The sequence below is a fragment of the Streptomyces sp. NPDC037288 genome, from assembly GCF_055603265.1.
In genome coordinates this window covers 276,909-332,497 of record NZ_JBVJVY010000001.1, presented here as the reverse complement: position 1 = coordinate 332,497, position 55,589 = coordinate 276,909, and the positions used below count along the sequence as shown (strand labels likewise).

Annotated in this window: 57 protein-coding genes and 1 pseudogene (2 of these 58 cut by a window edge); 37 read left to right on the top strand and 21 right to left on the bottom strand. The window is 71.9% G+C overall.

What is annotated here, in order from left to right:
• Both ACZ7GZ_RS01615 and hemW read left to right on the top strand, forming a co-directional pair.
• Positions 1–869 carry the final stretch of a SpoIIE family protein phosphatase gene (locus tag ACZ7GZ_RS01615; RefSeq protein ID WP_471020179.1) on the top strand. The gene continues 958 nt to the left of window position 1, outside the view, so the window shows 869 of its 1,827 coding nt (coding positions 959–1,827); its start codon lies off the left edge, out of view; its stop codon occupies positions 867–869.
• Between the two features lie 27 nt (positions 870–896).
• The gene (gene hemW, locus ACZ7GZ_RS01610) at positions 897–2,129 is read left to right on the top strand and encodes a radical SAM family heme chaperone HemW (protein WP_471019835.1); all 1,233 of its coding nucleotides are present in this window, start codon (positions 897–899) and stop codon (positions 2,127–2,129) included.
• Between the two features lie 86 nt (positions 2,130–2,215).
• On the opposite strand, the gene ACZ7GZ_RS01605 is transcribed toward hemW, so the two are convergent.
• Positions 2,216–3,088, bottom strand: a complete 873-nt coding sequence (locus ACZ7GZ_RS01605; protein WP_471019833.1) for a DUF3097 domain-containing protein — start codon at positions 3,086–3,088, stop codon at positions 2,216–2,218.
• 34 nt (positions 3,089–3,122) lie between these two features.
• Entirely contained in the window at positions 3,123–3,845 is a 723-nt protein-coding gene (locus tag ACZ7GZ_RS01600) for an MBL fold metallo-hydrolase (protein ID WP_471019831.1), read from the bottom strand.
• 164 nt (positions 3,846–4,009) lie between these two features.
• On the opposite strand from ACZ7GZ_RS01600, the gene hrcA reads away from it, so the two are divergent.
• From hrcA to ACZ7GZ_RS01550, 10 genes are all read left to right on the top strand, one after another.
• On the top strand, positions 4,010–5,026 hold the full coding sequence (gene hrcA / locus ACZ7GZ_RS01595) for a heat-inducible transcriptional repressor HrcA (protein WP_471019828.1): 1,017 nt from the start codon (positions 4,010–4,012) through the stop codon (positions 5,024–5,026).
• Complete coding sequence (gene dnaJ / locus ACZ7GZ_RS01590) at positions 5,027–6,163, top strand: molecular chaperone DnaJ (protein ID WP_471019825.1); 1,137 nt, start codon at positions 5,027–5,029, stop codon at positions 6,161–6,163.
• A gap of 246 nt (positions 6,164–6,409) precedes the next feature.
• Entirely contained in the window at positions 6,410–7,486 is a 1,077-nt protein-coding gene (locus tag ACZ7GZ_RS01585) for a nitronate monooxygenase (RefSeq protein ID WP_471019823.1), read from the top strand.
• Positions 7,483–8,235, top strand: a complete 753-nt coding sequence (locus ACZ7GZ_RS01580; RefSeq protein ID WP_471019821.1) for a 16S rRNA (uracil(1498)-N(3))-methyltransferase — start codon at positions 7,483–7,485, stop codon at positions 8,233–8,235. The genes ACZ7GZ_RS01585 and ACZ7GZ_RS01580 overlap by 4 nt, the downstream gene beginning before the upstream one ends.
• Positions 8,236–8,252: 17 nt before the next feature.
• Complete coding sequence (locus tag ACZ7GZ_RS01575) at positions 8,253–8,645, top strand: VOC family protein (protein WP_471019819.1); 393 nt, start codon at positions 8,253–8,255, stop codon at positions 8,643–8,645.
• 96 nt (positions 8,646–8,741) lie between these two features.
• The gene (locus ACZ7GZ_RS01570; RefSeq protein ID WP_471019817.1) at positions 8,742–9,284 is read left to right on the top strand and encodes a hypothetical protein; all 543 of its coding nucleotides are present in this window, start codon (positions 8,742–8,744) and stop codon (positions 9,282–9,284) included.
• A gap of 45 nt (positions 9,285–9,329) precedes the next feature.
• A complete protein-coding gene (locus ACZ7GZ_RS01565; RefSeq protein ID WP_471019815.1) occupies positions 9,330–12,560 on the top strand; it encodes a S41 family peptidase in 3,231 nt (1,076 codons plus the stop codon).
• Positions 12,561–12,609: 49 nt separating this feature from the next.
• The gene (locus ACZ7GZ_RS01560) at positions 12,610–12,963 is read left to right on the top strand and encodes a histidine triad nucleotide-binding protein (RefSeq protein WP_471019813.1); all 354 of its coding nucleotides are present in this window, start codon (positions 12,610–12,612) and stop codon (positions 12,961–12,963) included.
• 6 nt (positions 12,964–12,969) lie between these two features.
• On the top strand, positions 12,970–13,875 hold the full coding sequence (locus tag ACZ7GZ_RS01555; protein WP_471019810.1) for a ribonuclease Z: 906 nt from the start codon (positions 12,970–12,972) through the stop codon (positions 13,873–13,875).
• Positions 13,876–13,895: 20 nt separating this feature from the next.
• Entirely contained in the window at positions 13,896–14,900 is a 1,005-nt protein-coding gene (locus ACZ7GZ_RS01550) for an adenosine deaminase (RefSeq protein WP_471019807.1), read from the top strand.
• Here the strand turns inward: ACZ7GZ_RS01550 and ACZ7GZ_RS01545 are convergent.
• Positions 14,852–16,078: an MFS transporter gene (locus ACZ7GZ_RS01545; RefSeq protein WP_471019805.1), complete on the bottom strand. Its 1,227-nt coding sequence runs from the start codon at positions 16,076–16,078 to the stop codon at positions 14,852–14,854. The genes ACZ7GZ_RS01550 and ACZ7GZ_RS01545 overlap by 49 nt on opposite strands.
• A gap of 249 nt (positions 16,079–16,327) precedes the next feature.
• Between ACZ7GZ_RS01545 and ACZ7GZ_RS01540 the strand changes: the two genes are divergently transcribed.
• From ACZ7GZ_RS01540 to ACZ7GZ_RS01510, 7 genes are all read left to right on the top strand, one after another.
• Positions 16,328–16,495, top strand: coding sequence for a hypothetical protein (locus ACZ7GZ_RS01540; RefSeq protein ID WP_471019802.1), 168 nt, complete (start codon positions 16,328–16,330; stop codon positions 16,493–16,495).
• A 10-nt stretch (positions 16,496–16,505) separates the two neighbouring features.
• Positions 16,506–17,795 (top strand): glucarate dehydratase family protein, encoded by a 1,290-nt coding sequence (locus ACZ7GZ_RS01535; RefSeq protein WP_471019800.1) that lies wholly within the window; start codon positions 16,506–16,508, stop codon positions 17,793–17,795.
• Positions 17,796–17,859: 64 nt separating this feature from the next.
• Entirely contained in the window at positions 17,860–19,017 is a 1,158-nt protein-coding gene (locus ACZ7GZ_RS01530) for a carbohydrate kinase family protein (RefSeq protein ID WP_471019798.1), read from the top strand.
• 138 nt (positions 19,018–19,155) lie between these two features.
• Entirely contained in the window at positions 19,156–20,232 is a 1,077-nt protein-coding gene (locus ACZ7GZ_RS01525) for a PhoH family protein (protein ID WP_471019795.1), read from the top strand.
• A 12-nt stretch (positions 20,233–20,244) separates the two neighbouring features.
• Positions 20,245–20,742, top strand: coding sequence for an rRNA maturation RNase YbeY (ybeY, locus tag ACZ7GZ_RS01520; protein ID WP_471019794.1), 498 nt, complete (start codon positions 20,245–20,247; stop codon positions 20,740–20,742).
• 9 nt (positions 20,743–20,751) lie between these two features.
• Positions 20,752–22,038 (top strand): hemolysin family protein, encoded by a 1,287-nt coding sequence (locus ACZ7GZ_RS01515; protein ID WP_471019792.1) that lies wholly within the window; start codon positions 20,752–20,754, stop codon positions 22,036–22,038.
• On the top strand, positions 22,035–22,394 hold the full coding sequence (locus ACZ7GZ_RS01510; protein ID WP_471019790.1) for an MmcQ/YjbR family DNA-binding protein: 360 nt from the start codon (positions 22,035–22,037) through the stop codon (positions 22,392–22,394). The genes ACZ7GZ_RS01515 and ACZ7GZ_RS01510 overlap by 4 nt, the downstream gene beginning before the upstream one ends.
• A gap of 73 nt (positions 22,395–22,467) precedes the next feature.
• Here the strand turns inward: ACZ7GZ_RS01510 and ACZ7GZ_RS01505 are convergent, their stop codons facing one another.
• The gene (locus ACZ7GZ_RS01505; RefSeq protein ID WP_471019787.1) at positions 22,468–23,898 is read right to left on the bottom strand and encodes an MFS transporter; all 1,431 of its coding nucleotides are present in this window, start codon (positions 23,896–23,898) and stop codon (positions 22,468–22,470) included.
• Positions 23,899–24,007: 109 nt separating this feature from the next.
• Between ACZ7GZ_RS01505 and ACZ7GZ_RS01500 the strand changes: the two genes are divergently transcribed.
• The 5 genes from ACZ7GZ_RS01500 (at position 24,008) to ACZ7GZ_RS01480 (ending at position 28,566) form a co-directional block, all read left to right on the top strand.
• The gene (locus ACZ7GZ_RS01500) at positions 24,008–24,868 is read left to right on the top strand and encodes a helix-turn-helix transcriptional regulator (RefSeq protein WP_471020176.1); all 861 of its coding nucleotides are present in this window, start codon (positions 24,008–24,010) and stop codon (positions 24,866–24,868) included.
• Positions 24,869–24,906: 38 nt separating this feature from the next.
• Positions 24,907–25,260, top strand: coding sequence for a cytidine deaminase (locus ACZ7GZ_RS01495; RefSeq protein ID WP_471019785.1), 354 nt, complete (start codon positions 24,907–24,909; stop codon positions 25,258–25,260).
• 269 nt (positions 25,261–25,529) lie between these two features.
• Positions 25,530–26,006 (top strand): hypothetical protein, encoded by a 477-nt coding sequence (locus tag ACZ7GZ_RS01490; protein WP_471019782.1) that lies wholly within the window; start codon positions 25,530–25,532, stop codon positions 26,004–26,006.
• A 152-nt stretch (positions 26,007–26,158) separates the two neighbouring features.
• Positions 26,159–27,496, top strand: coding sequence for a WxL domain-containing protein (locus tag ACZ7GZ_RS01485; protein WP_471019779.1), 1,338 nt, complete (start codon positions 26,159–26,161; stop codon positions 27,494–27,496).
• Between the two features lie 59 nt (positions 27,497–27,555).
• The gene (locus ACZ7GZ_RS01480; RefSeq protein WP_471019777.1) at positions 27,556–28,566 is read left to right on the top strand and encodes a DUF916 domain-containing protein; all 1,011 of its coding nucleotides are present in this window, start codon (positions 27,556–27,558) and stop codon (positions 28,564–28,566) included.
• On the opposite strand, the gene ACZ7GZ_RS01475 is transcribed toward ACZ7GZ_RS01480, so the two are convergent.
• Both ACZ7GZ_RS01475 and ACZ7GZ_RS01470 read right to left on the bottom strand, forming a co-directional pair.
• Positions 28,460–28,798, bottom strand: a complete 339-nt coding sequence (locus ACZ7GZ_RS01475) for a P-II family nitrogen regulator (RefSeq protein ID WP_471019775.1) — start codon at positions 28,796–28,798, stop codon at positions 28,460–28,462. The genes ACZ7GZ_RS01480 and ACZ7GZ_RS01475 overlap by 107 nt on opposite strands.
• Positions 28,795–30,120: an ammonium transporter gene (locus tag ACZ7GZ_RS01470; protein WP_471019771.1), complete on the bottom strand. Its 1,326-nt coding sequence runs from the start codon at positions 30,118–30,120 to the stop codon at positions 28,795–28,797. The genes ACZ7GZ_RS01475 and ACZ7GZ_RS01470 overlap by 4 nt, the downstream gene beginning before the upstream one ends.
• Before the next feature lie 151 nt (positions 30,121–30,271).
• Here ACZ7GZ_RS01470 and era point away from each other — a divergent pair, with 151 nt between their 5' ends.
• The gene (gene era, locus ACZ7GZ_RS01465; protein ID WP_471019769.1) at positions 30,272–31,225 is read left to right on the top strand and encodes a GTPase Era; all 954 of its coding nucleotides are present in this window, start codon (positions 30,272–30,274) and stop codon (positions 31,223–31,225) included.
• On the opposite strand, the gene ACZ7GZ_RS01460 is transcribed toward era, so the two are convergent.
• Positions 31,222–32,076 carry a helix-turn-helix transcriptional regulator gene (locus tag ACZ7GZ_RS01460; protein WP_471019766.1) on the bottom strand — a complete coding sequence of 285 codons (855 nt, stop codon included), beginning with the start codon at positions 32,074–32,076 and terminating at the stop codon, positions 31,222–31,224. The two genes, era and ACZ7GZ_RS01460, sit on opposite strands and share 4 nt — an antisense overlap.
• 124 nt (positions 32,077–32,200) lie before the next feature.
• On the opposite strand from ACZ7GZ_RS01460, the gene ACZ7GZ_RS01455 reads away from it, so the two are divergent.
• The gene (locus tag ACZ7GZ_RS01455; RefSeq protein WP_471019763.1) at positions 32,201–33,055 is read left to right on the top strand and encodes an NAD-dependent epimerase/dehydratase family protein; all 855 of its coding nucleotides are present in this window, start codon (positions 32,201–32,203) and stop codon (positions 33,053–33,055) included.
• Position 33,056: 1 nt separating this feature from the next.
• On the opposite strand, the gene ACZ7GZ_RS01450 is transcribed toward ACZ7GZ_RS01455, so the two are convergent.
• The 4 genes from ACZ7GZ_RS01450 to ACZ7GZ_RS01435 are packed head-to-tail and all read right to left on the bottom strand — an operon-like array spanning position 33,057 to position 37,075.
• Positions 33,057–34,325 carry an MFS transporter gene (locus tag ACZ7GZ_RS01450; protein WP_471019760.1) on the bottom strand — a complete coding sequence of 423 codons (1,269 nt, stop codon included), beginning with the start codon at positions 34,323–34,325 and terminating at the stop codon, positions 33,057–33,059.
• A complete protein-coding gene (locus ACZ7GZ_RS01445) occupies positions 34,322–35,647 on the bottom strand; it encodes a GH1 family beta-glucosidase (protein ID WP_471019758.1) in 1,326 nt (441 codons plus the stop codon). The genes ACZ7GZ_RS01450 and ACZ7GZ_RS01445 overlap by 4 nt, the downstream gene beginning before the upstream one ends.
• Before the next feature lie 57 nt (positions 35,648–35,704).
• Positions 35,705–35,971 (bottom strand): protealysin inhibitor emfourin, encoded by a 267-nt coding sequence (locus tag ACZ7GZ_RS01440; protein WP_471019755.1) that lies wholly within the window; start codon positions 35,969–35,971, stop codon positions 35,705–35,707.
• A 33-nt stretch (positions 35,972–36,004) separates the two neighbouring features.
• Positions 36,005–37,075, bottom strand: a complete 1,071-nt coding sequence (locus ACZ7GZ_RS01435; protein WP_471019752.1) for a M4 family metallopeptidase — start codon at positions 37,073–37,075, stop codon at positions 36,005–36,007.
• 352 nt (positions 37,076–37,427) lie between these two features.
• Here ACZ7GZ_RS01435 and leuA point away from each other — a divergent pair, with 352 nt between their 5' ends.
• From leuA to ACZ7GZ_RS01420, 3 genes are all read left to right on the top strand, one after another.
• Entirely contained in the window at positions 37,428–39,149 is a 1,722-nt protein-coding gene (leuA, locus tag ACZ7GZ_RS01430) for a 2-isopropylmalate synthase (protein WP_471019750.1), read from the top strand.
• Between the two features lie 184 nt (positions 39,150–39,333).
• On the top strand, positions 39,334–40,020 hold the full coding sequence (locus ACZ7GZ_RS01425) for a TerB family tellurite resistance protein (protein ID WP_471019747.1): 687 nt from the start codon (positions 39,334–39,336) through the stop codon (positions 40,018–40,020).
• 200 nt (positions 40,021–40,220) lie between these two features.
• Complete coding sequence (locus ACZ7GZ_RS01420) at positions 40,221–41,423, top strand: sialidase family protein (protein ID WP_471019744.1); 1,203 nt, start codon at positions 40,221–40,223, stop codon at positions 41,421–41,423.
• Here ACZ7GZ_RS01420 and ACZ7GZ_RS01415 read toward each other — a convergent pair.
• The 5 genes and pseudogenes from ACZ7GZ_RS01415 to ACZ7GZ_RS01395 form a co-directional block, all read right to left on the bottom strand.
• On the bottom strand, positions 41,420–42,346 hold the full coding sequence (locus tag ACZ7GZ_RS01415) for a dihydrodipicolinate synthase family protein (protein ID WP_471019742.1): 927 nt from the start codon (positions 42,344–42,346) through the stop codon (positions 41,420–41,422). The two genes, ACZ7GZ_RS01420 and ACZ7GZ_RS01415, sit on opposite strands and share 4 nt — an antisense overlap.
• Positions 42,347–43,351, bottom strand: coding sequence for an oligopeptide/dipeptide ABC transporter ATP-binding protein (locus ACZ7GZ_RS01410; protein WP_471019739.1), 1,005 nt, complete (start codon positions 43,349–43,351; stop codon positions 42,347–42,349). It abuts the gene before it with no gap.
• Positions 43,348–45,312 (bottom strand): dipeptide/oligopeptide/nickel ABC transporter permease/ATP-binding protein, encoded by a 1,965-nt coding sequence (locus tag ACZ7GZ_RS01405; RefSeq protein ID WP_471019737.1) that lies wholly within the window; start codon positions 45,310–45,312, stop codon positions 43,348–43,350. The genes ACZ7GZ_RS01410 and ACZ7GZ_RS01405 overlap by 4 nt, the downstream gene beginning before the upstream one ends.
• Positions 45,312–46,267: pseudogene (locus tag ACZ7GZ_RS01400) on the bottom strand (ABC transporter permease). Before ACZ7GZ_RS01400 ends, ACZ7GZ_RS01405 begins: the two are co-directional and overlap by 1 nt.
• Before the next feature lie 4 nt (positions 46,268–46,271).
• The gene (locus tag ACZ7GZ_RS01395) at positions 46,272–47,879 is read right to left on the bottom strand and encodes an ABC transporter substrate-binding protein (protein ID WP_471020174.1); all 1,608 of its coding nucleotides are present in this window, start codon (positions 47,877–47,879) and stop codon (positions 46,272–46,274) included.
• Between the two features lie 260 nt (positions 47,880–48,139).
• On the opposite strand from ACZ7GZ_RS01395, the gene ACZ7GZ_RS01390 reads away from it, so the two are divergent.
• Positions 48,140–48,568, top strand: coding sequence for a hypothetical protein (locus tag ACZ7GZ_RS01390; protein WP_471019734.1), 429 nt, complete (start codon positions 48,140–48,142; stop codon positions 48,566–48,568).
• Positions 48,565–49,422 (top strand): hypothetical protein, encoded by an 858-nt coding sequence (locus ACZ7GZ_RS01385; RefSeq protein WP_471019731.1) that lies wholly within the window; start codon positions 48,565–48,567, stop codon positions 49,420–49,422. The genes ACZ7GZ_RS01390 and ACZ7GZ_RS01385 overlap by 4 nt, the downstream gene beginning before the upstream one ends.
• 18 nt (positions 49,423–49,440) lie before the next feature.
• Here the strand turns inward: ACZ7GZ_RS01385 and ACZ7GZ_RS01380 are convergent, their stop codons facing one another.
• Together ACZ7GZ_RS01380 and ACZ7GZ_RS01375 are read right to left on the bottom strand one after the other, a co-directional pair.
• Positions 49,441–49,635 (bottom strand): DUF397 domain-containing protein, encoded by a 195-nt coding sequence (locus ACZ7GZ_RS01380; RefSeq protein ID WP_471019729.1) that lies wholly within the window; start codon positions 49,633–49,635, stop codon positions 49,441–49,443.
• The gene (locus tag ACZ7GZ_RS01375) at positions 49,617–50,450 is read right to left on the bottom strand and encodes a helix-turn-helix domain-containing protein (protein WP_471019727.1); all 834 of its coding nucleotides are present in this window, start codon (positions 50,448–50,450) and stop codon (positions 49,617–49,619) included. Before ACZ7GZ_RS01375 ends, ACZ7GZ_RS01380 begins: the two co-directional genes overlap by 19 nt.
• Positions 50,451–50,553: 103 nt before the next feature.
• Here ACZ7GZ_RS01375 and ACZ7GZ_RS01370 point away from each other — a divergent pair, with 103 nt between their 5' ends.
• The 6 genes from ACZ7GZ_RS01370 to ACZ7GZ_RS01345 all read left to right on the top strand — a co-directional run bounded on the left by ACZ7GZ_RS01370 (position 50,554) and on the right by ACZ7GZ_RS01345 (position 54,187).
• Positions 50,554–50,793 (top strand): hypothetical protein, encoded by a 240-nt coding sequence (locus ACZ7GZ_RS01370; RefSeq protein WP_471019725.1) that lies wholly within the window; start codon positions 50,554–50,556, stop codon positions 50,791–50,793.
• Positions 50,790–51,005 (top strand): hypothetical protein, encoded by a 216-nt coding sequence (locus ACZ7GZ_RS01365; RefSeq protein WP_471019723.1) that lies wholly within the window; start codon positions 50,790–50,792, stop codon positions 51,003–51,005. Before ACZ7GZ_RS01370 ends, ACZ7GZ_RS01365 begins: the two co-directional genes overlap by 4 nt.
• Before the next feature lie 62 nt (positions 51,006–51,067).
• Complete coding sequence (locus ACZ7GZ_RS01360; RefSeq protein WP_471019720.1) at positions 51,068–51,208, top strand: hypothetical protein; 141 nt, start codon at positions 51,068–51,070, stop codon at positions 51,206–51,208.
• The gene (gene recO, locus ACZ7GZ_RS01355) at positions 51,205–51,951 is read left to right on the top strand and encodes a DNA repair protein RecO (RefSeq protein ID WP_471019718.1); all 747 of its coding nucleotides are present in this window, start codon (positions 51,205–51,207) and stop codon (positions 51,949–51,951) included. The genes ACZ7GZ_RS01360 and recO overlap by 4 nt, the downstream gene beginning before the upstream one ends.
• Positions 51,952–51,969: 18 nt before the next feature.
• Positions 51,970–52,818 carry an isoprenyl transferase gene (locus ACZ7GZ_RS01350; protein ID WP_471019716.1) on the top strand — a complete coding sequence of 283 codons (849 nt, stop codon included), beginning with the start codon at positions 51,970–51,972 and terminating at the stop codon, positions 52,816–52,818.
• Between the two features lie 40 nt (positions 52,819–52,858).
• Positions 52,859–54,187 (top strand): histidine-type phosphatase, encoded by a 1,329-nt coding sequence (locus ACZ7GZ_RS01345; RefSeq protein WP_471019714.1) that lies wholly within the window; start codon positions 52,859–52,861, stop codon positions 54,185–54,187.
• 19 nt (positions 54,188–54,206) lie between these two features.
• On the opposite strand, the gene ACZ7GZ_RS01340 is transcribed toward ACZ7GZ_RS01345, so the two are convergent.
• The 3 genes from ACZ7GZ_RS01340 to ACZ7GZ_RS01330 all read right to left on the bottom strand — a co-directional run.
• Entirely contained in the window at positions 54,207–54,617 is a 411-nt protein-coding gene (locus ACZ7GZ_RS01340) for a Fur family transcriptional regulator (protein ID WP_471019711.1), read from the bottom strand.
• A 63-nt stretch (positions 54,618–54,680) separates the two neighbouring features.
• Positions 54,681–55,583: a metal ABC transporter permease gene (locus ACZ7GZ_RS01335; RefSeq protein ID WP_471019709.1), complete on the bottom strand. Its 903-nt coding sequence runs from the start codon at positions 55,581–55,583 to the stop codon at positions 54,681–54,683.
• A protein-coding gene (locus ACZ7GZ_RS01330) for a metal ABC transporter ATP-binding protein (RefSeq protein ID WP_471019706.1) crosses the window boundary here: on the bottom strand, positions 55,583–55,589 show its end. It continues 761 nt past the right edge of the window; the window shows 7 of its 768 coding nt (coding positions 762–768); its start codon lies beyond the right edge, outside the window — the gene reads right to left on this strand; the stop codon is at positions 55,583–55,585. The genes ACZ7GZ_RS01335 and ACZ7GZ_RS01330 overlap by 1 nt, the downstream gene beginning before the upstream one ends.

The window sequence follows — 55,589 nt, the reverse complement described above, 5'->3', positions numbered from 1 at the left end:
TCACCGGGCTCGTGGAGGACCTCGGCCGCCGGGTGGCCCTCGCCATCGGCGCGGCCCGCCAGTACGCCCGCCAGGCCACCATCAGCGCCGTCCTGCAGCGTGGTCTGCTGCCCGGCGCGGTCGCCGAGATCCCGGGCGTGAGCAGCGCGCTCGTGTACGAGCCCTGCGACAAGGGCGGCCCCAGCGGCGACTTCTACGACCTGTTCCCGGCCGGCGACGGCCGCTGGTGCTTCGCCGTCGGCGACGTCCAGGGCAAGGGCCCGGAGGCGGCGGTCGTGATCGGCCTCGCCCGGCCCTGGCTCCGCCTCCTCGCCCGCGAGGGCTACCGGGTCGCCGACGTCCTCGACCGCCTCAACCAGCTCCTCCTGGACGACGCCACCGAGGCCGCCGACGCCGCGGCCCGCGCCCTCGTCTCCGCGGGCGGACGGCCCGTGGCCCCCGGGGACGGCCCGCAGACCCGCTTCCTGTCCCTGCTCTACGGTGAGCTCACGCCGTACGAGGGCGGCGGGGTCCGCTGCACCCTCGCCTCCGCCGGCCACCCGCTCCCGCTCGTCCTGAGCCCCGACGGCACCGTGCGCACCGCCGCCCGCCCGCAGACCCTGCTCGGCGTGGTCGAGGACGAGACCTACGGCAGCGAGACCCTCGACCTGCGGCCCGGCGACAGCCTGCTGTGCGTCACCGACGGGGTGACCGAGCGGCGCTCCGGCTCCCGCCAGTTCGACGACGGCGACGGGCTCGCCCGCGCCCTGTCCGGCTGCGCCGGGCTCAGCGCCGAACTGATCGCGGAAAGGATCCGCCGCCTGGTGCACGACTTCGGCGGCGGCCTGCCCGATGACGACCTGGCGCTGTTGGTGCTCCAGGCGGAGTGACCGCCGGCGTACGGGACAATGGAGTACATGCCTTCCGCTCTCCCCGACGGCGAGCCCGTCCCCGCCGACGGCGCGCTGCCCGCCCACGCGCTCGCCGGGGCCGCCGACCGCCCGCTCGGCTTCTATCTGCACGTGCCGTACTGCGCGACCCGCTGCGGCTACTGCGACTTCAACACCTACACCGCGACCGAGCTGCGCGGCACGGGCGGCGTGCTGGCCTCCCGCGACAACTACGCCGACACGCTGACGGACGAGATCCGGCTCGCGCGGAAGGTGCTCGGCGACGATCCGCGCGCCGTGCGTACGGTCTTCGTCGGCGGCGGTACGCCCACGCTGCTGGCCGCGGACGACCTCGTCCGCATGCTGGGGGCCGTCCGCGACGAGTTCGGGCTGGCGCCGGACGCCGAGATCACGACCGAGGCGAACCCCGAGTCGGTCGACCCCGCGTACCTCGCCGCGCTCCGCGAGGGCGGCTTCAACCGGATCTCCTTCGGCATGCAGAGCGCGCGGAAGCATGTGCTGCGCGTGCTCGACCGTACGCACACCCCCGGCCGCCCCGAGGCGTGCGTCGCGGAGGCCCGGGCGGCGGGCTTCGAGCACGTCAACCTGGACCTGATCTACGGCACCCCCGGCGAGAGCGACGACGACTGGCGGGCCTCGCTGGACGCGGCGATCGGGGCCGGGCCGGACCACGTCAGCGCCTACGCGCTCATCGTCGAGGAGGGTACGCAACTGGCCCGCCGGATCCGCCGGGGCGAGGTCCCGATGACCGACGACGACGTCCACGCGGACCGGTACCTGATCGCGGAGGAGACCCTCTCCAAGGCGGGCTTCGACTGGTACGAGGTCTCCAACTGGGCCACCTCGGAGGCCGGCCGGTGCCTGCACAACGAGCTGTACTGGCGCGGCGCGGACTGGTGGGGGGCCGGTCCGGGGGCGCACTCGCACGTCGGCGGGGTGCGGTGGTGGAACGTCAAGCATCCGGGGGCGTACGCGGCGGCGCTTGCGTCGGGGAAGTCGCCGGGGGCCGGACGGGAGCTGCTGTCCGACGAGGACCGGCGGGTGGAGCGCATCCTGCTGGAGCTGCGGCTGCGGGAGGGGGTGCCGCTGTCGCTGCTGGAGGAGGAGGGCCTCGCGGCGTCCCGGCGGGCGCTGGGGGAGGGCCTCCTCCAGGAAGGGCCGTACGGGGAGGGGCGGGCCGTGCTGACGCTGCGGGGACGGTTGCTGGCGGACGCGGTGGTGCGGGACCTGGTGGACTGATCACCCCGGCGGGCGAAGCGCCCCGGACCTCCGAACGACCGGCCGGTGACCACCGGCCTGGTGAAGATCCTCGAGGAGCTTGAGCCTCAGGCCCCACCGCTGCCCGTGACGAAGTCGATCAGCTCCTCCACCCGCCCCAGCAACTCCGGCTCCAGGTCCTTGTAGGACCCCACCCGCCGCAGAATCGCCTGCCACACGGCCCCGGTGTTCTCCGACGGCCACCCGAGCGCCCGGCACACCCCCGTCTTCCAGTCCTGGCCCTTGGGCACCGCCGGCCATGCCTCGATCCCCAGCACGGCCGGCTTCACCGCCTGCCAGACGTCGATGTACGGGTGGCCCACCACCAACGCGTGTGCGCCGGTCACCGACTCGGCGATGCGCCATTCCTTCGTGCCCGGCACCAAGTGGTCCACCAGGACGCCCAGCCGCGCGTCCGGACCCGGCGCGAAGGAGGACACGATCGACGGCAGGTCGTCCACGCCCTCCAGGTACTCCACCACCACGCCCTCGATGCGCAGGTCGTCACCCCACACCTTCTCGACCAGCTCGGCGTCGTGCCGGCCCTCGACGTAGATGCGGCCGGCGCGGGCCACGCGGGCGCGGGCGCCGGGGACGGCGACCGAGCCGGAGGCGGTACGGGTGGGTCGTACCGGACCACCGGACGTGGGGCGTACGAGCGTCACCACCCGGCCCTCCAGCAGGAAGCCCCGCGGCTCCAGGGGGAACACCCGGTGCTTGCCGAAGCGGTCCTCCAGCGTCACCGTGCCCGCCTCGCAGCGGATCACCGCCCCGCAGAACCCGGTGCCGGGCTCCTCCACCACCAGGCCCGGCTCCGCCGCTACCTCCGGCGCGGGCTCCGGCTTCTTCCACGGCGGGGTCAGGTCGGCGGAGTACGGACGAGGGCGCGGGCCCGAAGGGCCCTCGTGGGAAGGGCGGGGGCGGGAGACGGGTGGGCGCATTCGGATGACGATAGGAGAAGCCGTACCCCATGACTCACGACACGCCGAAACGCGCCGCCAGTTGATCACGCTGGCGTCGCACGAACGCCGCGTCCACCACCGCTCCGTGACCGGGCACGTACGCCGCGTCCTCACCGCCCAGGGCGAGCAGCCGGTCGAGCGCGTCCGGCCAGCGGGACGGGACCGCGTCCGGGCCCGCCTGGGGCTCGCCGGACTCCTCGACCAGGTCGCCGCAGAAGACCACCTCGGGATCTCCCGGCACGAGCACCGCGAGGTCGTGCGCCGTGTGACCCGGGCCCACGTTCGCCAGCAGCGCCTGGCGACCGTCCCCGAGGTCCAGCGTCCACTCGCCGGAGACCGGATGCCGGGGCGGGCGCAGCGCGTCCACCGCCTCGTCGGCGTCGGTGACCGGCAGCCCGTTCCTGATCGCGTCCAGGCGCAGCTCCTCGCGCTCGTACGCGAAGACCGCGTCCAGGCCCACCGGGCCGTACACGTCCGCGCCCGCCATCGCCGCCGCCCCGAAGACATGGTCGAAATGGGGGTGGGTCAGCGCGAGATGGGTCACACGGCCGTCGGTCAGCTCCTCGGCCTGGGCCCGCAGCCGCGCGCCCTCGGCCAGACTGGAACCGGCGTCCACCATGAGGGCCGTACCCGCTCCGAGGACCAGCCCGACCGTACAGTCCCAGCCCGGGAGACGGCGGCGTCCGACCCCGGCGGCCAGCCGTTCCCACCCCAGCTCTTCCCAAGTCACCGTCATACCGCGACGCTAGCTGCACGAGCCCGCCGCGACCGTACCGACCTTGCCCTGGGTGTACCCGGCAGCCGTACACTGGGCCCGGGAACGCTGGCACTCGCGTGCGAAGAGTGCCAGGCAGACGAACCGCGGAACAGAGGGGACGACGTGCTGGAGGTGCGCGCCGAATGCTGAGTGAACGCAGGCTTCAGGTGCTGCGCGCCATCGTCCAGGACTACGTCGGCACCGAGGAGCCGGTCGGGTCGAAGGCCCTGACCGAGCGGCACAACCTCGGGGTCTCCCCGGCCACCGTCCGCAACGACATGGCGGCCCTGGAGGACGAGGGGTTCATCGCGCAGCCGCACACCAGCGCGGGGCGCATCCCCACCGACAAGGGCTACCGGCTGTTCGTGGACAAGCTCGCCGGCGTCAAGCCCATGACGGCGCCCGAGCGGCGGGCCATCCAGAACTTCCTGGAGGGCGCCGTCGACCTCGACGACGTCGTGGCGCGCACGGTGCGGCTGCTCGCGCAGCTGACCCGGCAGGTCGCCGTCGTGCAGTATCCGTCCCTGACCCGGTCCACCGTCCGGCACGTGGAGCTGCTCTCGCTCGCTCCCGCGCGCGTGATGCTCGTGCTGATCACGGACACCGGACGGGTCGAGCAGCGGATGGTCGACTGCCCGGCGCCCTTCGGCGAGAGCTCGCTCGCCGACCTGCGCGCGCGGCTGAACAGCCGGGTCGCGGGCCGCCGGTTCGCGGACGTGCCGAGGCTGGTCGAGGACCTTCCGGAGGCCTTCGAGGCCGAGGACCGCGGTACGGTCTCGACGGTGCTCTCCACTCTCCTGGAGACGCTCGTCGAGGAGAACGAGGAGCGGTTGATGATCGGCGGCACCGCCAATCTCACCCGCTTCGGGCATGATTTTCCCCTCATGATCCGGCCCGTCCTGGAGGCCCTGGAGGAGCAGGTCGTGCTCCTCAAGCTCCTCGGCGAGGCGAAGGATCCGGGCGTGACCGTGCGTATCGGGCACGAGAACGCCCACGAGGGACTCAACTCCACCTCGGTGGTGTCGGTGGGCTACGGTTCGGGCGGCGAGGCGGTTGCCAAGCTCGGCGTGGTCGGACCGACCCGCATGGACTACCCGGGAACGATGGGAGCGGTACGCGCAGTGGCACGGTACGTCGGACAGATCCTGGCGGAGTCGTAAGTGGCCACGGACTACTACGCCGTTCTCGGCGTGCGCCGCGACGCGTCGCAGGATGAGATCAAGAAGGCGTTCCGTCGGCTCGCGCGCGAGCTGCACCCGGACGTCAACCCGGATCCGAAGACCCAGGAGCGGTTCAAGGAGATCAACGCCGCTTACGAGGTGCTGTCGGACCCGCAGAAGAAGCAGGTCTACGACCTCGGCGGCGACCCGCTCTCCCAGTCCGGCGGCGCCGGTGCGGGCGGCTTCGGGGCCGGTGGCTTCGGCAACTTCTCCGACATCATGGACGCGTTCTTCGGTACGGCGTCGCAGCGCGGGCCGCGCTCGCGCACCCGGCGCGGCCAGGACGCGATGATCCGCATCGACATCGAGCTGGACGAGGCGGCCTTCGGGACCACCAAGGACATCCAGGTCGACACGGCGATCGTCTGCAACACCTGCAACGGCGAGGGCGCGGCGCCCGGTACGACCGCCCAGACGTGTGACATGTGCCGGGGCCGCGGTGAGGTCTCGCAGGTCACCCGGTCCTTCCTGGGCCAGGTCATGACGTCGCGTCCCTGCCCGCAGTGCCAGGGTTTCGGCACCGTGGTCCCCACCCCGTGCCCGGAGTGCGCCGGCGACGGCCGCGTCCGCTCCCGCCGCACGCTGACGGTGAAGATCCCGGCCGGTGTCGACAACGGCACGCGGATCCAGCTCGCCGGCGAGGGCGAGGTCGGGCCGGGCGGCGGTCCCGCCGGTGACCTGTACGTCGAGATCCACGAGCTGCCGCACCCGATGTTCCAGCGGCGCGGTGACGACCTGCACTGCACGGTGACGATCCCGATGACGGCCGCCGCGCTCGGTACGAAGGTGCCGCTGGAGACACTGGACGGCATGGAGGAGGTCGACATCCGGCCCGGCACCCAGTCCGGCCAGTCGATTCCGCTGCACAACCGGGGCGTCACGCATCTGCGCGGCGGCGGCCGGGGTGACCTGATCGTGCACGTCGAGGTGCAGACCCCGACCAAGCTGGACCCCGAGCAGGAGCGACTGCTGCGCGAGCTGGCCAAGCTACGCGGCGAGGAGCGTCCGCAGGGGCAGTTCCAGCCGGGGCAGCAGGGGTTGTTCTCGCGGTTGAAGGATGCGTTCAACGGCCGCTGACGCCGGCTGGAGCGGCGGCCGGGGGTCCGGGGGGTGGCCCCCGGGCAGGCACGGTCAGCCGGGGCAGCAGGGGTTGTTCTCGCGGTTGAAGGATGCGTTCAACGGCCGCTGACGCCGGCTGGAGGATGCCGCCGACGGGCGCTGCGACCTGGGACGAGGGGGTGCTTCGGCACCCCCTATGCCGTTGTCCTATGCCGTGCGACGCCCCGATTCGGACTTGTTCAAAGGACGTGACAACATGCGGTCATGTCCTCCGCGCTGACCGATCTCTTCCCCCACCCGATCGTGCAGGCCCCCATGGCGGGCGGAGTCTCCGTCCCGCAGCTCGTCGCCGCCGTCTCCGAGGCCGGCGGCCTCGGGTTCCTCGCCGCCGGATACAAGACCGCCGACGGCATGTACCAGGAGATCAAGCAGCTGCGGGGGCTCACGAGCCGCCCCTTCGGCGTGAACGTGTTCATGCCGCAGCCCGACTATGCCGAGTCGGGCGCCGTAGAGGTCTACGCCCACCAGCTGGCCGGCGAGGCCGCCTGGTACGAGACCGAGCTGGGCGACCCGGACAGCGGCCGGGACGACGGATACGACGCCAAGCTCGCCGTGCTCCTCGACAACCCGGTGCCGGTGGTCTCCTTCCACTTCGGTGTGCCGAGCCGGGAGGTGTTCGACAAGCTGCGCCGGGCCGGCACCCTCACCCTGGTCACCGCCACCACCGCCGAGGAGGCCCGCGTGGTGGAACAGGCCGGTGCGGACGCGGTGATCGCGCAGGGCGTGGAGGCCGGCGGTCACCAGGGAAGCCACCGCGACCTCCCCGAGAACGACGGCTCCGGCATCGGGCTGCTCTCGCTGGTCGCGCAGATCCGCGAGGCCGTGCGCATCCCGATCGTCGCCGCCGGCGGCATCATGCGCGGCGGCCAGATCGCCGCCGTCCTCGCGGCCGGCGCGAGCGCGGCCCAGCTGGGCACCGCCTTTCTCGCCACGCCCGAGTCCGGCGCCCACGCCCTGCACAAGCAGGCGCTGACCAACCCCCTGTTCGCGCGCACCGGGTTGACCCGCGCCTTCTCCGGAAGGCCGGCCCGCGGCCTGGTCAACCGGTTCCTGCGCGAGCACGGCCCGTACGCCCCCGCCGCCTACCCGGAGCTCCACCATCTCACCGCGCCGCTGCGCAAGGCCGCCGCCAAGGCCGGGGACGCGCAGGGCATGGCGCTGTGGGCGGGCCAGGGCCACCGGATGGCCCGCGAGCTGCCGGCCGGGCGGCTGGTGGAGGTGCTGGCCGAGGAACTCGACGCCGCTCGGACAGCGTTGTCGGCCAAGGGGGGCCTGCGATGACCGCGCCGGTGTTCGTCGTCGACTCGCTGGAGGGCGTGGGCCCCGGCTCGGCCGTCGACGTCACGGGTCCCGAGGGGCGGCACGCGGTCTCCGTACGACGGTTGCAGCCCGGCGAGCACGTGGTGCTGACGGACGGCAGGGGCCGGGGTGCGGCCGGGGTCGTCGTCAGTGTGTCGGGCAAGGACCATCTGGTGGTCGAGCCGTTCGAGTTCCCGGTGGAGCCGGAGCCCAGCCCCCGGATCACCGTCGTCCAGGCGCTCCCCAAGGGCGACCGGGGCGAACTCGCCGTCGAGACCATGACGGAGACCGGTGTCGACGCGATCGTGCCCTGGCAGGCCGCCCGCTGCATCACCCAGTGGAAGGGCGAGCGGGGTCTGAAGGCACTCGCCAAGTGGCGGGCCACCGCGCGCGAGGCCGGCAAGCAGTCCCGCCGGCTGCGCTTCCCCGAGGTCGCGGACGCGGCGAACACCAAGCAGGTTGCCGCACTTTTGGCCAAAGCCGACTTCGCCGCCGTGCTGCACTCCGACTTCGAGCACGTCAGCGAGCCGCTGGCCACCGCCCAACTCCCCGCCGAAGGTGAGATCGTGCTGGTCGTCGGCCCCGAAGGCGGCGTGGCGCGCGACGAGTTGGCGCTCTTCGAGGAGGCGGGTGCGAAGGCCTGCGTGCTCGGTCCTACCGTGTTGCGTACATCCACCGCCGGCACCGCCGCCGTGGCCCTGCTCCTGGGCCGCACCGGCCGCTGGTCCTGACACCGCCTGGGGACACCGTGGAACTCGCTCAAGTCCGGCTCCTGGTCACCGACTTCGCCGCCTGCTACCACTTCTACGCCGACGTCCTGGGCCTCAGGCCGCAATCCGGGGCGACCGAGGGCCCGTACGAGAAGTTCAGCCCGCACGCCGGCTCCGCGGGGATCGCGCTGCAGGACCGCTCGATGATGGCCGAGGTCCTGCAGGAGCTGGGCGAGACCGCCACCGGTCACCGTTCCCTGGTCGTCCTGCGCGTCGACGACCTGGACGCCTACTGCGCGCAGATCACCTCCCGCGGCGCCACCCTGCTGCACGGCCCGGCCCCCACGACCGACCGCATGCGCGTGGCCCACCTCAAGGACCCGGAGGGCAACCTCGTCGAACTCCAGCAGTGGCTGCTGCTGCACGGCTGACGGGGGCTTCGCCGGGTTGCTCGCGCGGTTCCCCGAACGGGTGAGTGGCCGTATGCGGTCTTCCCCGGTGCCTGGGCCGGTGGCACGCTGCCCTGCATGGGGGTTCTGAGAGGGAAACGACGCGGAGCGCGGGTGGTGGCCGCCGCTGGGCTGGCCGTGGGGGTCGGGGCGGCCGTCGTGGCGTGTCAGCCCACCGATCTCAGTTCCGCCTCCGCCGCCTACACCACCGACACCACCGCGACCGCCAAGCTCAGGCAGCAGCACGTCGACGTCAGTTGGCTCACCTGTACCGGGAACTACGGGGGCGGCTCGACGGGGAAGTCACCCTCGCCGCGTGAGAGCACCGTCGTCTCCGTCGACTGCAGAGGTGCGACCAGGGACGGGCGGAAGATCACCGTCACCGGGAAGGTGACCAAGGCCGTCGACGGCGCGTGTGTGCGCGGCGATCTGACGGGCAGGGTCGGCGGCAGGCAGGTGTTCCACGTCGACGGACTCGGGGACTGTGACGCCACTACGGGACCGACGTACCGGCCGCCCACCTATCGTCCCGGCGGCGGTCGGCCGACCGTGACCGTCACCGTCACGCGGACCCTCTGGTGCAAGGGCGACCCCACCTGCTGGCCCGTGCAGGGCAAGTGATCGGAACCCGAGCGGGGTGTGCCGGTCACTGCGTACAGTGACGGGGTGACTCAGGGTGCTACGACGGGAACCACGACCGGAACCACGACGTCCTCCGCCTATCTCCGATTCCCCCACCTCCGCGGCGACTTGGTGACCTTCGTCGCCGAGGACGACGTGTGGCTCGCGCCGCTCGACGGCGGCCGGGCCTGGCGGGTCAGCGCCGACAACAGGCCGGTGACCATGCCCCGGATATCGCCGGACGGACGGTTCCTCGCCTGGACGTCCACCCGGGACGGTGCGCCCGAGGTACATGTCGCCCCCGTCGACGGCGGCCCCGCCGACCGGCTGACGTACTGGGGCAACCGCCGTACCGAGGTCAGGGGTTGGACCGCCGACGGACGGGTGCTCGCGCTCGGCGCGCACGGCCGGCACAGCTTCCGGCACAGCTGGGCGCATGCCGTCCCGCTGGACGGCGGACCCGCCGAGACCCTGCCGTACGGCCCGGTCGGCGATGTGGCCTTCGGCCCGGCCACCGTGCTGCTGTCCGCGCCGATGGGCCGCGAGGCCGCCCACTGGAAGCGCTACCGGGGCGGTACGGCGGGCAAGTTGTGGATCGACCGGGAGGGGAGCGGGGAGTTCGTCCGGCTGCACGAGGACCTCGACGGGAACATCGAGTGCCCGGTGTGGGCGGGGGACCGGATCGCCTTCCTCTCCGACCACGAGGGCACCGGCGCCCTGTACTCCTCCCTCGCCGACGGCTCCGACCTGCGCCGCCACACCCCGCTCGACGGTTTCTACGCCCGGCACGCCTCCGGCGACGGCACCCGCGTCGTCTACAGCAGTGCCGGTGAACTGTGGCTGCTGGACGACCTGGAGGACGCCGAGCCGCGCCGCCTGGACGTGCGCCTCGGCGGGCCCCGGATCGACCTGCGCCCCCGTCCGGTGAACGCCTCCCGCTGGTTCGGCGAGGCGTCCCCCGACCACACCGCGCGCGGCAGCGCCGTGTGCGTGCGCGGCGGGATCCACTGGGTCACCCACCGCTCCGGGCCCGCCCGCGCCCTCGCCGCCACCCCCGGCGTGCGCGCCCGGATGCCGCGCGCCTTCCGCGCCGAGGGCGAGGAGTGGGTGGTGTGGGTGACGGACGCGGAGGGCGACGACGCCCTGGAGTTCGCCCCGGCGACCGGCACCGTGCCCGGCGCGCCCCCGCGCCGCCTCGCGGCCGGACAGCTCGGCCGGGTCCTGGAGCTGGCCATGGCCCCCGACGGCAGCCGGGCCGCCGTGGCCGCGCACGACGGGCGGCTGCTGCTCGTCGAGCGGGAGACCGGCGAGGTCCGCGAGGTCGACCGCAGCGACGACGGCGAGGTCTCGGGCCTCGCCTTCTCACCCGACTCCGCCTGGCTCGCGTGGGCCCACCCCGGCCCGCGCCCGCTCTCGCAACTGCGCATCGCCCACACCACCGACCTCTCGGTCACCGAGGCGACCCCGCTGCGCTTCCAGGACTACGCCCCGGCCTTCACCCTCGACGGCAGACACCTCGCCTTCCTCTCCAACCGCGCCTTCGACCCGGTCTACGACGAGCACGTCTTCGACCTCGCGTTCGTGGTCGGCGCCCGCCCGCACCTGATCACCCTGGCCGCCACCACCCCCTCGCCCTTCGGCCCGCAACGCCACGGCCGCCCCTTCGAGACCCCCGACAAGGACGAGACCCCCGACAGCGAGGGCACGCCGGCCACCCGCATCGACCCCGAGGGCCTCGCCGACCGCATCGTGCCCTTCCCGGTGGAGGCCGGCCGGTACTCCATGCTCCGCGCCGCCAAGGACGGCGTGCTCTGGCTGCACCACCCCGTGCAGGGCGTCCTCGGCGCCGCCCGCGCCCACCCCGAGGACCCCGATCCGCACACCGGGCTGGAGCGCTACGACCTCGTCCAGCGGCGCCTGGAGCACCTGGCCTCCGACGCCGACCACTTCGAGGTCAGCGGCGACGGCAAACGCGTGCTGCTGTGGAGCGACGGCCGGCTCCGGGTCGTCCCCAGCGACCGCCGTACCGGCACCGACGACGACGGAGACACCAGCGTCTGCGTCGACCTCGCCCGCGTCCGGCAGACCCTCGACCCGTCCGCCGAGTGGCGGCAGATGTACGACGAGACCGGCCGCCTCATGCGCGACCACTTCTGGCGCCCCGACCTCGGCGGCGCCGACTGGACCGGCGTCCTCGACCGCTACCGCCCCCTCCTGGCCCGCCTCGCCACCCACAGCGACCTGACCGACCTCCTGTGGGAGGTGCACGGCGAACTCGGCACCTCGCACGCCTACGTCATCCCCTCCGGCGGTTCCTCCGGCGGCCCCCGGCACGGTCTGCTCGGTGCCGACGTCTCCCGTCACCCGGACGGCAGTTGGCGCATCGACCGCATCCTGCCCGCGGAGACCTCCGACCCGGACGCCCGCTCCCCGCTCGCCGCGCCCGGAGTCGCCGTCCGGCCCGGCGACGCGGTCATCGCCGTCGCCGGCCACCCCGTCGACCCGGTGACGGGACCGGGCCCGTTGCTCGTCGGCACGGCGGGCCACCCGGTGGAACTGACCATCTCCCCGGCGGGTGGCGGCGAACCCCGCCACACCGTCGTCATCCCGATCGCCGACGAGGAACCCCTGCGGTACCACGCCTGGGTGGCCGGCCGCCGCGCCCACGTCCACGCGGCCTCCGACGGCCGCCTCGGCTACCTCCACGTCCCCGACATGCAGGCCCCCGGCTGGGCGCAGATCCACCGCGACCTGCGCGTGGAGGTGGCCCGGGAGGGTCTGGTGGTCGACGTCCGCGAGAACCGCGGCGGCCACACCTCCCAGCTCGTCGTCGAGAAGCTGGCCCGCCGCATCATCGGCTGGGACCTCCCGCGCGGCATGCGCCCCACCAGCTACCCCCTCGACGCCCCGCGCGGCCCGGTCGTCGCCGTCGCCAACGAGTTCTCCGGCTCCGACGGCGACATCGTCAACGCGGCGATCAAGGCCCTCGGCATCGGCCCGGTCGTCGGCACCCGCACCTGGGGCGGCGTCATCGGCATCGACAGCCGCTACCACCTGATCGACGGCACCCTGGTCACCCAGCCGAAGTACGCGATGTGGCTGGAGGGGGTGGGCTGGGACGTCGAGAACCACGGGGTGGACCCCGACGTGGAGGTCGTGCAGCGTCCGCAGGACTGGGCGTCCGGCACGGATGCGCAGCTGGACGCGGCAATCAGGCTCGCGCTGGAGGCACTGGAGGAGCGGCCCGCGAAAACTCCGCCGGGAATGCCGACCTGATACGACTACGATGCACCGGTATTGATCACCAGCGTGAGGAGGCACACGCATGGCAGGCGAACCCCAGGACGACTGCCTGTTCTGCAAGATCGTCGCGGGCCAGATCCCGGCGACGATCGTCCGCGAAACAGACACCACCGTGGCCTTCCGGGACATAAACCCGCAGGCCCCCACCCACATCCTGGTGATCCCCAAGGCCCACTACCGGGACGCCGCCACCCTCGGCGCCGAAGCACCGCAACTGGCCGCCGACGTGCTCGCCGAGACCCAGGCCGTAGCGGACGAGGAGAAGCTCGACAGCTACCGCACGGTCTTCAACACGGGCAGCGGCGCCGGCCAGACCGTCTGGCACGCCCACGCGCACGTCCTGGGCGGCCGTGGCATGCAGTGGCCCCCCGGATAGCCAGTCGTGTCCGTACGTGAACTGGTGATCCTCGGCACCGCCAGCCAGGTCCCGACCCGGCACCGCAACCACAACGGCTACCTGCTGAGGTGGGACGGCCAGGGCATCCTGTTCGACCCCGGCGAGGGCACACAGCGGCAGATGCTGCGCGCCGGGGTCGCCGCCCACGACCTGAACCGGATCTGCGTCACCCACTTCCACGGCGACCACTCCCTCGGCCTCGCCGGCGTCATCCAGCGGATCAACCTCGACCAGGTGCCGCACGAGGTCACCGCGCACTACCCGCGCTCCGGGCAGCGCTTCTTCGACCGGCTGCGCTACGCGACGGCCTACCGGGAGACGGTCCGCCTCACCGAGGAACCGGTCGCCGCCGACGGCATCCTCGCGGTGACCCCGTCGTACACACTGGAGGCCCGCAGGCTGTCGCATCCGGTGGAGTCCTACGGCTACCGCCTGATCGAACCCGACGGCCGTCGCATGCTGCCCGACCGGCTCGCCGCGCACGGGATCAAGGGCCCGGACGTCGGCCTGCTGCAACGCGAGGGCAGGCTCGGGGACATCACGCTGGAGGACGTCAGTGAGGTGCGGCGAGGGCAGCGGTTCGCGTTCGTCATGGACACCCGGCTCTGTGACGGTGTGCACGCGCTCGCCGAGGGCTGCGACCTCCTCGTCATCGAGTCGACCTTCCTGGACGACGACGTCGAACTGGCCGTCGAGCACGGTCATCTGACGGCGGGCCAGGCGGCGACGGTGGCCCGCGAGGCCGGGGTACGGCACCTCGTCCTCACCCACTTCAGCCAGCGCTACACCGAACCGGAGGAGTTCGAGCGGCAGGCGCGGGTGGCCGGCTTCGACGGGGAGCTGACCGTGGCGCACGACCTGCAGCGGGTGCTGGTTCCGAAACGGCGATAAAACACCCGTACGATGCTTCGATGCCCCTCCCGAAAGCAGAACTGCACCTCCATATCGAAGGCACTCTGGAACCGGAGCTGGCGTTCGAGCTGGCCGCCCGCAACGGCGTCGAGCTGCCGTACGCCGACACGGACGCGCTCCGCAAGGCCTACCGGTTCGAGGACCTCCAGTCCTTCCTGAACCTGTACTACGAGCTGATGGCGGTCCTGCGCACCGAGCAGGACTTCGCCGACCTGGCCAACGCCTACCTGGCCCGCGCCGCCGCGCAGGGCGTCCGGCACGCGGAGGTCTTCTTCGACCCGCAGGCCCACCTCGCGCGGGGCGTGTCCATGGGCACGGTCGTGGAGGGGCTGTGGCGGGCGCTCGGCAGCAGCGAGCAGAACCACGGCGTCTCCACCAGGCTCATCCTGTGCTTCCTGCGGGACGAGTCCGCCGAGTCGGCCATGGAGACGCTCGAGGCCGCCCGGCCGTACCTGGACCGCCTCACCGGCATCGGCCTGGACTCCGCCGAGGTCGGGCATCCGCCGGTGAAGTTCCGGGAGGTGTACGAGGCCGCGGCCGGGCTGGGGCTGCGCCGCGTCGCGCACGCCGGTGAGGAGGGGCCGCCGGAGTACATCGGCGAGGCCCTGGACGTGCTCGGCGTGGAGCGCGTCGACCACGGGCTGCGCTGCATGGAGGACCCGGCGCTGGTCGGGCGGCTGGTGCGGGAGCGGATCCCGCTCACGCTGTGCCCGCTGTCCAACGTCCGCCTGCGGACCGTCGACACCCTCGCCGACCACCCCCTCCCCGCCATGCTCGACGCCGGGCTGCTGTGCACGGTCAACTCCGACGACCCGGCGTACTTCGGCGGCTACGCGGGCGACAACTTCGCGGCCGTGCACCGGACCCTGGGCCTGTCCGAGGACCGGCTGCGCGAACTGGCCCGCAACTCCTTCCTCGCCTCCTTCCTGGAGGACGACGAGGAGCGCAGGGCCCGTTACCTCGCCGAGGTGGAGGCGTACGAGTTCGGGGACGCGGTGTCGTAGGCGTGCTGTGCGGGTACGGCGGGCGTCTCCACCGGGAGTTCCACCACCGGCAGGGGGCGCTTGCCCGCCCGCAGCGCCACCGCCGTCATCGGGACGGCGACCAGCAGCAGTCCGGCGCCGAGCACCCTGCCCGTCACCGGGAAGCCCGCGCCCGCCGCCAGCACGCTCCCCGTCAGCGGTCCCGCCGCCGTCCCCAGTGAGGACGCCGAGCCGACCAGGACCGCCCAGCGGCCACGCGGGTCGAGGCAGGCGGCGAGGCCGATGACGTACGACAGGACGACCGGGTAGACCAGGTTCCAGCAGATCTCGCCCGCCGCGAAGGCCGGCAGGTCCCGCGCGGACGCGCTGAGTGCGATGCAGCCTGCGATCAGCGCCGTGCCGGCGCCGATGGGTACGGCCCGGCCCAGCCGCTGCCCGAGGGCGCCCGCGCCGACGACCCCGACGAGCCCGGCGCCGAGCGCGACCGCGAACACCGCGCCGACGGTGACCTCGGAGAGACCGGCCTGGTCGAGCCCGATCCGGCCGCTGACCCCCCAGAGGGAGTTCTGGGCGAGGGACCAGCAGGGCATGGCGGCGGCCAGCAGCAGTCCGGCGCGCAGACGGGGGAGCCGGCCGTGGGCGACGGCCGTACGGGCCGGTGCCGTAGGTCCGGACAGGCGGCCGGTGAGCGGCCAGACGGCGAGCGCGGTGAGCGCGAGGGCGGCCAGGGGCAGGCCGTGGCCGGGACCGAGGTGCGGGATCGTCAGGTACAGGGCGCCCGCGAGGGCGGAGACGCCGAGCAGCCCGAACGTGGTGACGCGGTGCGGGTCGCTCTGCGCGGCGATCCCGCTCGCGGCGACCGCGGTGACCGTGCCGGATCCGAGTCCGCCGATGACCGCGCCCGCGACGACGGCCGGTACGAAGGCGGTCGGGGCGGCACAGCCGTAGCCGAGGACGGCGAGCGTGAGGCCGAGCCGGGCGAGCGTGCGGGGGCCGACGCGGTCGACCCTGGAGGCGAGCAGGAAGCCCGCCGCCGCCGAACTCAGCAGCAGCGCACTGCCGATCGCGCCGGCCTGGGTCGTGGTGAGCGGAAGCGCGGAATCGAGTCGGCCGACCGTGGTCGGCAGCAGATAGGGCGCGAGGTATCCGGCCGTGAAAAGGGCGACGAGGGGCCAGGGCAGGGTGCGGGGGGCGGACACGGGCGTTCCCAGGGCAGGCGAAGGCGAGGTGCGAAGAAGGGGGAGGGGCGACGACCGTCGAGGGACAGGAACGCGCGAGCAAGTTGTATCAAGCACGCGGTTCCGGAAGAAGATCAGGGGGTGCGATCTGCGTCACTTTCCTGTTTGCATGGCGAGGTCTCGGGTAAGAAGAATGACACGCGTTCGCATACATGGACGGTATTCATAAGAGGAGATGGTCAGGGTGGCCGCGGTCCGGGTCCCGAAGGCGTGGCGCGGTGGCTGCGCGAGGGCATGGCGCGCGGTGCGCTGTCCTTCCCGCTCACCGCGTTCCATGACGACGGCTCCCCCGATCCCGTGCGCGCCCCGCTCACCGACCCCGCACCCGCCGCCTCGCCGACCTCAGGGTGCTGCTCACCGCCGGACTCGACCTCGTAGGAGCCTTCCTGTGACCCGTGACCTGACCATCGCCGAGGTGCGGCTGACGCCGGTCCTGGTCGCCGACCCGCCGCTGCTCAACACCCAGGGCGTGCACCAGCCGTACACTCCGCGGCTGATCGTGGAGGTCGTCACCGCCGACGGGATCACCGGCCTCGGTGAGACGTACGGCGACACCGAGTACCTGGAACTGGCCCGCCGGCTGGCCGAGCGGCTCACCGGACGGTCGGTCATGGATGTGAACAAGTTGTTCGGGGTCGACCTCGGGGTGGACGAGTCGCGGGTCGAGGGGCAGGTGGACGCCGGCGGGCTGCGCGGGGCGCAGAGCGCCGACAAGCTGCGGCTGTCGGTGCTGTCCGCCTTCGAGGTCGCCTGCCTGGACGCCCAGGGCAAGGCGCTCGGGCTGCCCGTGCACGCCCTGCTCGGCGGCAAGGTGCGCGACGCCGTCGAGTACAGCGCCTACCTGTTCTACAAGTGGGCCCGGCATCCGGAGGGCGTGGCCTGCGAGCCGGACGACCGGGGAGCCGCCCTCGACCCGGCGGGGGTGGTGGCGCAGGCGCGGCTGTTCAGGGAGCGGTACGGGTTCACGTCGTTCAAGCTCAAGGGCGGTGTCTTCCCGCCCGATGAGGAGATCGCGGCCGTACGGGCCCTCGCCCGGGCCTTCCCCGGGCATCCGCTGCGCCTCGACCCCAACGGCGCCTGGTCGGTCGCGACCTCGCTGAAGGTGGCGGCCGAACTCGGGGACGTCCTGGAGTACCTGGAGGACCCGACGCTGGGTACGGCCGCGATGGCCGAGGTCTCGGCGGGAACGGAGGTCCCGCTCGCCACCAACATGTGCGTGACCACCTTCGGGGAGATCAAGGAGGCGTTCACGCGCGACGCCGTGCAGGTCGTGCTCTGCGACCACCACTACTGGGGCGGGCTGCGCAACACCCAGCGGCTCGCCGCGGTCTGCGCCGCCTTCGGGGTCGGGGTGTCGATGCACTCCAACACCCATCTGGGGATCAGCCTTGCCGCGATGACCCAGGTCGCGGCCACGGTCCCCGGTCTCCGCCATGCGTGCGACTCCCACTACCCCTGGCAGTCCGAGGACGTCCTCACCGAGCGGCCGGTGTTCCGTGACGGGCGGGTCGTGGTCTCCGACGCGCCGGGCCTCGGAGTCGAGCCGGACCGGGACGAGCTGGCCCGGCTGCACCGGCGGTGGGCCGAGGACGACGGCTCGCTGCGCGACCGCGACGACGCGGCGGCGATGCGGGTGGCCGAACCGGGCTGGCGGCGACCGGCGATGCCCCGCTGGTAACCCCCTGTGCGACGGGCTGATTGGTGCACACTGGCCAGACCCGCACCACGCCAGGGAGCGCACCGTGACCCCGTCGCACACCATCACCGGAGAGGAACCGGAACACCTCACCCCCACCGCACGCTGTCAGGCCCAGGTCGACCCGCTCGCCGCGCTGCGCGCACCCGGTGACCCGCCCTGGGACGTCTACCTGACGGGCACGGTCTTCCTCGACATCATCTTCACCGGCCTGGACTCGGCGCCCGTGCGCGGCACCGAGTCCTGGGCCCGGGGCATGGGGTCCAGCCCCGGCGGGGTCGCCAACATGGCCACGGCCCTGGCCCGGCTCGGGCTGCGGACCTCGCTCGCGGCGGCCTTCGGGGACGACCACTACGGCGAGTACTGCTGGGACGCGCTCGAACAGGGCGAGGGCATCGACCTGTCGGCGTCGCGGACCGTGCCCGGCTGGCACTCGCCGGTGACGGTGTCGATGGCGTACGAGGGGGAGCGGACGATGGTCTCGCACGGGCACGAGCCGCCGCCGGAGGCCGTGTTCGGTGCGGAGGGGGCCCCGGCGCGCCCGCCCCGCGCGCGTGCGGCCGTCGCCTCGCTGACGCCCGGTACGCGTGCGCCGTGGATCGCGCAGGCCGCGCGAGAGGGCACCCGGATCTTCGCCGACGTCGGCTGGGACGAGACGGGGGCGTGGGATCTGGCCGGGCTCGCCGATCTGCAGCACTGCGAGGCGTTTCTGCCGAACGCGGAGGAGGCGAAGCGGTACACGGGGGCGGACTGCCCGCGGCTCGCCGCGCATGCCCTGACCGAGTACGTGCCGGTGGCTGTCGTCACGCTGGGGCCGGAGGGGGCGTACGCGGTGGACCGGCGGACCGGGGACGCGGCGGAGGTGCCGGCGATCGCCGTGGAGGCGCTGGATCCGACGGGGGCGGGGGACGTCTTCGTCGCCGGGTTCGTGACGGGGTCGCTGGCGGGGTGGCCGCTGGCGGACCGGCTGGCGTTCGCCGGACTTACGGCGGCTCTGTCGGTGCAGGAGTTCGGGGGTTCCCTGTCGGCGCCGGGGTGGTCGGAGATCGGAGCGTGGTGGCGGCGGGTCCAGTCGGTGCCGGGGCAGGATCCGGCGGCGCTTCGGCGGTACGCGTTTCTGGACGGGCTGGTGCCGGAGGAACTGGACCGGCCCTGGCCCCTGCGCCGTGCCGTGCCGACCATCGGGTTCCGTCGTTCGGCGTGACGGCGGAGGGGCGCGGCTGCGACTGTCGCGGAAAAGTCCTACGGGCTTGTCAGTGCACCGTCGTACCCTGGAAGCGCGAGGCCGCCCTCAGCTACGCGGCCGTGAGAAGGAGGAAGCGCAGGCCTTCAGCGCCGGCCCATGACAGAGACACCCACAGCTCACACCGCCTCCGCGCAGGAGCAGGCGAGAGCGCAGCTCACCGTCCCCGCCCAGCACCCCATGGTGACCGTGCTGGGTTCCGGCGACTCCCTCCTGCGCGTGATCGAGAGGGCCTTCCCGGCGGCCGACATACACGTCCGGGGAAATGAGATCAGCGCGGTCGGCGACCCCACCGACGTCGCCCTCATTTCGCGCGTGTTCGACGAGATGATGCTGGTGCTCCGCACCGGACAGCCGATGACGGAGGACGCAGTGGAACGCTCGATCGCCATGCTCAAGGCGAGCGAGAACGGGACGAGCGACGGGCCCGAGACCCCGGCGCAGGTACTGACACAGAACATCCTGTCCTCGCGCGGGCGCACCATCCGCCCGAAGACCCTCAACCAGAAGCGCTACGTCGACGCGATCGACAAGCACACGATCGTCTTCGGCATCGGGCCCGCCGGTACCGGCAAGACCTACCTGGCCATGGCCAAGGCCGTGCAGGCCCTGCAGTCCAAGCAGGTCAACCGGATCATTCTCACCCGCCCCGCCGTGGAGGCCGGTGAGCGGCTCGGCTTCCTGCCCGGCACGCTCTACGAGAAGATCGACCCCTACCTGCGCCCGCTGTACGACGCGCTGCACGACATGCTCGACCCGGACTCCATCCCACGGCTCATGGCCGCCGGGACCATCGAGGTCGCGCCGCTCGCCTACATGCGTGGCCGCACGCTCAACGACGCCTTCATCATCCTGGACGAGGCCCAGAACACGAGCCCCGAACAGATGAAGATGTTCCTCACCCGCCTCGGCTTCGACTCGAAGATCGTGATCACGGGTGACGTGACCCAGGTCGACCTCCCGGACGGCACCAAGAGCGGTCTGCGGCAGGTGCAGGAGATCCTGGAGGGCGTCGAGGACGTCCACTTCTCCTGGCTGTCGTCCCACGATGTCGTACGGCACAAGCTGGTGGGCCGTATCGTCGACGCGTACGAGAAGTACGACAGCAAGCACGGCACCCAGAACGGCGCGCACAAGATGCAGGGCCGGGGCAAGGCCGGACACAAGGGGAAGTAGACCAGCACGACCATGTCGATCGACGTCAACAACGAGTCCGGCACCGAGGTCGACGAGCAGGCGATCCTCGACATCGCCCGCTACGCACTCGCGCGGATGCGCATCCACCCGCTCTCCGAGCTCTCGGTGATCGTCGTGGACGCCGACGCCATGGAGCAGCTCCATATCCAGTGGATGGACCTGCCGGGTCCGACCGATGTCATGTCGTTCCCGATGGACGAGCTGCGGCCGCCGTCCAAGGACGACGACGAGCCGCCGCAGGGGCTGCTCGGGGACATCGTGCTCTGCCCCGAGGTCGCCAAGAAGCAGGGTGAGGAAGCGCCGACCCAGCACTCCATGGACGAGGAGCTGCAACTGCTCACCGTCCATGGGGTGCTGCATCTGCTCGGCTACGACCACGAGGAGCCCGACGAGAAGGCCGAGATGTTCGGGCTGCAGGCCGCCATCGTCGACGGGTGGCGGGGCGAGCGCGGCCTGACCGGGCCGTCCCCGGCGCCGACCGTCTCGTAAGCGGGCCTTATGTCTCCGCAGATCGTGGTCGGCGCGATCGCGCTGGTCGTCGTCGCCTGGCTCGCCGCCTGCGCGGAGGCGGGCCTCGCCCGGGTCTCCAGCTTCCGCGCCGAGGAGGCCGTCAAGTCCGGGCGGCGCGGCAGCGCCAGGCTCGCCCAGGTCGCCGCCGACCCCACCCGCTATCTCAACGTGGCCCTGCTGGTCCGCGTCGCCTGCGAGATGGCGGCCGCGGCCCTGGTGACGTACGCCTGTCTGCAGGAGTTCGCCGCCACCTGGCAGGCCCTGCTGGTCGCCATCGGGGTGATGGTGCTGGTGTCGTACGTCGCCGTGGGGGTGTCGCCGCGCACCATCGGCCGCCAGCACCCGCTGAACACGGCGACCGTGTCCGCGTACGTGCTGCTGCCGCTCGCCCGGATCATGGGCCCGATCCCGTCCCTGCTGATCCTCATCGGCAACGCGCTCACGCCCGGCAAGGGCTTCAGGCGCGGCCCCTTCGCCTCCGAGGCGGAGCTGCGCGCGCTGGTCGACCTCGCCGAGCAGGAGTCGCTGATCGAGGACGAGGAGCGCCGGATGGTGCACTCGGTCTTCGAACTGGGCGACACACTGGTCCGCGAGGTCATGGTGCCGCGGACCGACCTGGTCACCATCGAGCGTTTCAAGACCATCCGGCAGGCCCTCACCCTCGCGCTGCGCTCCGGGTTCTCCCGGATCCCGGTCACCGGCGAGAGCGAGGACGACATCGTCGGGATCGTGTATCTGAAGGACCTGGTCCGCAAGACGCACATCAGCCGCGACGCGGAGAGCGAGCTGGTCTCGACCGCCATGCGGCCCGCGGTCTTCGTGCCCGACACCAAGAACGCCGGTGACCTGCTGCGCGAGATGCAGAAGGAACGCAACCACGTCGCCGTCGTCATCGACGAGTACGGCGGCACCGCCGGCATCGTCACCATCGAGGACATCCTCGAGGAGATCGTCGGCGAGATCACCGACGAGTACGACCGGGAAACACCGCCGGTCGAGGACCTCGCAGACAACCGTTTCCGGGTCACCGCCCGCCTGGACATCACCGACCTCGGCGAGCTGTACGGCCTGGAGGAGTACGACGACGAGGACGTGGAGACCGTCGGCGGACTGCTCGCCAAGGCCCTGGGCCGCGTCCCCATCGCGGGGGCGTCCGCCGAGGTCGAACTGCCCGACGAACGCCGGCTGAAGCTGACCGCGGAGGCCGCGGCCGGACGCCGGAACAAGATCGTGACGGTACTGGTCGAGCCCGCCGAGGAGGCGAAACCCGAGTGAGCCCCGAGGCGCTGCGCGCGTTCTGTCTGTCCTTCAACGCGGCCGAGGAGGACTTCCCGTTCAATCCGGAGACGTCGGTCTTCAAGGTGCTGGGCAAGATGTTCGCCCTGACGAACCTGGGCGCGCGGCCCCTGACGGTCAACCTCAAGTGCGACCCGGACGACGCGGTCCGGCTGCGCGCAGAGCACGAGGGGCTGATCGTCCCCGGGTGGCACATGAACAAGCGGCACTGGAACACCGTGACCGTGGCCGGCGGACTGCCGGAGCGGCTGGTGCGAGAGCTGATCGAGGACTCGTACGACCTCGTCGTCGCGGGGCTGCCGAGGGCGGAGCGGCTGCGGCTGGACCGGCCGTGAGGCCCGGCTTCCTTCCGCCGGTCAACGGCGCGCGCGGCCGTGTGGTGTGCACGGCCGCGCGGAGCGAGATCGTTCAGACCCTGGACTGGCCCCGGCGCAGGCCCAGGCCGACCAGGACGGCGGTGACGAGGACGATCGCCGCGTCCAGGGCGAGCACCGTGTGGACGCCACTGAGCAGGTCGCCGGAGGTGGTGGCCAGCACGCCCAGCAGCGGGATGCCGACCGTGATGCCGACCTGCTGGGTGGAGGTCACCAGACCGGTCGCCAGGCCCTGCTCCTCGTCCGGGACGCCGGAGGTGACGGTCAGGCCGTAGGAGATGATCGCGCCCAGGTGGCACATGCTGGCCAGGGACACGGCCGCCGTGGCGAGCCAGACCGACCAGGTGTGGGCGTTCAGCAGGAGCAGCGTCGCGATCAGCGCGCCCTGGCCGGTCAGCGAGCCGACCAGGGTGCGACGGGCGCCGAAGCGGCCGATCACCTTCGGGGCGAGCGTGCCGGCGACGGCCGACAGCACGCCCTGGACACCGAAGACCAGGCCCGTCTCGAACGCCGACAGGCGCAGGGTCTCCTGCAGGTACAGGGTCAGGACGAAGATGACCGTCGACATCATCGAGAAGGTGACCAGACCGCCCACGTTGCCCCAGGCCACCGTGCGACGGCGCAGCATGGGCAGCGAGACCAGGGGAGCGGCCGAGCGGGCCTCGATCACCGTGAACGCGGTCAGCAGGAGGAGGCCGGCGATCAGGGTGCTGATGACGTCCGGGCGGGCGAAGCCGTGGTCGGCGGCCGTGGACAGGGCGTAGATCAGGGACAGCAGGCCGGTGGTGACGGTGACCGCGCCCGGCACGTCCAGACGCGGGCCCTGCGGGGTGCGCGACTCCGGCAGCAGGCCCGGGGCCAGCGGCAGCACGATGAGCGCGAACACCGTCAGCAGGGCCATCGTGGAACGCCAGCCGAGCGCGTCCGTCAGCACACCGCCGGCGATCATGCCGACCGTGAAGCCCAGCGACATCAGGGTGCCGGAGATGCCGAGGGCGCGGTCGCGGGCGGGGCCCTCCGGGAAGGTGGTGGTCAGCAGGGACATCCCCGTCGGGACGATCGCCGCCGCACCGAGGCCCTGCAGCGCGCGTCCGGTCAGGAAGGACGCCGGGTCCCAGGCCAGGGTCGCCAGCAGGGAGGCCGCGCCGAACAGGGCCAGGCCGGTCAGGAACAGCTTGCGGCGGCCGTACAGGTCGCCGATGCGGCCGAAGAGGAGCAGGAAGCCGCCGGAGGGCAGCGCGAACGCGGTGACGGCCCACTGCAGCGCCGAGCGGCTCATACCGAGGTCGGTGCCGAGATCGGGCAGCGCCACGTTCAGGACGGAGAAGTCCAGCGCGACCATGAACTGGGCCGCGCACAGCACGAACAGGACGAGCTTGTCACGCGTCGACAACCGGGGCGGCCGGGGGGTGTCGAGCGAGGTGCCCGTGGGGGTGGTGGGTTGGGTGGTGGTGTCGATCGCCATGGCACGAGCTTGCGGCCGGCGGAAGAAACATGGGGAGTCGGAACTTATGGTGGTGGTGGCACCACCAGACACGACGGGGGAGGAGCGGTACGTGCCTGCTGCGGGGGCGATGAGGAGTGAACGGCGCAACGAACTGCGCGAGTTCCTGATGAGCCGGCGGGCCCGGGTCAGTCCCGAGGAGGCCGGACTGCCCGCCGGGGGCGGCCGGCGCCGTACGCCCGGGCTGCGCCGGGAGGAGGTCGCCGTGCTCGCCGGCGTGGGCGCCTCCTGGTACCAGTGGCTGGAGCAGGGGCGGGAGATCTCCGTCTCGCCGTCGGTGCTCGACGCGGTGGCGCGGGTGCTGCGGCTGAGCGACGCCGAGCGCCGGCACCTGTATCTGCTGGCCGGGCTGAACCCGCCGGCGCCCGAAGTGGTGCCCGGCAAGCGGGACATGTGCGACGGGCTGCGGCGGCTGATCGACACCTGGATGCCGTATCCGGCGCACATCATGGACCTGTACTACAACTGCGTGATGTACAACGACGCGGCGGCGATCGTGCTCGGCATGCGGCCGGACAACACCCAGAACTGTCTCATCGACTTCTTCGTCGACCCCCTGTACCGGTCGCGCAGCCACAGCTGGGAGCGGAACGCGCGCACGGTCGTCGCGCAGTTCCGGGCGGCGTGTGCGGCGCGGCCGGACGATGAGGGGTTCCGGGCGGTGCTCGCCGAGGTGAGCGAGGCCAGCGCCGAGTTCCGGAACATGTGGGCGGAGCGGGACATCGAGGACCAGGGACAGATCCGCAAGGAGCTGGACCATCCGCTGGCCGGGCTGCTGGTCGTGGAGTCGACGGTGATGAAGGTGCCGGCCCGGCCCGATCTGATGATCGTGCTGCACACTCCGCTGGAGGAGGCGAACACCGCGGCGAAGCTGGAGTGGCTCGCCTCTCCGGAGGGGCGGCGGGGCGCGATGTACCCCGTGGCGGGGTGAAGGGCGGGGCGGCGGGTGCGGCTTCGTATGCTCGGGGCATGACCGAGAGCAACGCGCTTGATCCCGAGGACCGCAAGATCGTCACCCTGGCCCGTTCCGTGCGGGCCCGTAACGGTGTGCCGGAGGGGGCGGCCGTACGGGACGAGACCGGGCGTACGTATGTCGCCGGGGCGGTGTCGCTGCCGTCGCTGACGCTGAGCGCACTGCGTACTGCCGTTGCCATGGCGGTGGCGTCGGGGGCCACGTCGTTGGAGGCGGCGGCGGTGGTGAGTGAGGCGGAGGTCCTGCCGGACGAGGACCGGGCTGCTGTCGCCGACCTTGGAGGTGCGGGGACGCCGGTGTTGCTGGCCGGCCCTGACGGTGTCGTGCGGCTGACTGTCTCCGCGGGCTGACGTCCCAGGGGGCTGCGCCCCCTGGACCTCGGGCCGAGCTGGCCCACGAGGGGACTCGGGCGGTTGAGGACGTACCGGCCGAACGGCAGGTCGGCTGGAATTCAACCTTGTTGGGGCTGTGCTCCTGCGCATCAATGGAACCGTACGTTCCGACGGGCCGTCAGATCCGCACCGCCCACGCAGTGTGTCCGCACCCGCCTGCTCCGGCCTCCCCGCCCGTCGGCGTCCCCCCACACGGCACCCCCCACAGGGAAGGGAAGCGGATCCCCATGAGAGGCAAGCGCACGGCAACGGGTGCGGCGCTGGTCGCCGGGGCCCTCGCGGTCACCGGACTCGCCTTCGCGCCCACCGCGGCCGCCGTCACCCCACAGTCGGCGACCATCACCGCGAGCTGCGGCATCTTCGGCGGCGGCACGGCCACGCTCACCGCCACCCAGAGCGGCACCTCGGCCACCGTCACCCTCACCTCCTCCGCCATCACCGCGCCGGTCGCGGTGGCCCAGGACTCCATCTCCTCCACCCTCACCCTGGCCAGGGCCGGCGGTGGCTCCGTGGTGTTCGGCGGGACGAGGAACCCTGCCATGAACACCGGCGACCCGGTCAGCGTCGGCCCGCTCCCCGGCACCGTCGCCTCCGGTGACAGCCTGGACGCCTACGGCGGCTCGCTGAAGATGGTGATCTTCGGCGTCACGGTGACCTGTACCGCGAGTGGTCCGCAGTCGCCCGGCCCCTTCGTGTTCGACTGACTGAACTGAGCGATCTGTTCCGGATGCCGCAGAAACTGATGAACCGTCAGGTTTCTGCGGCATCTCCCTTGACTTCTCACCCCCGCTCCTCATCAATGCCCCCTGTCGGCGCAGACGAGCCGCTGCGCCCGCAACCCTCAGGAGGGGGCCCCATGGGTTCGACACCCCCAAGACCACGAAGATCCCGACGGTGGCGCTGGAGCTCACTGCTCGGGGCGACCGCGCTCGCGGTCACCGCCGGCGGCGCGCTGGCCTGTCCGGCCGGCGCCGCCGGCACGAACGTGGACTTCGCCACGCACTGCATCCCGCCCGCCGTCGCGGGCCTGCCGCCGATCGACGGCACCACGACCGCCGGCGTGTCCGTGGACAACGCCAGTCCCAAGGTCGGCGACACCGTCACCGTGACCTACACCGTGGTCGCCGCCGCCGCCGGAAACCCCACCGACCTGGCCCTGCCGGCCGACATCATGACCCCGACCGGGAAGGTCACCCTCGGTGGCGCGCAGACGGGCGACGTGACCGTCGCGGGGCCCAGGAAGAACCCGCCGGTGCCGGGGAAGGCCGCCTTCCCGTCCTTCTCCATGACCGGGACGTTCACCGTCACCAAGCCCGGCCAGATCACCCTCTCGCCCGGTGACTACAACATCCACACCAGCTACATCATGGAGCTGGACACCCCCTGCACGGTCACCAACCCGCCCGCCCCGGTGTCCCAGACCGTGACGGCGACCGACGGGACCCCGGCCAACACCCGTGCCATCACCCTGAGTTCGGCCTCGGGTGACCCGGGTGCCAGTGTCACCGTGAGCGGTACGCACTTCACCGCGGGCGCGGCCGTCACGCTGGCCGGGCGCTCCGGCGGCACCCAGACCGCGGACACCGCGACCGTGACCGTGAACGCCCAGGGCTCCTTCAGCGGTTCCCTCGTCGTCAGGGACAAGACGACGACCGGGATCGTGGCCTACGAGGGCGGCTCCTGGAACGCGGACAAGGGGGCCGGTCCCGCGGCCTACGTCGTCAACGACAACACCCCTGTCCCGCCCGGGAGTCAGAAGCTGTCCACCACCGTCAAGGCGGGCACGCTGTCCATGTCCCAGGCCGGGGGCTCCGCCGCGCTGTCGGCGGTCGACTTCGGCAGGGGCGGGGCCTCCACGGGCAAGCTCCAGACCGTGACCGTGCAGGACTTCAGAGGCGGCCCCGCGGGCTGGTCCCTGACCGGCAAGGTCACCGACTTCACCGGCCCCGGCGGCAGGATCGACGCGGGAAGGCTGAGCTGGACCCCGGCCTGCGCGACCAAGCCGGGCAGCCCCAGCACCTGCAAGGCCGGCTCGGCGGGCGCCCTGGGCGGCTCGGGCGCGACCCTCGCGTCGGCCTCCGACGGCACGCTCACCGGCGGAGAGTTCACCGTCGACGCCGGACTCTCCCTGGACGTACCGGCGTTCACGCCTCCGGGCGCGTACTCCGGTGTGCTCACCCTGACGCTCACCTGAGCGTACGGGCGTCCGCACCCGCCCGTTCCCCTGTCTCTCGTCCGTGGGGGTCCGCACCCATGCGCAAGCTGTACGTCCTCCTCCTGGGTCTGATGCTGGCATGGCAGGCCACGCCCGCCCACGCCGCCGACAACGGCAGCTGGTCCGTCTACCCGGTCGCCTCGAACGTCGCCGCGCGGCCCTGCTTCTACCTCTCCGCCGACCCCGGCCAGACCCTCACCGACAAGGTCGCCGTCCAGAACAAGACCGGCGAGCCGCTCACCTTCCGGCTCTACGCGGCCGACGCCTACAACACCGCCCGGGACGGCGGGTTCGCCGTGCGGACCGTCAAGGAGCGCATGCTCGGGGTGGGTGCCTGGGCGAAGCCCGCGAAGTCCCGGATCACCGTGCCCGGCCACCGGACCGTCACCGTGCCGTTGACGCTGCGTGTCCCGGAAGGGGCCGCGCCCGGTGATCATCCCGGGGCGATCGTGGCCCTCGACGAGCGGGTCGATCCCGGCAGCGGGCGGCTCGCGCTAGGAGTGCGGCGGGCCGTCGGCGCCCGGGTCTACCTCCGGGTCAGCGGGCCCGCCCTGCCCGCGCTCTCCGTCGGGCAGGTGCACATCAGCCACCACCAGCCGCTCGTCCCCGGCCTCGGCGCCAGCACGGCGACCATCTCCTACACCCTGCGCAACACCGGGAACGTCACCCTCGACCCCAAGGTCGAACTGAAGGCGCGCGGACTGTTCGGCCGTACGCTGCTCGACCGGGAGCTGACCCGGGTGCCGTCCGAGCTGCTGCCGGGACAGCGGGTCCGGCTCACCGAGACCTGGCGCGGGGCGCCCCAACTCGACCGGGGCGACGTGACGCTGACGGCGAGCGCGCCCGGTACCCGGCAGTCGGCGAGCGCGGCCTTCCTCGCGCTGCCGTGGCTTGCCGTGGCCCTCGTGTTCGTCGCGGGCGTGGCGACCGGGGTGCTGCTGGTCAGAGCGCGTCGGGGCCGCGTTCGCCGGTCCGCACCCGGACGACCGTCTCCACGGGTACGGCCCACACCTTCCCGTCCCCGATCTTCCCCGTCTGCGCGGCCCTGACGATCGCGTCGATCACGGCATCGGCGTCCGAGTCCTCCACCACGACCTCGATGCGCACCTTCGGCACCAGGTCGACCCGGTACTCGGCGCCCCGGTACACCTCGGTGTGGCCGCGCTGCCGCCCGTAGCCGCTCGCCTCGGTCACGGTCAGACCGTGCACGCCCAGTTCCTGCAGGGCGGTCTTGACCTCGTCCAGCCGGTACGGCTTGACGATCGCGGTGATGAGCTTCATGCCTGGGTGTCGACCTTCTGGGTGGGGGGCTTCTGGGTGGAGGCGAGGACGGGCGAGGTGACCGGGGCGCCGTGGCCCAGGACGCCGTGATCGTATGCCGTCTCGGCGTGCACCGTAAGGTCCAGGCCGGTGTACTCCTGCTCCTCGCTCGCGCGCAGGCCCATCGCCTTGCCGAGCAGCTTGCCGAGGCCGTACGTCACCGCGAAGGCGTACCCGGCCACGACGGCCACGGCGAGCGTCTGCCTGCCGAGCTGGGCGACGCCGCCGCCGTACAAGAGGCCCTCCGGGCCGCCGGTCATCGCCTTCTCGGCGAACAGGCCGATCAGCAGGGTGCCGATGACACCGCCGACCAGGTGGACGCCGACGACGTCCAGGGAGTCGTCGTAGCCGAGCTTGAACTTCCAGCCCACGGCGTAGGAGCAGACCACGCCCGCGGCGAGGCCGACGACCAGGGCGCCGAGCAGCGAGACCGTGCCGCAGGACGGCGTGATCGCGACCAGGCCGGCGACCGCGCCGGAGGCGGCGCCCAGGGTGGTCGGGTGGCCGTCGCGCTTCTGCTCGACGAAGAGCCAGCCGAGCAGACCGGTGCAGCCGGCGGCGAGGGTGTTGAGGAAGGCGGCGGCCGCGAGGCCGTTGGCGCCGAGGGCGCTGCCCGCGTTGAAGCCGAACCAGCCGAACCAGAGCAGCCCGGCACCGAGGATCACCATGGGCAGGTTGTGCGGACGCATGGCGTCCTTCTTGAAGCCGAGCCGCGGGCCGAGGACCAGGCACAGGGCCAGGCCGGAGGCGCCGGAGGTGATCTCGACGGGCAGACCGCCCGCGAAGTCGAGCGCCCCGAGCCTGTCGAGGATCCAGCCGCCGGGGCCCCACACCCAGTGGGTGACGGGAACGTATACGAGCAGGGTCCACACCGGGACGAAGACCAGCCAGGCCGAGAATTTCATCCGGTCGGCGACCGCGCCGCTGATCAGGGCGGCGGTGATGATCGCGAAGGTGAGCTGGAAGGTGGCGAAGAGGAGGGTGGGGACCGTGCCGTGCGCGCTGTGGGGGGTGATGTGCGCCATGCCGGCGTGGTGGAGACCGCCGACGAGGCCGCCGAACGCGTCGTCCCCGAAGGCGAGGGAGTAGCCCGCCGCCAGCCACACCACCGTGACCAGGGCGATCGACACGAAGCTCATCATCAGCATGTTGAGGACGCTCTTCGTGCGGACCATGCCGCCGTAGAACAGGGCCAGGCCCGGGGTCATCAGCAGGACGAGGGCGGTCGCGGCGAGCAGCCAGGCGGTGTCGCCGGTGTCGACGTGCGCGGCGGCGAGGGTCACGGGCGTCTCCAACGGGGTCGGGGCTCGTCAGAGGGTCACCGGTGCGCGTTTCCGGTCGTCTACGGGTGTGTTTCCGTGACGTTTCGTTGCACGAGGGTTACCGAAACCTCACGGTGCGGCGGGGGGTCGTGGATCAGGGACAATGAACGGCATGAGCGTTCGCACCCAGTCTTCCGAGCAGCCGGCCGAGACCGTCCACCGCGCCGGCTTCGCCTGCTTCGTGGGCCGCCCCAACGCGGGCAAGTCCACCCTCACGAACGCTCTGGTCGGGCAGAAGGTGGCGATCACCGCGAACCAGCCGCAGACGACGCGGCACACGGTACGGGGCATCGTGCACCGGCCCGACGCCCAGTTGATCCTGGTGGACACCCCGGGGCTCCACAAACCGCGCACGCTGCTCGGCGAGCGGCTCAACGACGTCGTACGCACGACGTGGGCCGAGGTCGACGTGATCGGTTTCTGCCTGCCGGCGAACGAGAAGATCGGTCCCGGTGACCGTTTCATCGCCAAGGAGCTGGCCGGGATCAGGAAGACCCCGAAGGTCGCCATCGTCACCAAGACCGACCTGGTCGACTCCAAGGCCCTGGCCGAGCAGCTGATCGCCATCGACCAGCTCGGCAAGGACCTGGGCATCGAGTGGGCGGAGATCGTGCCGGTGTCGGCGGTGGGTGCCAAGCAGGTGGATCTGCTGGCCGGCCTTCTGATCCCGCTGTTGCCGGAGGGCCCCGCGCTCTACCCCGAGGGTGATCTGACGGACGAGCCCGAGCAGGTCATGATCGCGGAACTCATCCGCGAGGCCGCGCTGGAGGGGGTCCGCGACGAGCTGCCGCACTCCATCGCCGTGGTCGTGGAGGAGATGCTCCCGCGCGAGGACCGTCCCGCGGACCGTCCCCTCCTGGACATCCACGCCAACGTCTACATCGAGCGCCCCAGCCAGAAGGGCATCATCATCGGCCCCAAGGGCAAGCGGCTGAAGGAGGTCGGCATCAAGTCCCGCAAGCAGATCGAGGCGCTGCTCGGTACGCCGGTCTTCCTCGACCTGCACGTCAAGGTGGCCAAGGACTGGCAACGCGACCCCAAGCAGCTGAGGAAGCTCGGCTTCTAGCCGACGGCGCCCTGCGGGGTCATGTCCTGCAGCCCCACCACCCTCAGCAGCTGGAGCCGTTCGTGGGACTCCGTGCCCGGGCGGGCCGTGTGGATGATGAGGTGGTGGCGGCTCTCGTGGCTCAGCAGGACCTCGCAGTCCAGTTCCAGCAGACCCACCACCGGGTGCAGGAAGCGTTTGGTGGCCGGGCGGCGCAGGGAGACCTCGTGTTCGTCCCAGAGGTGTGCGAACTCCTCGCTGGCTGAGCGGAGTTCGGCCACCAGCGCGGCCGGTTCGGGGTCGTCGGGGCGGGAAGCCGCCACCGCGCGGAGGTTGGCCACGTGGTCGCGGGCGTGCGCGGGCAGATCCTCGGGCGGGAAGAGGGCGCGGGCCGTGGGGTCCAGGAAGAACCGACGGGTCAGGTTCCGCTCGCGCGGCGGCCGAGCCAGCGCATCACCGACCAGGGCCTTGGCCAGCGCGTTCTGAGCCAGCACCAGACCGCAGTCCGTGACCACCTGCGCCGGCGCGTCGTGCAGCCGGTCCAGGACCAGCAGCAGCCCTGGCCGGACGTGGGCGGAGGCCGTCTCCCGGCGGGGCGGTTCCTCGCCCGACAGGTGGAAGAGGTGATCCCGCTCGTCGTCGGTCAGCCGCAGCGCCCGGGCCAGGGCGGTGAGCATCTGGCGGGACGGGCGCGGGCCCCGGCACTGTTCCAGCCGGGTGTAGTAATCGACCGACATGCCGGCCAGCGAGGCCACCTCCTCCCGCCGCAGGCCGGGGGTGCGACGGCGGGCGCCGGGCGTGAGGCCCACGTCGGACGGGTCCAGGCGGGCACGGCTGCGGCGCAGGAAGTCAGCGAGTTCGGCTCGGTTCACCCCTCCAGGGTGGGGCAGGGCGCAGGTCTTATCCAGGGACTGCCGATCCCCTGATCGGGAGGTCTCTCCCGGGCCGGAGCGCGACAGCCGAGGGTGGAGGCACATCCAGCGAGAGGAACGGATCATGCTGACACTGGTGACGGGGACGACGGGACAGGTCGGCCGGCGCTTCGTGCCGAGGCTGCTGGCGCAGCGGCGGCCGGGCGAACAGGTACGGGTTCTGGTGCGGGACGCATCACGTGGCGAGCGCTTCGCCGAACTGGGTGCCGAGGTCGTCGTCGGCGATCTGCGCGATGCGGAGGCGCTCGGCAAGGCGGTGGCCGGGGTGGACGCGGTCGTCAACGTCGCGGCGTCCTTCCGCGGGGTGCCGGACGAGGAGGCGTGGGCCGTCAACCGGGACGCGGCCGTGGCCCTGGGCCGGGCCGCGCTGGCCTCCGGAGTGGGGCGCTTCGTGCAGGTCAGCACGGGGCTGGTGTACGGCGTCGGGCGGGGCCGCCCGCTGACCGAGGACGACGAGACCCGGCCCGGCGGTGCGATGTGGGGCGCCTACACCGAGTCCAAGGCCGCGGCCGAGCGGGAGCTGCTCGCGCTGGAGGGCATGGAGGTGCGCGTCGGCCGGCTCCCCTTCGTCTACGGCGAGGGCGATCCCCATCTCGCCCAGTCCCTGCGGTGGGCCATGCACTGGGCGTCCACCCAGCGGCTGCACATGGGCCACCACGCCGACGTCGCCCAGGGGCTGCTGCGCCTGCTGTACGCGCCGGCGGTCGGCGGGCCCGTCTACAACATCGCCGACGACGCCCCGGTGACGGCGGTCGAGCTGCACCAGCTCAACGGCGCCGAGGTGCCCGCCGACCTGCACACCCTGACCGATCCCGACCCCTGGTTCGGGATCATGTCCACCGATCGGATCCGCCGGGACCTCGGCTTCCGCCCGCTCTTCCCGACCGTGTGGGCCGCTCGGGAGGCCGGCGCCCTCTGACCTACTCGACCCCTCTGATCCGGCCCACCAGCACCGCCCCGGCCAGCCCGATCACCGCCGCCACCAGGTACAGCACCCGGTACCCGCCGAGGTAGGTCACGATCGGCGCGGCCAGGGCGGGGGCCGCGACCTGCGGCAGGGCGTTGGCCACGTTGATCACGCCGAGGTCCTTGCCCCGGTCCAGCGCCTTCGGCAGGACGTCCGTCATCAGCGCGAAGTCGACGGAGGTGAACACGCCGAAGCCGACGCCGAGCACGGCCGCCGCCACGATCGCGCCGGGCCAGGTCTGCCAGCCGGCCAGGGCCGCCGTCGCCACCGCCATCAGCACGCCCGACCAGACGACGAACGGCTTGCGCCGGCCCACCCGGTCCGACCAGGCGCCGCCGGCCACGACCGTCGCCATCAGCGTCAGGCTGTTGACGGCGGTCAGGACCAGCACGCCCCGGCCGGGGTCGGCGTAGCGCAGGCGGTCGCGCAGGTAGTACAGGAGGTACAGCAGGACGAGGGAGTTGCTGAGGTTGATCAGGAAGCGGGTCAGCCAGGCCCAGCCGAGGTCGGGGTGGCGGCGCGGGCTCAGCCAGAACCCCGCCAGGAACGACCGCCACGACCACGCCGGCCGGTCCGCCCGCGCCAGCCGCAGATCCGGGTGGCGCAGGACGTACGGCAGCACCCCCGCCGCCGCGCACACCGCGCACGCCGTGTACCCGGCGCCGATCCCGCCCGCCGCCGTGGCGAGGCCCGTGCCGCCGACCACGCCCAGGATCTGCGCCGCCCCCAGCCAGCCGCCCACGGCACCCCGCTGGAGCCGGGGCACCCGGTCCGGTACGGCCGCCGTCACCGCCGCGAACGCCGCGTTCAGGGTCAGCTGCACCAGGCCCCAGGCCCCCGCCATGGACCACACCCCGCCCGCCCGCGCGAGCAGCAGCAGGGACACCGCGCCGCCCGCCGCCCCGCCCACGATCCACGGCGTACGGCGGCCCCGGCGGGCCGTCGTACGGTCGGACAGCGCGCCGAAGAGCGGGTTGGCGAGGAGTGAGACCACCGCGCCGGCGCCGGTCACCCAGGCCAGCAGCGTCTCCTTGGACATTCCGGAGCCGGGTGCGAAGTCCTTCGCCTGGGAGGCGAGCAGGATCTGCAGCGGGCCGAACCAGCCGACCCAGATCGCCCCGTTGGCCAGCGCCAGGGCCGCCGTCCAGCCCCGGCCGACGGGTTCGACGGGCTCGGCCAGGGCGGCGGCCGGAGTGCCGGCGGGACCGCCGGCCGTGGTCATCTCCGGGCCCGCAGCAGGTCCCGGAACCAGTGGTAGGAGGCCTTCGGGGTGCGCTTCAGCGTCTCGTAGTCCACGTGCACCAGGCCGAAGCGGCGCGCATATCCCTCGGCCCACTCGAAGTTGTCCATCAGGGACCACACGAAGTAGCCGCGCACGTCCACGCCGGCCTCCATCGCAGCGCGCAGGGCGCGGATGTGGGCGTCCAGGTAGGCGATGCGGTCCTGGTCGTCGAGGCCGTCGTAGGAGCAGCCGTTCTCGGTGATGACGACCGGCGGCAGCTTGTCGCCGTACCTCTCGCGGAAGTCGCACAGCAGCTCGGTGAGGCCCTCCGGGACGACCGGCCAGCCGAAGTCGGTCACCGGGCGGCCCTCGATCTCCCGGACAGAGAAGGGAAGTTCGGCGGGCAGCAGCAGACCGCCGTACTCGCTGCCGGTGCCGCCGGGTGCGCCCACCCGTGTGGGCGCGTAGTAGTTGATCCCGTACCAGTCGACGGGCTCGGCGATGACCTTCAGGTCCTCCTGCACGTCGCCCGGCATCAACTCGCCCAGGCCGTCCGGGTAGGCGCCGAGGATGACCGGCTCGGCGAACAGGCGGTTGAGGAGGGCGTCGTAGAAGCCGGCCGCCTCGACGTCCGCCGGTTCGGCGGAGGCGGGCCAGGTGGGGCCGTGGGAGTTGGCGATGCCGACGTCCGTGGCCCCGGCCGCGCGCAGGGCCCGTACCGCGAGGCCGTGGGCGAGGAGCTGGTGGTGGGCGACCGGGAGCGCGTCGAACAGGAGCCGCCTGCCGGGGGCGTGGGCGCCGAGGGCGTGGCCCAGGAGGGTGTGCTCGGCGGGCTCGTTCAGGGTGATCCACTTGCTCACCCGGTCGCCGAGGCGCTCGGCCACCGCCGTCACGTGGTCGGCGAACCGGGCCGCCGTGTCCCGCTCCAGCCAGTCCAGGGAAGCGGGCAGGTCCCAGTGGAAGAGGGTGGGCACGGGCCGTACGCCCGCCGCGCACAGCTCGTCCACCAGGCGGTCGTAGAAGTCCAGTCCGCCGGGGGAGTTCGCGCGGGGCCAGGAGACCGAGAAGCGGTAGGCGTCCACGCCGAGGCCGGCGAGGAGGGCCACGTCCTCGCGGTAGCGGTGGTAGTGGTCGCAGGCCACCGCCGCCGTCGAACCGTCCTTCACCCGCCCCGGTCCGGCCGTGAACACGTCCCACACGGACGGTTCGCGCTCCTCGGCCGCCCCCTCGATCTGATGGGCCGAGGTCGAGACGCCCCACAGGAAGCCGTCCGGGAAACGGGGGATCGGGGCGGGTACCGGGCCGTCTGCGTCAGTCGCCATGGCCGGATCATCCTTACCCCCGGTAACAGAAGTCAACGCCCCGGCGGGAACCGGCGGTTACGCACCCTCCTTCAGTACCCGGGACACCAACTCCCTCTCGTCCCCGGTCAGTCGGGGATCGGCCGCGTACACCGTGCGGCCGTCCACGGTGATCTCGTACCGGAAGCCGTCCGGGACGCCGGCGGGCGGGGTGCCCTGGCCGGACGCGACGACGCGTTCGGCCAGGGCCTGCCATGCCGGGGCGTCGGGCCGGCCCGCGGTGTCCACCTCGGCCCGGCGCTCGATGCCCGCGAAACCGCCCGTGCGCCTCACTTGAATCCGCATGGGCCCAGTGTCCAGTACGTCGGCGCCGCCGTACTACAGCGTCCGCACCCCGACCTGTTCCCACGCCTTCTGCACGGCCTGGAGCTCGTCCCCGGCGCCGTACCGCTCCCGGGCCGCCTTCACCGTCAGCGTGGCGAAGTCGGCGAACAGCGCGTCCTGCTTGAGGTCGCCGCCGGTGAGCACGTCGTACCAGATCTGCCCGGCCTTCTCCCAGGAGTTGCCGCCGATGGCCGTGGCGACCAGGTAGAAGGCGTGGTTGGGGATGCCGGAGTTGATGTGCACGCCGCCGTTGTCGCGGCCGGTGCGGACATAGTGGTCCATGGTCGCCGGCTGCGGGTCCTTGCCGAGGTTCGGGTCGTCGTACGCCGTGCCCGGGGCCTTCATCGAGCGCAGGGCGGTGCCGTGGATGCCCGGCGCGAGCAGCCCGGCGCCGATCAGCCAGTCGGCCTCGGCGGCGGTCTGGCCGAGCGTGTACTGCTTGATCAGCGAGCCGAAGACGTCCGAGACGGACTCGTTGAGCGCGCCGGACTGGCCGAAGTACTCCAGGTTCGCGGTGTGCTGGGTGACGCCGTGGGTCAGCTCGTGGCCGATGACGTCGACCGGGAGGGTGAAGTCGAGGAAGACCTGGCCGTCGCCGTCGCCGAACACCATCCGCTCGCCGTTCCAGAAGGCGTTGTCGTAGCCCTCGCCGAAGTGCACGGTGGCGTCCAGCGGCAGCCCGTCGCCGTCGATCGAGTGCCGGCCGTACGCCTTGAGGTACAGCTCGAAGGTGGCGCCGAGGCCCGCGTAGGCGCGGTTGACGGTGGCGTCGGAGCCCGGGTCGGAGCCCTCCTCGCGGACCTTGGTGCCGGGCAGGTCCTGGGTGTGGTGGGCGTCGTAGATGGTGCGGTGCGGCTGGTCGGCGGCGGCGCCCGCGGGAGCGGCGACGGAGGGTGCGCCGATGACCGTGGTCAGGCGGCGCTTGGTGCGCTGGAAGGCGTCGTGCTCCAGGGACCGGCGGGCCGGGCCGGAGAGCGCGGAGTCCTCGGCTTGCGCGAGCTTGTCGAGGAGGTGCGGTGGCACGATCGTGCAGAAGACGGGCTCGAAGCCCCCGTTGGTGGTCATGTCCCGCACCATCGCACTCAGTGATCCTGATGTCACTAGCTGCCACCATGATTGGTGAAATACCGGGACAGGGAGCGCGACGCTCCGTGACGATGTGGTAGGGCGATGTGGTACAGCGCACTTTTTGTCCCTTTTGCGGCCACGGTCCCGCATACTGATACGCGTCCCCCGGGTCCGGGGCGGCTCGGCTAGGCTGCGACGCATCATGCGTTTCGGGCTGCTTCTCCTTAGCTGCCGCGGCGAGGGCCTGTAGTCACAAGGCCGACTCCCTCCCCGCGGAGCTTTGGCGTTGCGTCGTCGGCCGTCCACCCGGACATCCGGATCTCCGGACACCCTGAGGAGCCCACGCACCATGGCCAACCGCCAGCAGCCCAGTGCCCTGCCGATCCACAAGTACGGCCGCTACGAGCAGGTCGACATCCCGGACCGCACCTGGCCGAACCAGCGGATCACCGCCGCCCCCCGCTGGCTCTCCACCGACCTGCGCGACGGCAACCAGGCCCTGATCGACCCCATGTCGCCCGAGCGCAAGCGCCGGATGTTCGACCAGCTGGTCAAGCTGGGCTACAAGGAGATCGAGGTCGGCTTCCCCGCCTCCGGCCAGACCGACTTCGACTTCGTGCGCTCGATCATCGAGGAAGAGGGCGCGATCCCGGACGACGTCACCATCTCCGTGCTGACCCAGGCCCGCGAGGACCTGATCGAGCGGACCGTGGAGTCCCTGAAGGGCGCCAAGCGGGCCACCGTCCACCTGTACAACGCGACGGCTCCCGTGTTCCGGCGCGTGGTCTTCCGCGGCTCCAAGGACGACATCAAGCAGATCGCCGTCGACGGCACCCGCCTGGTGATGGAGTACGCCGAGAAACTGCTGGGCCCCGAGACCGAGTTCGGCTACCAGTACAGCCCCGAGATCTTCACCGACACCGAGCTGGACTTCGCCCTGGAGGTCTGCGAGGCGGTCATGGACGTCTGGCAGCCCGGCCCGGACCGCGAGATCATCCTCAACCTGCCCGCCACCGTGGAGCGTTCGACCCCCTCCACGCACGCGGACCGCTTCGAGTGGATGCACCGCAACCTGACCCGCCGCGAGTACGTCTGCCTGTCCGTCCACCCGCACAACGACCGCGGTACGGCCGTGGCCGCCGCCGAGCTGGCGCTGATGGCCGGCGCCGACCGCGTCGAGGGCTGCCTGTTCGGGCAGGGTGAGCGCACCGGCAACGTCGACCTGGTCACCCTGGGCATGAACCTGTTCTCGCAGGGCGTCGACCCGCAGATCGACTTCTCCGACATCGACGAGATCCGTCGTACGTGGGAGTACTGCAACCAGATGGAGGTCCACCCGCGCCACCCGTACGTGGGCGACCTGGTCTACACGTCCTTCTCCGGCTCCCACCAGGACGCCATCAAGAAGGGCTTCGACGCGATGGAGGCCGACGCGAAGGCCAGGGGCGTCACCGTCGACGACATCGAGTGGGCGGTCCCGTACCTGCCGATCGACCCGAAGGACGTCGGCCGCTCCTACGAGGCCGTGATCCGCGTCAACTCCCAGTCCGGCAAGGGCGGTATCTCCTACGTCCTGAAGAACGACCACAAGCTGGACCTGCCGCGCCGGATGCAGATCGAGTTCTCCAAGCTCATCCAGGTGAAGACGGACGCCGAGGGCGGCGAGATCACGCCGAAGGAGATCTGGGCGGTCTTCCAGGACGAGTACCTGCCGAACCCGGACAACCCGTGGGGCCGCATCCAGGTCAGGACCGGCCAGTCGACGACGGACACCGACGGCGTGGACACCCTGACCGTCGAGGCGACGGTCGACGGCGAGGACACGGTCCTGACCGGTTCCGGCAACGGTCCGATCTCGGCCTTCTTCGACGCCCTGGAGTCCATCGGCATCGACGTACGCCTGCTGGACTACCAGGAGCACACGATGAGCGAGGGCGCCTCCGCGCAGGCCGCCTCCTACATCGAATGCGCGATCGACGGCAAGGTCCTGTGGGGCATCGGCATCGACGCGAACACGACGCGTGCGTCGCTGAAGGCCGTCGTCTCCGCGGTGAACCGCGCCGCCCGCTGACCGCTCCGACCGGGCCTTTCGGCGCCCTGACCGCTGTATACGGCGGCCAGGGCGCCGTCGTTTATCGGCCATCGCCCCGCTCGGGTCACGGACAGGTCTCTTCCGGGGTACTGACTCAGCCTGCGTGATGTGGCTAACATCACGCCAGCGCGGCGATGTTGCCGTGCGGTTACGGAGGTGCGACGTGCTGCCAGTACGGGGACGAGACGGCCAGGCCCTGCGCTTCCTGGGCACACGCACCGCATGGACACCGATCGGGGACGGCGAGTTCTTCTGCCCCGGCTGCGGAGGCGACCGCAACTACCAGCGGCTCACCGGGCGCCGCCGGCTCACCCTGCTCGGGGTGCCCCTGCTGCCGCGCGGCACGGCCGGACCGGTCGTGGAGTGCGCCGCCTGCCGCCAGCACTACGGCACCGACGTCCTCGACCACCCCACCACGCGCCGCTTCTCCGCGATACTCCGCGACGCCGTGCACACCGTCGCCCTCGCCGTGCTCGCCGCGGGCGGCACCTCCTCCCGTGCGGCGCTGGAGACGGCCGCCACCGCCGTGCGCGCGGCCGGCTTCGACGGCTGCACCGAGGACCAGCTGGCCGCCCTGGTCGAGGCCCTCGCCGCCGACACCGGCCGGGTCCTCGGCGGGGAGTGCGGCACGAGCCTGACCATAGAGCTGCACGAGGCCCTGGACCCGCTCGCCCCGCACCTCGCGCCGGCGGGCCGCGAGTCCCTGCTCCTCCAGGCCGCCCGCATCGCCCTCGCCGACGGCCCCTACACCCCCGCCGAACGCGACGCCCTCAGCACGGTCGGCGCGGCCCTGACCATCTGCGCCGACGACGTCACCCGCCTCCTGGCCGCCGCCCGCACACCGTCCTGACCGGCCCGCCTCCGGTCCGGTCCCACGGATCGCCTGATCGGGCGGTTCCCGCGGGTTCCCCGGCGGCCGGGACGGGGGCCCGAGGGGCCGGCGCGGCCGGGGTTCCGGGAGCCGGACCCGGGCGGGTGCGGTCCCGGTGTCGCCCGTACGAGGGATCCTCGGGACGAATCGGGACCGATGGTTCCGGGGAGCATGGGTAGGTGACACCGAAGAGCCGCACCCTGCTCACCGCCCTCGCGCTCCTCACCTCGCTCGCCGCCCGCCCGCCCGCCCACGCGGCCTCCGCCTCCGGCTGCGTCTCCTCGGAGCCGTACGTGTCGGGGAAGGGCGGCTATCACACGTACCGCATCCCGGCCGTGGTCAGGACGCGGGACGGCACGATCCTGGCCTTCGCCGAGGGCCGGCACGACAGCGCGGGCGACACCGGGGACATCGACGTCGTGCTGCGCCGCTCCACCGACGGCGGCTGCACCTGGGGCCCGCTGACCGTGGTGACCGCGGGCCACGGGGACACCCGGGGCAACCCGGCGCCGGTCCTGGACCCCCGCACCGGCGCCGTCATCCTCGTGACCTGCGGCAACAGCGGTTCGGTGACCGAGGAGCAGATCATGCGCGGTGAGGTCCCGGACGAGCGGGGCCGCCGGGTGTTCGTCCAGCGCAGCGGGGACGGCGGCCGGCACTTCACGCCCCCGGTGGACATCACCGCGCAGGTGAAGCGGCCCGGCTGGCGCTGGTACGCCACCGGCCCCGGCCACGCGGTGGTCCTCACCCGGGGCCCGCGCTCCCCCCGAGGGGGGACCCCCAGCCGCCTGCTGGTCCCGGCCAACCACTCCGCCGCCCCGCCCGCCGGGTCCTCCGACACCGGCCAGGAACCCAGGTACTACGGCGGCCACGCCCTCTACAGCGACGACGGCGGTCGCACCTGGCACCTCGGTTTCGTCGACGCCACCTACGACGGCGTGACCAACACCAACGAAACGAGCGCCACCCAGCTCCCCGACGGCCGCCTCTACTTCAGCGCCCGCGACCAGAAGGGCAGCGCGCCCGGCAACCGCCTCGACACCTACTCCTCCGACGGCGGCGCCACCCTGGACCGCCCGTACGCCGTCCAGCCCACGCTGGACGACGTCCCCATGGTCCAGGGCAGCGTCCTCCAACTCCACGGGCCCGGTGCCCCGTTGGTGTTCGCCGCGCCCTCCGTACCGACCGCCCGCCGCGCCCTGGCCCTGTGGACGAGCACGGACGCCGGCCGCACCTTCACCCGGCTGCTCACCCTCTCGGACCGCCCGGCCGCCTACTCCGACCTCGTCCAGCTCGGCCACGCCACAGTCGGCGTCCTGTACGAGACGGGCACCGCGCACGCCTACGACACGCTGGAGTTCCGTCGAGTGACGATCCCCTAGAGCAGGCCGGCCGCCGCCAGGAACTTCCCCACCCGCTCGACCTCCTCCCCGGACAGCGGCACCTGCGGCTCCGCCGTGACCGCGCAGTCGATGACGCCCCGCAGATGCAGCGCGGCCTTGAACGCGCCCAGCGCCGACGAACTGCCGCCCATCCGCGCCGGATCCCCGACCCCGACCATCCCGAACAGCGCGCACAGCCGCTCCTGTTCGGTCCGCGCCCCGTCCCAGTCGCCGGCCCGGCACATCCGGTACAGCCGGACGTACCCGTGCGGGTCGACGTTGGCCAGCCCCGGCACGGCCCCGTCGGCGCCCAGCGCCAGCGCGGAGTCCACGATCAGCTCAGAGCCGGTCAGCACGCTGAACCCGGTGTGCGCCCGAGCCCCGGTGACGACCTCGCGGAAGGCGCCCAGGTCCCCGCTGGAGTCCTTGATCCCGGCCAGCACCCCGTCGCCGGCCAGCCCCAGCACCAGGTCGGCGGGAAGCTTGGTGTGCACGGCGACGGGAATGTCGTAGGCGATGACCGGCACCGCGGACGCGGCGGCGATCCGGCGGTAGTGGTGGACGATCTCGGAACGGTGGGTGCGGGCGTAGAACGGGGCGGTGACGACGACCGCCTGCGCACCGGCCGCCGTCACGGCCCTGACGTGGTCCAGGACGCGCGGGGTGGTCATGTCGATCGCGCCGGCGAGGACGGGCAGTCCGCCGCCCACATGGCCGACGACCGCCTCCACGACCTGCCGGCGCTGCCGGTCCGTCAGGAACGCCGCCTCGGAGGTGGACCCGAGCAGGAACAGCCCGTGCACCCCACCGTCCACCAGATGGTCGACCAGCCTGAGCAACGAGGGGACGTCCACCTCGCGCTCCGGTGTCAGGGGCGTGCAGACGGGCGGGACGACACCGCTCAGCGGGACGGGGAACGTCATTCAGGGCTCCTGGCGTGCTAGGTCGCGAGTCGACTGGTCCTCCTCGACAGGATGGTGGCAGCGGTAGCGGTGTCCGGGCCGTGACGCGGCCGAGAAGTCCGGCATCACCCGCGCACACAGCCCGTCCGCCTTCCAGCAGCGGGTGCGGAACGGGCAGCCGCTCGGCGGCCGGGTCGCCGACGGCACCGGACCGGTCAGCGGGATCGGGTCGAGGGGGTCCAGCAGGCCGGGCGTGGCGGAGAACAGGGCACGCGTGTACGGGTGCCGGGCGGCGTCGGTGACCCGGTCGGCCGGGGTCTCCTCGACGATCCGGCCCAGGTACATGGTGATCACCCGGTCGCTCATCCGCCGTACCGTCTGGATGTCGTGCGAGACGAACACCAGGGCCAGGCCGAGGCGCTCCTTCAGGTCCAGCAGGAGGTTCAGGATCTGCGCGCGCACCGACACGTCCAGGGCGCTGGTCGGCTCGTCGGCGACGACCAGGGCCGGGTCCAGGGCGAGCGCGCGGGCGATGGCGACGCGCTGCCGCTGCCCGCCGGAGAGCTGTCCGGGCAACGCGTCCGCCAGGGCGCGGGGCAGACCGACCAGGGCCATCAACTCCCTGACTCTCTCCTCCCGTTCGCCCCTGGTGCCACGGTCGTGCACGTCCAGCGGGTCGCGCAGGATCCGCCGCACCGTGAGCCGCCGGTTCAACGCGGTCGACGGGTCCTGGAAGACCATCCCCACGCCCGCGCCGACGGTGGCCCGGCGCTCGGCGGGCGGCATCGCCCACAGGTCACGGCCCTGGAACGCCACTGTCCCGGAGGCCGGCCGCTGGACGCCCACCAGCACCCTGGCCAGCGTCGACTTCCCGCACCCGGACTCGCCGACCACGCCCACCGTCTCGCCGGCGGCCACGGCGAGACCGGCTCCGGTCAGGGCGTACACCCGGTCGCGCCTCAGCAGCCCGCCGCTGCGGGCCCTGTGCACCACATGGACGTCCCGGACCTCCGCGACGGCGTTCACTGCACCACCTCGTCTTCCACGGGTACCGCCGGGTGGTGGCAGGCGGCCGTGTGGGTGGCCGTACCGGCGAGGACCGGGGCGCTCTGGTGGCACACCCGCGTCGCCAGCGGGCAGCGGTCGGCGAAGCGGCAGCCCGCCGGGAAGTGGGCCGGGGCCGGTACGACTCCCCTGATCTGCGTCATCCGTTCCTCGGCCGACTCCAGTGACAGCACGCTGCCCAGCAGACCGCGCGTGTAGTGGTGGGCCGGTGCGGCCACCAGGTCGGCGGTCACCCCGCTCTCCACGATCTGCCCGCCGTACATCACCACCACCCGGTCGGTGACGTCGGCGACCAGCGCCAGGTCGTGCGAGACCAGGATCAGCGCGAAGCCGAGCTCCTCGCGCAGCCGCAGCAGCAGCTCCATCACCTGGGCCTGCACGGTGACGTCCAGGGCGGTCGTCGGCTCGTCGGCGACGATCAGGCTCGGGTCGCGGGAGAGGGCCATGGCGATCAGCACGCGCTGGCGCTGGCCGCCGGAGAGTTCGTGCGGGTAGCTGCGCAGGGTGCGGTCGGGGTCCAGACCGACCAGTGCCAGGAGCTCGCGCGGACCGCGGCGCCCACCGCGCCGGACGAGCTGCCTCAGCTGGGCACGGATGGTCATCGCCGGGTTCAGCGAGGACAGGGCGTCCTGGTGGACCATCGCCATCTCGTGCCCGAGCAGCCGCCGCCGTACCCGCATCGGCTCGGCGAGCAGGTCACGCTGCCGGAACCGCACCCGGCCGCCGATGCGCGCCCCCCTCGGCTGCAACCCCATGACCGTGAGCGCGGTCAGCGACTTCCCGCAGCCCGACTCGCCCACCAGACCGAGTACTTCGCCGGGGTACACCTCGAAGCCGACCCCGGCCACGATGTCCACGCCCCGGTGCCGGTCCGGGAAGCCGATGGTGAGGTCCTCCACGGCGAGCACCGGCTGACCGGAGGGGGCGGGGCGGGGCCGGGCCCGGGACCGCAGCCGCCGGGCCGCTTCGGCGAGGCCGGGCAGCGGGAGCACCTCACCGCTGCCGGGCTCCGGCGCCCGAAGCCGGTCCCGGGGCGCCGCCACCTCGCGGGCCGCCGGTGCCGCCCACGCGTCGGAGACGCCCTCGGAGAGGATGTTCAGCGACAGCACGGTCAGCAGGATCAGCAGCCCCGGAAAGACGGTCGCCCACCAGCCGCCGGTCAGCACCATGTTCTTGCCGTCGGCGATGACACTGCCCCAGGACGGGTCCGGCGGTCGCACCCCGGCTCCGATGAAGGACAGCGACGCCTCGAACACGATCGCCTCGGCGACCTGGACCGTGCAGAAGACGAGCACGGGGGCGGCGCAGTTGACGGCCACGTGCCGCAGCACGATGTGCGCGGTACGGGCGCCGATCACCCGTTCCGCCGTGACGTAGTCCTCGCCGTACTGGTCGAGGACGTTCGCCCGTACGACCCGGGCGACGGGCGGCGTGAACAGGAAGGCGATGGCGCAGATCAGCACGCCGATCCCACCGCCGAACACGGCGACCAGCACAGCCGCGAGCGCGATCCCCGGGAACGCCATCACCACGTCCAGGCAGCGCATCAGCGTCTCGTCGACCGCCTTGCGGGAGGTGGCGGCCACCGCTCCGACGACGGCGCCCACGACCAGGGCGAGACCGGTGGCGCCCAGCCCGATCGCCAGCGACCAGCGGGCCCCGTACATCAGCCGGCTGAGGACGTCCCGGCCGAGGCTGTCCTGCCCGAGCCAGTGCGCGGCGGACGGATGCCCGCTGCCGCCGACCGGGTCCTGCTGGTCGAGCGGGTCGTCCGGGGCGAGGAGCGGAGCGAGTACGGCGACGAGGACGACGAGGGCCAGGAAGCAGACGGCGGCCTTCGACGGCATCGGCAGCCGACGCCGGCCGGGCAGCCGGACGCCGGGCCGGGTGAGCCGCTCGGTGAGGCGCGCACGCGTGAGCATCAGGCCGCCCTCAGACGTGGGTTGACGAGGAGGTAGAGGATGTCGATGACGAGGTTCACGACGACGAACCCGGTGGCCGTGGTGAGGACCACCCCTGGACGACGGCCGGATCGCCGTTCTGCACGGCGTCGATCATCAGCTTGCCCATGCCGGGCAACGAGAAGATCGTCTCGATGACGACGGCACCTCCGAGCAGATAGCCGACCCGCAGGCCGAGCACGGTCAGGGGATTGACGAGGGCGTTGCGCAGGACGTTCCGGCCGACCACGACGCGGGGCGGCAACCCGCTCCCGACGGCCGTACGGACATAGTCCTTGTCCAGTTCCTCCACGACGGAGGTGCGCACGATCCTGGTGAGCTGGGCGGCCACCGGCAGCGAGAGCGCGAGGGCGGGCAGCGCCATGGTCTTCAGCCAGCCGGTCACGGAGTCGGCCGGGTTGACGTAACCGCCGGTCGGGAACCAGCCCCGGTCCACCGCCAGGTACTGGATCATCAGCAGCGCCAGCCAGAACCCGGGCGCGGCCACTCCGACCAGCGAGACCACCCGGATGACCTGGTCCGGGACCCGGTCCCGGTACACGGCCGCCGTGACCCCGCCCGCCAGCGCCAGCACCACCGCGAGGGCCAGGCCCAGGAAGGTCAGCTGGAGGGTGAGCGGAAGCGCGGTGGTGACCTGGTCGACCACCGGGGCCCGGGTCAGGGCGCTGGTGCCGAGGTCGCCGTGGAGCAGAGCGCCGACGAAGTGGACGTACCGCACGGGCAGCGGGTCGAGCAGCCCGTTGCGCTCCCGGAAGTCGTGCAACTGCTGCGGCGTCGGATTCGCCCCCTGGAAGAACGCGGACGCCGGGTCGACGTCCGAGAACCGCATCACCAGGAACACGAACAGCACGATCCCGAGCAGCAGCGGCACGAGCAGTGCGACGCGTCGGAGCAGGATCCGTACGACGGCTGTCATGCCGCTAGGCCCAGCCGGCCTGGAGAAGGCTGATGCCGGGGTACGGCTGTGCCCTTATCCCGCTGAGCTTGTGCGGGTCCCACGCCGTCATCAGCTCGTTGTGGACGACCGGGTAGAGCACGGCCTGCTCGGCGACCACGTCGATGTAGTCCTGGATCATCGTCTTCTTCTTCGCCGGGTCCGGCTCCCGGGTCGCCCGGTCCATGTCCCTGAAGAGCTGCTTGGCGACGGGATCGCCGGCCCACCGGGTGTACCCCATCCACAGGTTCTGCGGCCCGTAGTTGTAGTGCATGATCAGATCGGCGTCGAGACCGAACTGGTTGGGGTTGGAGGCGGCGGCGACGACCTGGTAGTCCTGCCTCTGGTCCATCTTGGTGAAGACGGCGGTGGTCTCCTGCGGCGCGAGGGTCGTCTCCACGCCGACCGCGTCCCAGGACGATTTGATGGTCGGCAGGCAGTCGACGATCCAACTGACGTTGACCGCGAGGACGTCGACCTTGAGACCGCTGACTCCGGCGGCCTTGAGCAGGGCTCTCGCCTTCTCGGGGTCGTGGTCGTAGACGGTCTTGGCCCGCCGGTGGGCGGGGTTGCCCTCGTTGAGGAACGAGGAGGCGGGCTTTCCGTGCCCCTTGAGGGCGACGTGCACCATCTTGTCGGTGTCGATGGCGTAGTGGAGGGCCTGCCGCACCCGGACGTCGTCGAACGGCTTGTGCCGGGTGTTGAACATCAGGAAGAGGTTGTTCATCCCGGCGCCGCCCGCGACCTTCAGCCCGCCCTGCTCCAGGCGGGCGATGTTGGCGTACGGGATGTTGTCCGCGATCTGCGCACCGGCGCCGGTCCCGGAGATCTTCGCGACGCGGGAGGCGGCGTCCACGATGGTCAGCCAGTTCATACGCCGGAAGGCCGGCTTGCGGGGTCCGTTGTAGCCGGCGAACGCCTCGAAGACGGTGTTGGACTTCGGATGGTGCGCGGTCTGCCGGTACGGTCCCGAGCCCACGGCCAGCCCCCTGACGGCGTCGTCCCAGGCGCCGGGCCGGGAGAAGACGTGCTTGGGCATGATCTTGGCCAGGGTGAGCCGGGAGAGCCCGTCGGGGAAGGGGAACTCGAGGAGGAGCTCGACGGTGCGGGAGTCGACCTTCTCGACGCCGCCGAGCCAGCCGGCGAAGAAGCCCTTGGCGAGCGTCTGGGTCTTCGGGTCGAGGATCCGGTCGAAGACGAACACGACGTCGTCGGCGGTGACGGGCTTGCCGTCGTGGAAGGTCGCGCCGGGGCGGAGGGTGAACCGCCAGGTGGTGGCGCCTGCGTCCGCGGGCACCTCGGTGGCGAGCGCCGGATACGGCACCCGGGTGATCGGGTCGGTGTCCAGCAGCCCCTCGTAGATGTGGTTGTTCGCGGCCATCGCGAACGCCGACGCCGTCTGTGCCGGATCCCAGCTGCCGTCGTTGCCGTAGCCGATCACGGCGGTCAGCGTCCGGTCCTTGCCGCTGCCGCCCCCGGTGTCGTTCGTGGACTCCGGCCCGGCGGAGCAGGCGGCCAGTGCGGACGGCAGAGCGGCGGTCAGGCCGAGCGCACCGGCGCCTTTCAGGAAGGTCCGCCGGTGCGGGGCCGGCATGTCGCGGGTCACGTCGTCACGCACGGGTCCTCCAGCGAGGTCGGGGAAGGGGAGGAGAGGTACGACGTCCTACGTCCGGTTGGTGAGCGTGACCATAGGAGGGCCCCCAGGGGTGGTCAAGGGCACGCACACGAATGGCGTAGCCGCCACAGGTCGCACCAATGGCCCGGGGGCGGCGTCAGGCGTCAACTTCGCGTGGGAGAGCCGGTGTTACGGCTTATGATGTCGCGTCTACGACAGCAAGAGAGAAGGGTCTGCGCGTGGACGCAGAGCTGATGACGCTCGCCTCGACGGCCGGTACGACCGTGGTCACGCTGCTGACCACCGACGCGTGGGAGAGGGCCAGGACAGCGGTCGCCGCCCTGTGGGGGCGCGCCTGTCCCGACCGGGCCGAGACCGTCGAGGCCGAGCTGCTGGAAACGCGGGAACTGCTGCTCGGCACGGGCGAGCGGACGGGTTCCGGCACCCCGGGATTCGACGAGGGGATCGCCGAGTGGCGCGGCAGGTTCCGCCGGCTGCTCACCACGCAACCGGAGTTCGCCCAGGAGGTGCGCCGCATCCTCGACGAGGAACTGGTCCCCGCACTGCCCGCGCCGGCCCAGGCCGCACCCGTCGTCTTCCACGCCAACCCGACCGGAAACGCCCGCGTCTACCAGGCCGGCCGTGACCAGAACTTCCACGAGCGATGACCGAGAGACCGTCACCCACTGAGGGGCCCGGCGCGTCGGCGTCCTTCAACTCCTCGCCGTCGGACACCGGCCGGGCCTATCAGGCCGCCGGAAACCAGCACTTCCACGAGCACCACTACCACGGGCCGGTGACTCACCCCGCCCCCGCGGCGGCCCGCCCGGCCAGGGGCAGGCTGGCACTGTTCTGGGGCGTCTCCACCGCCGTCGTCCTGCTGGCCGCGCTGGCCGGCGGCGGCACATGGCTGTGGCTGGACCAGAGGTCGCCCGGCGCCACCGCGGGCGGCAAGGCCCCGCACTCCGCGGGCCCGTCCGCCGCCGGCTCGCCGTCGGCCTCCCCCTCCGCGAAGACGCACAGCGCCCCACCCAAGGCCGACACCACCACGAAGCGCTCCACCCCGCCGGAGGACCCGATCCCCGGCACGCACGGCTCCGCCCCCGTGTCGGCGGCCCCGCCGAATCCGGCGGATCCCAAGAACTGCCGGCCCTGGACCGCGGTGCTGGAGCTGCCCGACGTCAAGGTCCGCCCTTGTTGGCGGCGCGACGGCTCACGCGTCTACATGATCGGGGAGTGGCAGACCACACAGGGCGCGGAAACGGTGGACGTCTATCTCTGGCTGAAGGACGCGAGCGGCAAAGCGGTCTTCCCGCAAACTCGGGCCCTCGCCTACCGCGGCCAGGGCGCCTACCCCGCGAACTCACCCGAGCAGCAGTGGCAACAGGCGCAGGTGGGCATCAACCTGGTCCAGGGAGCCCGGTACACGGTGTGCCTCAGCGTGTACCCCGCCGGTTCTTCTCCACCGCCGAACATCACGAACGCGAACGTGAAGGGGTTCCAGAAGGACTTCACCTACTGAACGGTGGTGGGCGGTGGCTCAGGGTTCCAGGGCGCCGATGAACTCGGTCCACGCGGACGCCCCGATCACGAGCACCGCACCACCGGGCACCTTGCTGTCCCGGACCGGCACGACACCGGGGACTCCGTCGGCGACCTCGACGCAGTTGCCGCCCTCGCCGTTGCTGTACGTGCTCTTGCGCCAACGAGCGTTGCTCAGGTCGTACTGGTGCATCGTCTGTAGTCCTCAGCCGCCGACTCGATCAAGGTGAGGGACGCCTTCGGCGACAACGCGGCGACCCTGAGCAGATCGTAGGCGCGCTGTGCCCGCTTCACCACGGCTGGACCGTCCATCAACGTGCCCGAAAACGATGTCTCTGTATAGGCGACCGGCGGCGCGTCCTCGAAGTCCATGAGCCGCAAGTCACCCGTCATCGACGCGTGTGCCCCCGCCGCGTACGGAATCACCGTCACCCACACCGTCCGCTCCCGCATCAGCCCTGCAACGTGGTCCAGTTGCTCCGCCATCTCCCGCCGGCCGCCCACCGGGATGCGCAGGACGTTCTCGTGCAGGATCGCCCAATACTCGGGCCTTGTAGCGTCCTTGAGGATGTGTGCCCGCTCCAGGCGAGCCGTGACGATGTCCTCGACGTACTCGTCCGTGACGAACGGATTGGCGGCGAGCGTGACTGCCTCCGCGTATGCCTTCGTCTGCAGCAGACCCGGCACCACAGTCGGCGCGAACTCGCAGATCCGCGTCGCCACCCGCTCCAGCTCCACGACCTCCGCGAAGTACTCCGCGTACCGGCGGTCGTCGATCAGCTTCCTGCACAGGCGCTCGAAAATACCGTCGGTTTGCAGGGCCTCGTCGATCCGCTGGGCGATATCCAGCTGAGGTTTTCGAATGGCCTGCTCGAACTGTCCGATGTAAGCACCGGAGACGAAGACGCGCGCCCCCAGCTCCACCTGGGTGAATCCGGCGTCTTCCCGGCGCCTCTTCAGCTCCGTGCCGAAGAACTCCCATACCGCCTGCCGTGAACCGCTGGTCACAGCCAACCCCCTTTGCCTGCCTCGTGCTTGTAGGGCGCAGACTCCTTCCGAGTGTAGTGGCGGAGAGTCACCCTGGATGTGCGAAGCGTGAAACGCGAAAAGGATGGGGAGCACGGTGACGGCGCGACGGACCACACACTCGGCATTGTGTGTCGAAGAGGCGGAGGACACGTTGGAGGAATTGCGGTCGGCTCTCGGGGAGGCCGGGATCGTGCTGCCGTCACTCGGACTGGATCCGGTGAGTCTCGCGCGGGAGGCGCCCTGTCCCTTGGTCGAACTGGGACGGTGTTCCGTGGACACCGCACGGCTGCTCGCGGCTGTCCTGACGGGAGTGGCCCGGTGAAGCCGCCCATCGGCAGCCACGCCCTCGACACCGGGTCCGGGCGGGTCGGGATCGTCATGGGGCACGAGGGGCCCTACATCCAGCTGAGGCCGTACGGCGGGGGCCGGGAGTGGGACGCCGAGCCCGGTGCCGTACGGCCGGCCACCCCCGCCGAGCGGATCAGCGCGGAGACGGCGTACGCGAACGCCCGCAGTCGGGGTGAGGTGCCCTAGGCGCGCCGGACGTCCGGCCGAGGCGGCCCGGCCACGCGCACCCATGGGCGAGAATGGGTCCCATGAGTCTGTTCCGCGACGACGGCATCGTGCTGCGCACCCAGAAGCTGCAGAAGCTGGGTGAGGCGGACCGGATCATGCTGTGCTGTCCCGGGGGACAACCCCCGGACCCCCGGCCGGCCGGAAGCGAGGGTCGGCTGTGAGTCTCTTCCGGGATGACGGCATCGTTCTGCGGACCCAGAAACTCGGCGAAGCGGACCGGATCATCACGCTGCTCACGCGGGGGCATGGGCGGGTGCGGGCCGTGGCCCGGGGGGTGCGGCGGACGAAGTCCAAGTTCGGGGCCCGGCTGGAACCCTTCTCCCACGTCGACGTGCAGTTCTTCGCGCGGGGGAGTGAGCTGATCGGACGCGGGCTGCCGTTGTGTACGCAGAGTGAGACCATCGCTCCGTACGGCGGCGGGATCGTCACCGACTACGCCCGCTACACCGCCGGGACGGCCATGCTGGAGACCGCCGAGCGGTTCACCGACCACGAGGGGGAGCCGGCCGTGCAGCAGTATCTGCTGCTGGTGGGCGCCCTGCGGACGCTCGCCCGGGGGGAACACGCCCCCCATCTCGTGCTCGACGCCTTTCTGCTGCGCTCCCTGGCCGTCAACGGGTATGCCCCGAGTTTCACCGACTGTGCGAAGTGCGGCATGTCCGGGCCGAACCGGTTCTTCTCCTTGGCCTCCGGCGGCTCCGTCTGCGTCGACTGCCGGGTGCCCGGGAGTGTCGTACCGTCCCCGCAGACCCTGGTGCTCCTCGGGGCGCTGCTTACGGGAGACTGGGAGACGGCGGACGCGTGCGAGGCCCGGTACGTCCGCGAGGGCAGCGGGCTGGTGTCCGCCTACCTGCACTGGCATCTGGAGCGCGGGCTGCGTTCGCTCAGGTACGTCGAGAAGTAAGAGGGAGACGAGAAGCACATGGTCGTACGCGGGATCCTGGGGCGCCACCGGCGCGAGTACAAGGCGCCGGAGCCGCATCCGTCCGGTGCGCGTGCGCCCAGGCTCCCCGGCGAGCTGGTGCCGAACCACGTGGCCATCGTCATGGACGGCAACGGGCGGTGGGCAAAGGAGCGGGGCCTGCCGCGCACGGAAGGACACAAGGTCGGCGCCGAGCGGGTGCTCGATGTCCTCCAGGGGTCCATCGAGATCGGTGTGCGCAACATCTCCCTGTACGCCTTCTCCACCGAGAACTGGAAGCGGTCGCCCGACGAGGTCCGCTTCCTGATGAACTTCAACCGCGACTTCATCCGGAAGACCCGCGACCAGCTCGATGCCCTCGGCATCCGGGTGCGCTGGGTGGGGCGTATGCCCAAGCTGTGGAAGTCGGTCGCCAAGGAGCTGCAGGTCGCCCAGGAGCAGACGAAGGGCAACGATCTGCTCACGCTCTACTTCTGCATGAACTACGGCGGGCGGGCCGAGATCGCCGACGCGGCGAAGGCGCTGGCCGAGGACGTGCGGGCGGGGCGGCTGGACCCGGGGAAGGTCAACGAGAAGACCCTCCAGAAGTACCTGTACTACCCGGACATGCCGGACGTGGACCTCTTCCTCCGCCCCAGCGGGGAGCAGCGCACCTCCAACTACCTCCTGTGGCAGAGCGCGTACGCCGAGATGGTCTTCCAGGACGTGCTGTGGCCCGACTTCGACCGCCGTGACCTGTGGCGGGCCTGTGTCGAATTCGCCTCCCGCGACCGGCGGTTCGGCGGCGCCGTCCCGAACGAGGAACTCCTCGCCATGGAGGCCGCCATGAAGGGCGAGTCCACCTCGTAGCCACCGCGGGTTCACCCGGGCCGCCGAGGATGCGGGACTCATGAGACGTCTCACCCCTGTCCTCGCCCTCGGCGCCCTGCTGCTCACCGCGCTGCCGGCGCACGCCGTGGACGACGGTCCCGCGCACCGCGACAGCTACGGCACCAAGGCCCCGTACGAGCCTCAGCAGAGCGCGCACACCTATCAGCGGCCCCCGGCCGGTTACACCGCCGTCTTCACCGAGAGCGTCTCCCGGCACGGCTCCCGTGCGGCGACGGACGGCGAGGACGGCGACCTGGTCCTCGCACTGTGGGACAAGGCGCGGGAGCAGGGTCAACTCACCGGCGCGGGTGAGGAGTTCGGGCCGCGCGTGCGGGCACTGACGGCCGCCATGGAGAAGGTCGGGTACGGCGACCTCAGCGGGCGCGGGCGACAGGAGATGCGGGACACGGCGACGCGCATGGAGCGCCGGCTGCCCACCCTGTTCGGGGAGATCGCCGACCAGGGAGAGAAGATCGACGTGGTCAGCTCCGGGCAGGGGCGGGCCGTGGACAGCGCGGGGGAGTTCACCGGGGCGCTCGCGGCGGCCGACCCGGCGCTGAAGCCGTTGATCGGGGCGACCCGGACGGACAAGGACCTGCTGTACTTCCACAAGGCGGCGGGCGGCGCCGCGTACCGCGACTACCTCGCGACCGACCAGCGCCTCAAGGACACCCTGAACGCGGTCGAGGACCAGCCCCGCACGCACGAGGCCGCGCACAGCGTCCTGCGCCGCATCTTCACGGAAGCCTTCGTCGACCGGATCACCGACCAGGTCGGCGCCGCGCGGGCCGTCTACAACCTGTACGCCATCGCCCCCGCGATGAGCGAGGAGAGCCCGGACGGCAGCGGCTGGCGGATGGAGCGGTTCGTCTCCCGGTCGGACGCCGAGTGGTTCGGGTATCTGTCCGACGCCGAGGACTTCTACGAGAAGGGTCCCGGCTTCTCCGACAGCGACATCACCTACAAGATGGCGGACGTTCTCCTCGACGACTTCTTCAAGCAGGCCGAGGCCAAGCGGGCCGGAACCGGCGATCTCGGGGCCGAGCTGCGCTTCACCCACGCCGAGGAGATCATTCCGCTGGCCGCGCTGATGGGGCTGCCGGGGAGCAGCGAGCCGGCGGCGCCCGGGGAGGCGTACACGTACGGCGACAACCCCTGGCGGGGCGCGGCAGTGGCGCCGCTCGGCGCGAACATCCAGTGGGACGTGTTCAGGAAGGGCGACCGCTACCTCGTACGCATGCTCTACAACGAGAAGGAGACGGCCTTCAAGGCGGGTTGCCGTCCGGTCGAGAAGGGGAGCGCCTTCTACGACCTGGACGAACTGGAGCGGTGCTTCGGGCGGGGCTGAGCTCGGTCAGCGTCCCGGATCAGCCCTCGGCACAGTCGGCACACGTGCCGAAGATCTCCACCGTGTGCGCCACGTTGACGTACCCGTGCTCCGCCGCGATGGCCTCGGCCCACGTCTCCACCGCCGGGCCCTCCACCTCCACCGCCTTGCCGCACGCACGGCACACGAGGTGGTGATGGTGCTCACCGGTGCTGCAGCGGCGGTAGACGGACTCGCCGTCGGATGTGCGCAGGACGTCGACCTCGCCGGCCTCGGCGAGGGACTGCAGCGTGCGGTAGACGGTGGTGAGCCCGACCGAGTCGCCCTTGTGCTTGAGCATGTCGTGCAGTTCCTGCGCACTGCGGAACTCCTCGACCTCGTCCAGGGCCGCCGCCACGGCTGCACGCTGGCGGGTCGCGCGGCCCTTCACGGGCGGTCCAGCGGTCGTCACCGTTGTCTCCTCACGTCTCGCTTGTGCCCGGGCGGCCATTGTGCCAGCCCGGACCGTCAGCGGTCAGACGCCGATCTCGTCCGCGGCCCCTCTCGTGGCCGGAATCGTGCACTCCGCCGGGTCCCCGGCGGGGTGTGCGGCGGCGGCCGCGCGGGCGCGTCGGCGGGCCAGCGGGGCGGCCAGGACCGTGAGCGCGACGAACGCGGCGATGGTCAGCAGGACGATCGTCGCGCCGGGCGGCACGTCCTGGTAGTACGAGGTGATCGTGCCGCCGATCGCCACGCCGACGCCGATGGCGACGGCGATCACGAAGGTCACCGCGAAGCTGCGGGTGAGCTGCTGTGCGGCGGCGACCGGCACCACCATGAGCGCGGAGACCAGGATCAGGCCGACCACCCGCATGGCGACGGTGACCGTCACGGCCGCGGTGACCGCGGTGAGGAGGTTCAGGGCGCGCACCGGCAGCCCGGTGACCCGCGCGAACTCCTCGTCCTGGCTGACCGCGAACAGCTGGCGGCGCAGTCCCAGGGTGACCACGACGACGAACGCGGCGAGCACGGTGATCGCCGTGACGTCCGACGGGGAGACCGTCGACAGCGAGCCGAACAGGTACGAGGTCAGGTTCGCGTTGGAACCGCCGGGTGCGAGGTTGACGAACATCACACCGCCGGCCATGCCGCCGTAGAAGAGCATCGCGAGGGCGATGTCGCCGCGTGTCCTGCCGTACCAGCGGATCAGTTCCATCAGGACCGAGCCGAGCGCGGAGACGGCCGTGGCCATCCACACCGGTGAGGCGTGCAGCAGGAAGCCGAGGCCGACGCCGGTCATCGCCACGTGCCCGATGCCGTCGCCCATCAGGGGCTGGCGGCGCTGGACGAGGTAGATGCCGATCGCGGGCGCGGTGACGCCGACCAGGACGGCGGCGATGAGCGCCCGTTGCATGAAGGCGTAGTTCAGGAAGTCCATCAGCTC

Coding starts and splice junctions, on each gene's coding strand:
- ACZ7GZ_RS01380 (WP_471019729.1), bottom strand. CDS start 49,635: ATGCACCAGTACGACCTGAGCAACGCTCGTTGGCGCAAGAGCACGTAC.
- ACZ7GZ_RS01335 (WP_471019709.1), bottom strand. CDS start 55,583: ATGGACTTCCTGAACTACGCCTTCATGCAACGGGCGCTCATCGCCGCC.
- ACZ7GZ_RS01395 (WP_471020174.1), bottom strand. CDS start 47,879: ATGCCGGCCCCGCACCGGCGGACCTTCCTGAAAGGCGCCGGTGCGCTC.
- ACZ7GZ_RS01550 (WP_471019807.1), top strand. CDS start 13,896: ATGCCCCTCCCGAAAGCAGAACTGCACCTCCATATCGAAGGCACTCTG.
- ACZ7GZ_RS01560 (WP_471019813.1), top strand. CDS start 12,610: ATGGCAGGCGAACCCCAGGACGACTGCCTGTTCTGCAAGATCGTCGCG.
- ACZ7GZ_RS01435 (WP_471019752.1), bottom strand. CDS start 37,075: ATGACCACCAACGGGGGCTTCGAGCCCGTCTTCTGCACGATCGTGCCA.
- ACZ7GZ_RS01415 (WP_471019742.1), bottom strand. CDS start 42,346: ATGACGTTCCCCGTCCCGCTGAGCGGTGTCGTCCCGCCCGTCTGCACG.
- leuA (WP_471019750.1), top strand. CDS start 37,428: ATGGCCAACCGCCAGCAGCCCAGTGCCCTGCCGATCCACAAGTACGGC.
- ACZ7GZ_RS01360 (WP_471019720.1), top strand. CDS start 51,068: ATGAGTCTGTTCCGCGACGACGGCATCGTGCTGCGCACCCAGAAGCTG.
- ACZ7GZ_RS01405 (WP_471019737.1), bottom strand. CDS start 45,312: ATGCTCACGCGTGCGCGCCTCACCGAGCGGCTCACCCGGCCCGGCGTC.
- ACZ7GZ_RS01445 (WP_471019758.1), bottom strand. CDS start 35,647: ATGGCGACTGACGCAGACGGCCCGGTACCCGCCCCGATCCCCCGTTTC.
- ACZ7GZ_RS01605 (WP_471019833.1), bottom strand. CDS start 3,088: ATGCGCCCACCCGTCTCCCGCCCCCGCCCTTCCCACGAGGGCCCTTCG.
- ACZ7GZ_RS01480 (WP_471019777.1), top strand. CDS start 27,556: ATGCGCAAGCTGTACGTCCTCCTCCTGGGTCTGATGCTGGCATGGCAG.
- hemW (WP_471019835.1), top strand. CDS start 897: ATGCCTTCCGCTCTCCCCGACGGCGAGCCCGTCCCCGCCGACGGCGCG.
- ACZ7GZ_RS01600 (WP_471019831.1), bottom strand. CDS start 3,845: ATGACGGTGACTTGGGAAGAGCTGGGGTGGGAACGGCTGGCCGCCGGG.
- ACZ7GZ_RS01505 (WP_471019787.1), bottom strand. CDS start 23,898: ATGGCGATCGACACCACCACCCAACCCACCACCCCCACGGGCACCTCG.
- ACZ7GZ_RS01495 (WP_471019785.1), top strand. CDS start 24,907: ATGACCGAGAGCAACGCGCTTGATCCCGAGGACCGCAAGATCGTCACC.
- ACZ7GZ_RS01525 (WP_471019795.1), top strand. CDS start 19,156: ATGACAGAGACACCCACAGCTCACACCGCCTCCGCGCAGGAGCAGGCG.
- ACZ7GZ_RS01490 (WP_471019782.1), top strand. CDS start 25,530: ATGAGAGGCAAGCGCACGGCAACGGGTGCGGCGCTGGTCGCCGGGGCC.
- ACZ7GZ_RS01440 (WP_471019755.1), bottom strand. CDS start 35,971: ATGCGGATTCAAGTGAGGCGCACGGGCGGTTTCGCGGGCATCGAGCGC.
- ACZ7GZ_RS01385 (WP_471019731.1), top strand. CDS start 48,565: ATGACCGAGAGACCGTCACCCACTGAGGGGCCCGGCGCGTCGGCGTCC.
- ACZ7GZ_RS01370 (WP_471019725.1), top strand. CDS start 50,554: ATGGGGAGCACGGTGACGGCGCGACGGACCACACACTCGGCATTGTGT.
- ACZ7GZ_RS01580 (WP_471019821.1), top strand. CDS start 7,483: ATGACCGCGCCGGTGTTCGTCGTCGACTCGCTGGAGGGCGTGGGCCCC.
- ACZ7GZ_RS01570 (WP_471019817.1), top strand. CDS start 8,742: ATGGGGGTTCTGAGAGGGAAACGACGCGGAGCGCGGGTGGTGGCCGCC.
- hrcA (WP_471019828.1), top strand. CDS start 4,010: ATGCTGAGTGAACGCAGGCTTCAGGTGCTGCGCGCCATCGTCCAGGAC.
- era (WP_471019769.1), top strand. CDS start 30,272: ATGAGCGTTCGCACCCAGTCTTCCGAGCAGCCGGCCGAGACCGTCCAC.
- ACZ7GZ_RS01500 (WP_471020176.1), top strand. CDS start 24,008: ATGAGGAGTGAACGGCGCAACGAACTGCGCGAGTTCCTGATGAGCCGG.
- ACZ7GZ_RS01475 (WP_471019775.1), bottom strand. CDS start 28,798: ATGAAGCTCATCACCGCGATCGTCAAGCCGTACCGGCTGGACGAGGTC.
- ybeY (WP_471019794.1), top strand. CDS start 20,245: ATGTCGATCGACGTCAACAACGAGTCCGGCACCGAGGTCGACGAGCAG.
- ACZ7GZ_RS01515 (WP_471019792.1), top strand. CDS start 20,752: ATGTCTCCGCAGATCGTGGTCGGCGCGATCGCGCTGGTCGTCGTCGCC.
- ACZ7GZ_RS01455 (WP_471019763.1), top strand. CDS start 32,201: ATGCTGACACTGGTGACGGGGACGACGGGACAGGTCGGCCGGCGCTTC.
- ACZ7GZ_RS01585 (WP_471019823.1), top strand. CDS start 6,410: ATGTCCTCCGCGCTGACCGATCTCTTCCCCCACCCGATCGTGCAGGCC.
- ACZ7GZ_RS01485 (WP_471019779.1), top strand. CDS start 26,159: ATGGGTTCGACACCCCCAAGACCACGAAGATCCCGACGGTGGCGCTGG.
- ACZ7GZ_RS01450 (WP_471019760.1), bottom strand. CDS start 34,325: ATGACCACGGCCGGCGGTCCCGCCGGCACTCCGGCCGCCGCCCTGGCC.
- ACZ7GZ_RS01350 (WP_471019716.1), top strand. CDS start 51,970: ATGGTCGTACGCGGGATCCTGGGGCGCCACCGGCGCGAGTACAAGGCG.
- ACZ7GZ_RS01345 (WP_471019714.1), top strand. CDS start 52,859: ATGAGACGTCTCACCCCTGTCCTCGCCCTCGGCGCCCTGCTGCTCACC.